This window comes from Mucilaginibacter koreensis (assembly GCF_054783355.1).
On record NZ_BAAGQS010000001.1, the window covers coordinates 2,964,544 to 3,022,214 of the forward strand.

Here is a 57,671-nt window from a genome sequence, read left to right on the forward strand (position 1 = left end):
GACCACCGGTTAGCTAATTTGATGACCGGTTGGGTAAGTATACGTTGCAGAAAATGGCGCATTGCTTAATTAACACTACTAAGCTTACATTTGTGTGTTTGGCGTAAACACTTTCGTTTATCTTAAATATTTTAGCATTTACATATTGCCGCAAGCTAATTTATTTAGCAAATTTGTGTTATGGCATTTGAGGCGAATCAGGAGTTTTTTAAGGGGCGGGGTGCACAGGTAAATACACACAATAAGTACATTAAAAACCAGTATGTATTACAGCACTTGGAAGGCCTGGATGAACCCATGCTGCAAAACAAAAAAACGCAGCTTTATGAAGAAACGCCCAAAACCATTGTCAGCAAAAACAACAGCCCCGACATTAGCCACAGCGATTCTATTAATCCTTATCAGGGTTGCGAGCATGGCTGCGTATACTGCTACGCCCGTAACAGCCATGAGTATTATGGCTTTAGCGCCGGATTAGATTTTGAACGGAAAATCATTGTTAAAAAGAATGCGCCGCAACTGCTGGAAGATTATTTCAATAAGCGTAAATACAAGCCGGCCCCTATTGTACTTTCGGGCAATACTGATTGTTATCAGCCCGTGGAACGCGAGCTGGAAATTACCCGCAAAATGCTGAAACTGTTTTTGCAGTACAAGCATCCGGTAAGCATCATCACCAAAAACAACCTCATCCTGCGCGATCTGGATATCTTGGAAGAACTGGCCAGGTATAACCTCATACACGTGAATATCTCCATCACCACGTTGGATGAGCAGCTACGACAAAAGCTGGAACCGCGTACGGTTACCTCGAGCGGGCGGCTTACGGTAATTCAAAAACTGGCCGACAAAGGCATTCCGGTTCGTATCATGACGGCACCTATCATTCCGGGTTTGAACAGTAACGAAATCCCTGCTTTAGTAAAAGCGGCAGCCAACCGTGGTGCCGTAGCTGCCGGGTTGACTGTTGTACGCCTCAACGGCAGCATTGGCGAAATATTTACTGACTGGCTTTACAAAACTTTTCCCGACAGGGCCGAAAAAGTATTGAACCAGATTAAAGAATGCCACGATGGCCAGCTGAACGACAGCGAATATGGCCGCCGTATGAGCGGCGACGGGCAGGTAGCCGAAGCTATTCACCAGCTATACCGTGTATCCTGCAATAAGTATCTGGAAGGCCGCGATATGCCAGCGTATGACTTAACTTTATTTACACCCAAACGCGGCCGGCAAACTACCCTATTTTAATAGGGTATTGGCTATCCCTTCAGCCGTTTTAAACCTAATTTAGCTTTTTGCTGATAACTGGAGTTAATAGATGTGTTTTTGAAGCCTATTGCCATATTGTAACTGGCTATAGCGTGTTGCACATCTTTGCGGCTCTCGTAAATTGCACCCATACGCTGTGCTGCCGCCGTAGCAAAATAATAGTTGGTATTGCGCCCTGTGTTAATGGCTTGCTGATAATTGGTTAAAGCTTCCTTATCATTATTTAAGGCCTCTAGCACACGCCCCAGCCGGTACTCATACTCCGTCTTTTCACGTACGTTAGTTAAAGCAGTAGCGCTTTGTTTAAGCACAGTCAGCGCTTCTTCATATAAGCCGCCATCGTATAATAAACGTGCCTGTAGTAATTGCCTGTTCGGCATACCTTCGTTCACCTCAGTTACCGATTGCTTATCGCGGTCAATGTAAGTATACCCTTTGCTTTTTACCAATTGTGCAAAAGCCTGATAACGCTTTACATCGCCTTGCAGCAGGGCTTGCCAGCCCAAGCGCAGATAAGAATCCTTAATATAATTACTGCTTTTTCCGGTTCGTAAAAACTTATTCATATAGTCGCCTGCATCTTCATTGCCAATGTTTAACCGGGCCATGCCTTCCATATAATCCAATAAAGGGTAAGGCTGGTACTCCGGCCCATCAGGGCGGTTATGCAGGTAACGAACCGCCTCCGTGCTATGCCCTGTGCGGAGGGCGGTATGGGCCTGTATATAACTGCGCAATAAACTGCTGCTGTCTATTTTGGCGGTATACTGCAACATCTTACTGTACGCGTTGGGGTCATCCAGTACATCAGACTGCAGGTAAGTTAAATAAAACACCAGTTCGGGCTGATACATGGCATAGCCGGATGGCGGTAACTTCATTACCAAGCTCTGCAACATATTTACACCTGTGCTGGTACTGCCTTTGATACCGAAGAATGCCAATACACTTTTCAAAGGCCCATCGGGCAGTACATCCAGCATGATATTCACCACACCAAGCGGAATATCATCTGGCAAAAAGCCTGGAAATTTTTCCTGATTGCTTTGCAGCTGGCGGTATGCTTTATTGATGCAAAAACCGGCGGTAGTATATTCGCCAAAGCGGCTGTGCAGCAAAGCCCATTGCAGGTTAATTTCGGCACGGGCAAAATTGTAATACGGTGAACTCTCGTCTTCGTCGTCCAGCGCATCCAGGCGGTCGGAGCGGCGGCTTCTTAAGCGGTCAAATTCAGCTTTATTTTCGGTGGTTAAAATTTTAAAGTAGTCGTAATAATTATCCAACAGTATGGTGATGCCGTTTTTGGGGTGGATAGCCTTCTCGCGATCAATTAACGTACGGGCAGCAGGGAGCTTTAAAGCTATAAGGGTTTTATAAGCTTGTATGCAGTTATTATTATAATCGAAATTGGCAAATGCCTTGCAGGAGGCAGCAAACAGAATAAGTATCAGTAAAAATTTACGCATAATAAAAAAGGCGTCTTTTGTTAAAAAGACGCCTGATATATTTTTTTAGCCTTTGAGGCCGATGATTAAACCTGCTCAGTTTCGAGCGCCATTTGTTCATCAACCAAAATGCGGCCGCAATGTTCGCACACAATGATCTTTTTGCGCTGGCGAATGTCAGACTGGCGCTGTGGCGGAATCTGGTTAAAGCAGCCAGAGCAAGAATCGCGCTGAATGGTAACTACCGCCAGGCCGTTTTTAGCATTGCGGCGTAAACGGTTGTAAGCAGTTAACAGGCGCTCCTCAATATTGGCAGTTGCTTTTTCGGCCTGAGCGTTCAATTCTGTTTCGTCTTTTTCAGTCTCGGCAGTAATGGTGTCCAGCTCTTGCTTTTTCACATCTAAATCGGCTTTGCGGCCGTCTAAATCAGCTTGGGCTTTTTCGTATATCTGAGTTTTGGTAGCAATCTCGTAACCAAACTCACGAATTTTCTTTTCGCTTACCTGAATATCCAAACCCTGAATTTCAATTTCTTTTGAAATCGCGTCGTATTCACGGTTGTTTTTTACATCATTCAGCTGGCCTTCGTACTTTTTAATATTGGCTTGCGCTTCCTTAATCAGGTTTTTGCGGGTTACAATATCATCTTCCAAATCGTCCAGTTCGTTCTTTATTTTCTGGATACGGGTTTCCAGGCCGGCCACATCATCTTCCAAATCGGCCACTTCCATAGGCAGCTCGCCGCGTACCTGGCGTATGCGGTCAATTTTGGTATGGATGGTTTGTAGTTCGTATAAAGCTTTCAGCTTTTGCTCTACGGTTTGTTCCATTAAATAAAATATTTTACGGGGTTTGTATTATTTATTATTATTCGGACGGCAAAGATAATCAATTTTTTAGAGATATTTTCTACCAATTTGTTGTAAATGTGGAGGTAATTCTTATTGGTATAACTTACCATCCGTCATTTAAGCTTTTTACCCAAATTGAATTTCAACTACGTCATTGCGAGGAGCGAAGCAATCTTTATACGCTTAATATAGTACAGTGCAGAGAGATTGCTTCGTTCCTCGCAATGACGTGATGATAATTTTGTTCCTTCAATCAATCACCAACTCACTCCTTCACTCATTAATACCTGGGCGTTGCCTTCGGCCCGGGCTATTCGCTGCAAGTCCTAACGCGGATGAGTGAGCTTGCTTTTTATCCTACAAGATACCTTACCGGGTTTGTATTTACTTCAGTTAAGCGCAATTGCAGGCCGCTAAACTTTTGCTGCAACAAATCAAATACCAGCTGCTGTGTAAACTGCTCGCTTTCAAAGTGGCCTACATCGGCTATCACAATCTTACCTTCGGCATCAAAAAACTCATGGTATTTGTAATCAGCCGTAATAAACAGATCTGCACCGGCAGCTATAGCCTGTTTGAGCAGAAAACCGCCTGAGCCGCCGCAAACGGCTACCTTCTTTACCGGTTTGTTTAATAATTCAGTATGGCGTATTACAGAAGCTTTTAGTTTGTTTTTGATGTGTTGCAAATAGGAAAGCTCATCGGTAGGCAACTCCAATTCACCAATCATGCCGGCCCCTATCTGCTGGTGCTGGTTGGTGAGTTGGTATAAATCGTAAGCCACTTCTTCATACGGGTGCGCCAGGAATAAAGCCATCAGTATTTTACTTTCCAAATTGGCCGGATAAATGATTTCAACTCTTACCTCATCTTCATAGTGCCGCTTGCCGGGCTCACCTACGTAAGGGTGGGTGTGCTCATTGCCTTTAAAGCTACCCTGCCCGGTGGCGCTAAAACTGCATTCGCTATAATTACCAATATGGCCGGCACCCGCCTTGAACAAAGCATCCTTTACCGCCTCAGCCTGCGCCATGGGTACATAGGTAACCAGCTTTTTTAAAATGCCGCCTTTAGGCTGCAGGATGCGGTAGTTTTTAAGGCCTAACACCTCGCAAATTTTAGCATTTACGCCCGCCGCCATGTTATCCAAGTTGGTATGAATAGCATATAAAGCAATATCATTACGTATAGCTTGCTGCACAACCCGTTCTACATACGTTTTGCCATTAAACTTTTTAAGCCCTTTAAACACAATAGGATGGTGCGAAATAATGAGCTGGCAACTGGTACGGATAGCTTCTTCTACCACAGCCTCGGTGCAGTCCAATGAAATCAGCACCCGGTCAACTTCCTGGCTTGGCGAACCTACAATCAACCCGGAATTATCATAATCTTCCTGATATGATAAAGGGGCTAAGCTTTCAAGGTAAGCGGTAACTTCTGTGAGTTTCATTCGAATTGTATTTACTTTCTATTCTACCTTATACTTAAATACCGTGTAGCCCAAATGGCCTTCGGCATCTATCCCCTGTACTACTACACGATAATTACCTTTACCATCCGAATTAAAAAATTCGGCTGAAGCAGTACCGGTGGTTTTATCGGTTTTGAGCTGCGGGTTCCAGTACACGGTGGTACGTAAATCAATACCTACACCGTTGGTTTTGCCTACTTCATATTTAGGGATATAAAACTGGCGGGCCAAACTGTAACCTTGTGGCGTAATGGTAACTTCATCACTACGTGGCAGCATATTTTTTAATTCGTCTACGCTGATTTTAGTTTTAGGAGCATTTTTAAGTGCTGCCGATTTGGTGTTAATTACCAGTACGCCATTACTGTTATACATACGGTTTACCAGGCCTAAATCATCTTTTACAAAGATCTCGGCTGATAATACATCAGATGGGCTGATGCCATTCAATGCATTCACATCAACCGCTAAACCGTTCATAAATATTTGTACCGGAGTACGATTGCCCTGGTTGTAGCTGCGGGTAACATAAAAATTGTTATCAATGTAAGTTAAGCCTATGACCAATGATGGTAAACAGCTAAGCAGGTTGTTACACCCCTCAAAGCTTTTAGCATTAATTACGTGATCAGCAATCGGGCTCAGGCCGGTTAATGCCGGATAATCAGCATGTGAAGGCAACTTTACAGGCGCCTGCCCTTTAATCACTACCTCTTTCAGCATACGCGAATTACTGTACTGCTGCTTGCTGTTTTTAATATAATTACGGTAGGTACTGTCAATATCGGCCACAGCATCGGGTGCATTGCCCGTCATTGCATTGGGCACGGTCATGGGGTCTACCATCAGCATCATACTATTTGACCGGTAATTGCCACGGGCGCTGATTACCACCTGCGATGAATCAACCAGCGGGATATTTGTAAACCTGAATACCCCATTACCATCAGTAGTGGCATTCTGTGAAAAGTGGCGATCAGCAATGGTGAGCCTTACGCTACCTTTATTTACCGGCATACCGGTATTGGTACGCAGGGTACCGGTAACTTCAATACCCTGCTCGGCTCCATAGCGTATCTGGGGCATACGGCCGGCCATCAAATCTGTGTAGGTATAACGGCGGTAGCCCTGGGTAAGCATCAGTACATCCAAATTAGCCAGTGTATTATTATCCTGGTGGTTGAAATAATAGCCCGGCTGTTCAATATAGCCCTTCAAATCTGAGGTAAGCAACAGGTAGCTCAAAATATTGGGTTCGCTGTTTTCATCATACGGCGCCATATTATCATTTACCACCGCTACAGAGAAATTGGCTTCGGCAGGTTGCAGCTTATTTTTTGCACTCACTGTAAGCTTTACTTTTTGCCGCCTGGTATAAGAAGGCTTATCGGTACGTACAGCTACATTCAAGGCATCATTATTTTGCACAAAGGCCAGGCGCTCGGCCAGTGGGCGGGCATGGTCATCCAGCAGGGTAATTTGTGTAACACCGCTTACCAGCTTGGCTTTAGGTATCAGTACATCGTAAGTTTTCTCTTTTAATGTGGTTTGAGCCGCATATACCACCGTTTCGCCTACTTTGGCAATCAGGTAATAAGGTTTATTGAGGTTTTGATCCAGATAGGCCTGGTTGGTTAATATCCGCACTGCTACAGCGCTGGCCATACTACTGTTTACTGCCAGGCCAATGCCGCTCTGCTGTACGGCCGGTAAATTATAAGTTTGCTGGCTGCCATTAGGAAAAGAAACGGTAGCCTTGTAAGTTTTCCCGTTTTCGGGCAGTAGTAAAAACATACCCATCCCCAAATGTTGTGAGGTAAAGGTGGCGCAGGTTTTCCCGTCGTTATCAGTTACCGTACCTTTAACTTCTATACCTAACCCATTTGATTGCAATGCCTTGAAAGCTACTTTACCTTCGGTGCCGGCAATCAGATGTCCGCCCTCCGGAAAAAACTGAACATCGTTATCTTTACGGGCGGGCGCTTTTACGGTGAATGAATTGGTAATGGTTTTCTTGGCATCAGTTTCAATACTGGCTGTTATCACCGCCGGCCCATCTTCGGCCGACTTTGATGGCGGAACGCTCAGTTGCAATACACCGTTCTGGTCAGTAGTGCCATGCCCTTTGTCGAGCGTCTTTTCCAGGTTTTCTATTCGCCAGCTTACTTTTTTGCCGGCAAGCGGAGTGCCGTCTGCATTACGGTAAATTACGCGGGCAGCGGTAGTGCCGGAGTTGTTAGCGGGCGTAAATAAGGCACGTACGCTTAGCGGTTTATCAGCATTACCAATCGGAATGTTTTTATAAAAGAAATAATCCGCATCAAAATTGCGCATGTAATTGGTATAACCACGTAAATGGTAATTGCCCTGTTTGTAAACATCGGGCGGCAACGCAATATTACCTTGTGCCAGCCCGTTGATAACCGGCAGTTTGAGCGATTGCATCAACGTATCGCCGCTGCTGATGATATCTACATACACAATTTTGCTTACACTGGTAGGCAGGTGTAAATCAACCGTTACATAAGCTTTCAGCCAAATGGTATCCCCGGCAGCATAGTAAGGTTTGTCGGTATGTACAAAAATTTTCTCTACCGGATAATTTTCTGAAAATTTACCCTGCCGGGCAATTATGGTACGAATACCTACCGTATCCTGCTGTGCCCATACAGCCTGCCCGGCCATCAGGAAAACCAGCAGCAGTAGCGTGGTTTTAAATAATTTCATCAATAGTTGAATCGCTAAATGGCGCTAAATTTAACCATTTCGGTATTGCATTAACTACTACTGCAGTAAAGTTTAACAAATTTTACAATATCAAAAAGGTAACCCAGCTCAAATTTTAAACAGGGATGCGGGGCGTTTATTGTACGCAATTACATTGGGTTATGATATTTGAGCAGCGAAAACCGCAAAAAGCACTAAAGCCACACATTGTTACAATGTATGGCTTTAGCTATATGAGTGAAGAGTGATTACATGGTTTCTGAGTTCTTGCCCTTGGTCATCAAAGCTAAGGTAACCAAGAAGGAGAACAATATCCCCAGCAGGAAAGCGCCAAACAAGCGGCCCGAAAAATCAAGCAAGTTACTGCCGCTGGCAATGTAATTAATGTATACTACGGCTAAAAATACCGCTATAGCACCGGCTATAAACAAGGTTTTAAGGCATTGTACCAGCCCCTCAATAAAACTCATGCGGCCGCCCAGTACGTCATCGCGGTAACTTTTTAACCCTAAAAATAACCCGATTAACGGAATCAGTATAGAGATGTACTCAATAGGTGATACCTTATCGGCGTGTGTATCGTAGCCGGCCCAATGCATAATAAACAGCCATAAACCGCTTAAAATACCAATAATAATGCCCGACCAAAGTGCGTTTTTCATAAAAGTGATGTTGTTAAGTTAACGTATAAGGCAGCTGCCAGCCGCCGGTTTCTTATAAAGGATTATCCGTTTTATATTGTTTGCGCCTGCACACATTTTTCGCCCGCGGGGGTTTACCTGTTGAGTAAGGGCTATGAATTTTTTATCTTTGTAAAGTGTTGAATATTCGAGATATTTTAGAGCGTTATAAGGTTGATGACCGCATTAAGGATTTAGCTCAGGCGCTCAATAAAACTAAAAATCCGCGCATACAGTTGCGCGGCCTCATAGGATCAAGCGATGCTATGGTAGCGGTAGCTTTGTACTTTTTGCAGCATAAGCACCAACTGTTTATTCTGCCCGACCGTGAGGAAGCCAGTTATTTCCAGGCCGATCTGGAAAACCTGACCGGTAAAGAGGTGATGCTATTCCCCTCATCATACCGCAAAGCTTTTGAATTTACCCAGCCAGATAGCAGTAATGTATTGGCCCGTGCCGAGGTATTGAATGAACTGAACCATGCCACCGAATATGGCCAGCTGATTGTTACTTACCCCGAAGCCGTAGCCGAAAAGGTAATTGACCGCACCGCACTCGAAAAAAACACACTCGAGATAGCCATTAGCAATAACCTGAGCATTGAGTTTATCAATGAGTTTTTGATTGACTATGACTTTGAGCGGGTTGATTTTGTGTACGAGCCGGGGCAATTTTCGGTACGCGGCGGTATTGTAGATATATTTTCATTCTCACACGATCTGCCTTACCGGGTAGAGTTCTTTGGCGATTTTGTGGAATCTATCCGTACTTTCGAAATTGAAAGCCAGCTTTCGGTAGAGCAGGTAAAGAGCATTACCATTGTACCTAACGTACAGGCCAAGTTTTTAACCGAAAACAATATTTCGATACTCGAATATATTGAAGGCGATACCCAGGTTTGGATCAAGGACGTGCAGTTTATGCTGGATGTGATTCAGGACGGCCACAAAAAAGCCACCCAGTTGTGGAAGGCTTTATCTGCCGATGAAAAAAACCAGAACCCGGACTGGATTGATCCTAAATTTGCTTTTACCGACGAAAAGTTGATTGCCGACCAGCTGCATGATTTTGCCCTGATTGAGTTTGGCAAGCAATTCTTTTATCAGGATGCGCAAACCATCAGCTTTGATACCCGTCCGCAGCCCTCTTTTAACAAAGATTTTCAGCTACTGATTCATAACATCAAAAACAACGAGATTGATAAAATTGAGAACCTCATTTTTACCGACTCGCCCAAGCAAGTAGAGCGCCTGTATGCCATTTTTGATGATTTAGACAAAACCGTAAAGTTCACCCCAGTAAACATCGCCATCCGCGAAGGTTTTATTGACCGTGAATTAAAAGTAGCCTGCTATACCGACCACCAGATATTTGACCGTTATTATAAATACAAACTGCGCAAAGGCTATCAGCGCACACAAGCCATTACTTTAAAGGAGTTACGGGAGTTAAAACCGGGTGATTATGTAACCCACATTGACCACGGCATTGGCAAATACGCCGGCTTGGAAAAGGTTGAGGTGAACGGCAAAACGCAGGAAATGATCCGCCTGATTTATGCGGATAACGACTTACTGTATGTGAACATCAATTCACTGAACCGCATTTCTAAATTTAGCGGCAAAGAAGGCTCGGTGCCTAAAATGAATAAATTGGGTACCGATACCTGGGAGCGGCTGAAAAAAACCACAAAAAAAAAAGTTAAAGACATCGCCCGTGATTTAATTAAGCTTTACGCCGTACGTAAAGCGCAGCACGGCAATGCCTTTACACCCGATAGCTATTTACAAACCGAACTGGAGGCTTCTTTTATTTACGAGGATACCCCAGACCAGGAAAAAGCCACGGCCGATTTCAAAAAAGACATGGAATCGCCGCACCCGATGGACCGCTTGATTTGCGGCGATGTGGGCTTTGGCAAAACCGAGGTGGCCATACGCGCCGCCTTTAAAGCCGTAGCCGATAGCAAGCAGGTAGCAGTACTGGTACCTACTACAATTTTGGCCGCCCAGCATTTCAAGACGTTTTCAGACCGGTTGAAAGGATTCCCTTGTAATATTGATTACGTCAACCGTTTTAAATCCAGCAAGCAGATTAAGGATACTTTAACCAAATTGCAGGAAGGTAAAGTAGATATCATCATCGGCACTCACCGCCTGGTGAGCAAGGATGTAAAGTTCAAAGACCTCGGCCTGATGATTATTGACGAAGAGCAAAAATTTGGTGTAGCCACCAAGGAAAAGCTAAAAGCCATGCGCGCCAATGTTGATACCCTGACGCTGACGGCAACGCCCATTCCACGTACGCTGCATTTCTCGCTGATGGGCGCACGCGATTTATCCATTATCTCCACCCCGCCGCCTAACCGCCAGCCGGTAGTTACCGAACTGCATGTGTTTAATGATAAACTGATTAAAGAAGCGGTAGAATTTGAAATAGACCGCGGCGGACAGATATTTTTTATTCATAACCGCGTGGCCGATTTAACCCAGTTGGGCGGCATGATACGTAAACTGGTACCTAAAGCCCGAATTGGCATTGCCCACGGCCAGTTGGAGGGTGATGACTTGGAAGATGTAATGCTGAAATTTGTGAACCATGAGTACGATGTGCTGGTGGCCACTACCATTATTGAGGCTGGTTTGGATATACCCAACGCCAATACCATCATCATCAACCACGCTCATATGTTTGGCCTGAGCGATTTGCACCAGATGCGTGGTCGTGTGGGCCGCAGCAATAAAAAGGCGTTCTGTTATTTATTGAGTCCACCACTGAGTACACTTACCTCAGAAGCGCGCAAGCGACTGAGTGCCATTGAAGAATTCAGCGATTTAGGCAGCGGCTTCAACGTAGCCATGCGTGATTTGGACATCCGCGGCAGCGGTAACCTGCTGGGCGCCGAGCAAAGCGGCTTTATTGCTGAAATCGGCTTCGAGATGTACCATAAAATTTTGGATGAGGCCATACATGAGTTGAAGGATGAAGAATTTAAAGAGGTATTTCAGGATGAAAAACCACGGCCGTTTATTTCTTTCACTCAGATTGATACCGACTTGGAAATTCTCATCCCCGATGAGTATGTGACCAGCCTTACCGAGCGTTATAACCTGTACACCGAATTAACCAAGCTGGACAATGAAACCGAACTGCTAGCTTTTGAGCAGCAACTGATTGACCGTTTCGGTCCTATTCCGCCGCAGGTAAAAGATTTGTTAAATACTATCCGCCTGCAATGGCTGGGCAAGCAGATTGGGTTCGAAAAGATATCACTTAAAAAACAGGTGCTGCGGGGCTATTTCCTTAGCAACCAGCAATCGCCCTATTTTGAAACCGAGGCATTCAAAGAGGTACTGCGTTTTGTGCAAGCCTACCCGCGCCGGGCTAATTTAAAAGAGGTGAAAAATAGTTTAAGAATTAGTTTGGATGGTGTGCACACCATTGACCAGGCAGTGGAGTTGTTGAATGAGATGGCGGGAGTAGCGGTTTAGAGCCACTATTTTGATATATTTGTGTAAAGGAGGTCACTATGCTAACTGCAATCAAAGGTGTTTACGATAACGGGAAAATTATTTTGGATGAAAAAGCGCCTGTAGAATTTAAAACAGAAGTAATTGTAACGTTTCTTGTTGAAGAAAATAAGCCCAAGCGTGTAAAAGGAAAACCAGGGGGATTGGCCGGCCGAATCTCCATACCCGATGATTTTAATGACCCTTTGGATGATTTGAAAGATTATATGTATTAAAATGCAAAATTCCTATTTATTGGATACACATATGCTTAATATGGTTTCAAGAAAACAATAGCAAGCTTCCAGATCATATAATTGACATTATAACAAGTCCTTTTACCATCATTTTATTCAGCCAAGTAAGTTTGTTTGAAATTGTTATAAAGCAAAAGTTGAACAAATTATCATTGGCTAAAGCAACTATTGATGATGTTGTAGAACAGGGCACTAAAGATGGTTTTGATCTTTTGTCGCTTAACAACAGCCATCTGTCCAGATACAACGAAATTCCTTTAATAGAACATCATCGTGACCCTTTCGATCGCCTGTTGTTGGCAACAGCGATGGAAGAACAGGCAACCATAATTTCTGCCGACAGGAATTTTCAACTTTATACAGACATAATTAAGGTGCTGTGGTAATATTAACTACTCACTAACCGATAAATTCCATTCACATTCCTGCCCAGCTCTTTATAATCCAAGCCATACCCTACTACAAACTCATTATCAATTTCAAAGCCGATGTATTTCAATTCTTCAATTGAAGCCTCTAAGGCCCCAGGTTTTAGCAGCAGGGAGCATACAGTAACGGAGGCCGGGCCGTGGGTTTTTATTTTGCCGATGAGATAGTTAAGTGTGTTGCCGGTATCTACAATGTCTTCTACAATTACCACATCGCGGCCGGTAATGTTAGTGTAGAGTTCTACATCCTCGCGCACGTGCCGGCTGCTGCTGAGTCCACCGTAGTAAGAGGCCAGCTTGGTAAACGTCATCTCGCAGGGGATGGACACCTGCTTCATTAAATCGGCCAGAAAAAGTACGCTGCCGTTGAGGATGCCTAAAAATATGGGTGTACGGCCGGCATAATCCCTGCTGATTTGCAGGGCCAGCAGGTTGATACGCTTTTGTATGCTTTCGGCATCAATAAAAGGCTCAAATTCCAGGTCGGCAATTTTAATCATATCAGCGTAGTAAATGGTAGCGTACGGTTACTCGGCCTAAAATAACATTATCTTTGCAGAATTAATGATAGATTATCAGGTTTTAACACTACCCAACGGCATACGGCTGTTGTTTAAATATGCTGCCTCTCCCATTACGCATTGCTGCTTTATGGTAAATGCCGGCGCCCGCGATGAGCAGCCCGGTAAGGATGGACTGGCCCACTTTATTGAGCACCTGCTGTTTAAAGAAACAGAGCGCCGCAGCACCAACCAAATTTTAAACCGACTGGAACTGGTGGGTGCCGATCTGAACGCTTATACCACTAAGGAATATACCTGCATCCATGCCTCGCTGCTCAATCAGCACCTGGAGCGGGCTGCCGATTTGTTTGAGGATATTATCTTCCATTCCACCTTCCCGGAAGCAGAACTGGATAAAGAACGCAGTGTAATATTGGATGAGATTGCTTCTTATCAAGATCAGCCCGAAGAAGCCATTCAGGATGATTTTGAAGGCTTGCTGTTTCAGCACCACCCGCTGGGCAATAACATTTTGGGTACTGAGGATTCAGTAAATCAGTTAAGCCGCGAAGATATCGGCCATTTTATAGCTGATAATTACAACACCCACGAAATGGTGTTTGCCGTATTTGGCAATTATGATTTTAAAAAACTGGTTAAGCTGACTGAAAAATATTTTGGCGCGCTTAAAGCCAACACCTCAACCAAGCACCGTTTAGCGCCTGCTCTTAATGCGGCTATTCAAGTGCAGCAGGATAAGCCGATTGCGCAAACACATTGTATGATGGGTACACAAGCCTATGCCAGCGGCCACCGCTATAAAAACGGGTTACTGCTGTTGAATAACTTATTAGGTGGCATGGGCATGAGCAGCAGGCTGAACCTGGAGATTAGGGAAAAATATGGTATTGCCTACACCATTGAATCCGGTTATACGCCGCTTACTGATACAGGAATATTCAGCATTTACTTTGGTACAGATGCCGAAAAAGCAGAAAAGGCCACCAAACTGATTTACAAAGAACTGCGTAAACTGCGCGACCAAAAGCTGGGCACACTACAATTGCACCAGGCCAAACAAAAATTTACCGGCCAGATTGCCTTGGCTGAAGAAGGCCGCCTGAGCCTGATTTTAAGTATGGCCAAAAGCCTGCTGGATTTCAACCATATTGATAGCCTGGAAGAAGTATTTGCCAAGATAAACGCCGTGACTGCAGAAGAGTTGCTTGAAATTAGTAATGAGATTCTGGATGATAGTAAACTAACTATGTTAATTTTTGAACCGAACGATTAAATTTCCTGATAATTAATATGAAACGGAAGCGTAGCTTTTTCCGATAGATTAAGCACTTCTATACCTATGATGGACTTGTCAGCAGCATAGTCAATTGTGAGCTGTCCCATTTCATCTTCATGGGTATCAGCTATAACTTCTTGCTTAAATTGTATGTACAGTGCATTTGCGTTTCTGTCGTAAGTTATTTTCATTGATTATTATGCTTCTGTTATAGTGATGACCATCTGCCCAACAAAGCAATTCTTATCTTTAGTTTAATGTTGGACTGAGTTTTACTGTTTAATTATTCGCAGAACAATATACTACCAATCTCATTTATACGATACTCCATTTTTTAACAAAACTTTAATCCGTAATTTTGCGGCATGAAATTACCTATTGTTGCGTATGGCGACCCGATATTGAAGAAGAAAGCTGTTGAAGTAACTCCGGAAACAGAGCCTAACCTACAACAACTGATAGCCGATATGTTTGAAACCATGTATGCTGCCCGCGGCGTAGGTTTAGCAGCGCCTCAAATCGGTAAATCTATTCGTTTGTTTGTGATAGACGCTTCGCCGTTTGATGACGATGAGCCGGAGCTGAAGGATTTTAAAAAGGTGTTTATCAATGCCGAAATTTTAGAAGAAACCGGCCCCGAATGGTGCTTTAATGAAGGCTGCCTGAGCATACCGGATGTACGCGAAGATGTATACCGCCAACCGGTGGTGCGCATTTCCTATGAAGATGAAAACGGCGTAGCACACGAAGATACCTTTAAAGGCCTGGCCGCCCGCGTAATACAGCATGAGTATGACCATATTGAAGGCAAACTGTTTACCGACAAGCTAAGTCCCCTGCGCAAACGCATGCTCGAAAAACGCCTGAACGACATTTCGCGCGGTATGGTGAAAGCAGAATATAAAATGAAGTTTCCGGCAGCTAAAAAAGGCCGTTAATCGTTTGATTTACGGCTTTTATCGCCGTCGGCAATCTGTTTAATCAAGCTACCCCAGGCTACCGGGTTTAGCAGCGGGTTTGGAATCAGCGAGTGTGAGTTCTGAATACGGTTGTGCAAATCTTGCACATCGGCACTCCTGATCTCGTCCGGGTCGCGCGCTGTAGAGCGCAGTGAAGCCGCAATATTATTGCGGCTTAAATTTTTATATGCCAGTGCCAGGTCATCATCAGCCAACTTTATAGCCAGAAAATCTTTTCTGAACTCCTCGGTAGTAGCCCAGGGAAACACCCTGAACATTGGAAGGTTAATTACCTGCGGCTTCATATCTACCAGTAAGGTATAGCTGCCGTTTTTAATGCCGGTGGGCACCACTACCGTTTGCGGTGCATAGCCTACCGAGGTAAAACGCAGGGTATCCTGCTCGTGTACCACAAATGAAAAATAACCTTTATAGTTGGCAGCATTTGCCTGGTTATGGTAGCTAACGTTGGTAACAGTAACGTTGGGTACAATATCTTCTTTCTTCTCCGCATTATGTACAATGCCCGAAAATTGCACCAAAGGCTTTTCAGCCTTTTGCTGGGCAAAAGTGGCCATGCTAAGCAGTAAGAAAAATAATATACCTGTAAACCTTTTCATGAATCAATCATCCGCAACTTATAATCAGAAATCTAAACCTCCGAAAATTGTTTTTATTGCGGCCTGCAAATTTAATTTAGTTATAACTTGATGTGCAGTGGTTTAACAAAATTTAACACTACTGCAGGTTAGAAGGCATTACTGCATTGGGGTCATCAATTGCAGTAAGGTTGATGGCCTCTACACTGGTAATCTCAGGCACAGCTTTTTTAATGGCCTGCTCAATACCGGCCTTCAGCGTCATGATGCTCATGGGGCATGAGCCGCACGAGCCCAGCAGCTTCAGCCTTACCACGTTTTCCGGAGTAATTTCTTCAACAGCCACATTCCCGCCATCAGCCTCCAGATACGGACGAATGGTATCTAACGCTGCCTCCACCTGATTGAATAAACTCATCTTGATTTGTATGTTGATGTAAAGATAACGAATTAATTATTAATTATACGCTTTTACCATCGGGAGCCTTGGCGTTCACAATAGATACCTCCTGCGCCACCCGCTCTGCTATTTGCATAAAGGCTCTGGCCATAGGGTTTCCCTGGTCAAGCACTACCGGCCTGCCGGCATCGCCCGATTCACTTACGCTCTTTACCAGCGGCAGTTCACCTAAAAACGGGGCGTCAATCATTTGTGCCAGTTTTTGGCCACCACCCTGGCCGAAGATGTAATATTTATTTTCCGGCAATTCAGCCGGGGTGAAGTATGACATGTTTTCAATGATACCCAGTATAGGCACATTGATAGAATCCATCATCAGCATACCAATACCTTTTTTCGCATCGGCCAAAGCTACATTTTGCGGGGTGGTTACAATCACCGCGCCTGCTATTGGGAAGCTTTGTGTGACTGTGATATGAATATCGCCGGTACCTGGAGGCAAGTCGATGATCAGGTAATCCAATTCGCCCCAATCAGCATCATTAAATAGTTGTTTTACAGCTGTTGACACCATAGGGCCACGCCATGGCACCGGCTGGTTAGGGTCGGTAAAGAAGCCAATGCTTAATAATTTCAGTCCATACTGCTCTATGGGCTCAATACGGGTTTTGCCGTTTACCTGGCTGGCCTGTGGGCGTTTCCCTTCCAGGTTAAACATAATGGGTACAGATGGGCCATAAATATCAGCGTCTATCAAACCCACTTTTGCGCCGCTTAACTGCAGGGCCAAAGCCAAGTTAGCGGCTACTGTTGATTTGCCCACACCACCTTTACCCGAGGCTACGGCGATAATATTTTTTACACCCGGCAATCCTTCGTTGCGCTGTGTAGTTACCCTTGAAGTCATTTGAATGCTTACTTCTACCTCCGGGCTGATAAAATGACTGATGGCATTGCGGCAGGCGTTTTCAATCAAATCTTTAAGCGGGCAGGCCGGGGTAGTGAGCACTACCGAGAAGCTTAATTTATTATCTTGTATCTGGATGTCCTGAATCATGTTCAAGGTCACCAAATCCTTTTTTAAATCTGGTTCTTCCACATGGCCAAGGGCATGCAGTACTTGTTCGCGGGTAAAATTCATGTATTTGTGCTGGTGGTGTAAAATTACAAAAACACCGGTAAGGGTAGTTTTGTTAAAAATAAAATGCTATGCTTTACCGTTTTGTAGCGGATAAGAACTTAGTTTTGGTAAATTTTTCAAATGCGTCGCCCTAATCCCAAATATATCCGTATTGCCGGTATTGTACTTGCTGTAATTGTTGTACTGTTGTTAATTGGTGGCTGGATTGCTTATTCCAAGCGTGAATTATTACTTCAAAAAGCCATCAGCAAAGCTAAAGCAAAAGCTAAAAATGAGTATAATTTAGATGTAAAAATAGGCAGTGCCCATTTTACCGGCTTTAGCACTGTCGCTTTTTCTGACGTGAGCATTGTACCCGACCAGCGCGACAGTTTGCTGAACATTAAAGAGTTTGTGGTAAAGGTTAAAGTAATGCCATTACTGGTTGGCAACATTAAACTTGCGGATGTAATACTGCACACCGGGCACCTGAACTTAACCAGCATTAACGGTGTACGCAATTTTGACTTCTTGTTCAGAAAAAAGCGCGATACTACCCAAAAATCGAGAATGGACCTGGCCAAATTGAGTGATAATTTGGTTAACCAGGTGCTGTATAAAATTCCGGATAACCTGAATCTAAAAAATTTCCTCATCACTTTTCGTGATGACAGCAATCAGGTAAGGGTAATGGCTAATGAGGCCCTCATCCGCGAAGGTAAGCTCACCTCTACTTTTAATATTAACGATGGTATGGCCATCTGGCATTTTGCCGGCACCATGCACCCATCTGATAAAGATATATCAGTAAAATTATATGCTGAGCATCAGAAAGTGGAACTTCCGTTTATTGAAAAGAAATTTAAACTGAAGCTGAACCTGGATACGCTGACCATGCGCCTGGATAAGGTAGACCATAGCAACGGCGAAACACAGATTTACAGTTATTTTGCTGCACATAACTTACTGCTCAACCACCCGGCGCTGTCGGCCAATAATATTATCGTGCCTGATGGTTCCATCAGTGCCAACTTATTTGTGGGTGAAAACTATGTATCGGTAGACAGCTCTTCGGTGATTCATTTGAAAAAACTGAAAGCTTTTCCTTACATTAAATACACGCTTAAGCCCACTAAAATTTATGAACTGAAAGTGCATACCGGCTGGATTAACGGTCAGGATATTTTTGACTCTTTCCCGGAAGGCACCTTTGAGCAACTGGTGGGCATGAAAGTGGCCGGCCAGCTCAATTATCGTCTTAACTTTTTACTCAATACTAAAGACCCGGACAATGTACAATTTGACTCGCGGCTGGATAAAAAGAACTTCCGTATTATCAGTTATGGCAAAGCCAATCTGGACAAGCTGAACCACGATTTTGTATACATTCCTTTTGAAAAAGGAAAGCCGATGCCGGCCCGTAACATTAGCCCGGGCAACCCTAACTTTACCCCTTTAAATGATATTGCACCGGTACTGCGCTATGCGGTAATGACGGCCGAAGACCCTTCTTTTTACAGAAATCATGGTTTTGTAGAAGAATCTATCCGGAAATCCATCGCTACAGATTATAAGGAGAGAAAATTTAAACGGGGCGGTAGTGGTATTTCCATGCAGCTGGTAAAAAATGCGTTTTTGGTAAGGCAGAAAACACTGGCCCGTAAATTTGAAGAAATACTGATTGTTTGGCTCATTGAAAACAACCGCATCATGACTAAAGATCGTATGCTGGAGGTTTATCTGAACATTATTGAATGGGGCCGCAATGTGTATGGTATAGGTGAGGCATCACGTTATTACTTTAACAAGCGCCCGTCAGAACTTACTTTAGGCGAGAGTATTTACCTGGCCAGCATTGTGCCCAACCCGAAATTCGGATTGTATGCGTTTGAACCCGATGGCAGCCTGCGCTACCGTTTACATGGTTATTTCAGGCTGATTGGTAATTTGATGGCAGAGCGGGGCTATGTGAATCGTGATACCAATGCTTATGGTTTTTACAATGTTCGCCTCAGAGAATCGCTGCGGCCAAAAATGGCACCGGTAGATACTTCGGCTATTGACAGCCTGATAGATCAGCCGGGCGGCGATCCGGGCGTAGGTGTGCCTCCGCCTGATGTAGTACAGAAGGCTGAACCCGAAAAGCAGGAAGATGATAAGCCCGGCTTTTTTAAACGCCTGTTTGGTGGCGGTAAAAAAGATACTGTGGCAGATGACCGTAAACAGCAGGCCAAAGACTCAGTTAAACTTACCCGCAAACAACGAAGGGAGCAAAGGCGTTTAGAGAAACAGCGTCAGAAAGATTTGCAGGAACGTGGGTTATTGTAGCTTATTACTTACCAATGACGCTGGTAGATGTTTAAACATCTATTTTTGTTCATTATAAATAAAACAGAACCATGTCATTGATACAACCTTTAGAGTGGCGTTATGCTACTAAAAAATTCGATCCCGCTAAAAAGCTGTCCGCTGAGCAATTGGAAAACCTGCTGGATACTGTGCGTTTGGCACCTTCATCATTCGGCTTGCAGCATTACCGCATTTTAGTAATTGAAGATGCCGGCCTGCGTGAGCAGTTAAAAGCCGCCGCTTATGGTCAATCGCAGTTAACCGACGGCTCACAGCTGATTGTATTTGCTGCTGAAACCAACATTAACGAAGCCTACGTTGAAAAATATGTAGACGAAATAGCCAAAGTGCGTAATACAGATCGTGAAAATTTGGTGCCGTTCGAAAAATCAATGGTGGCTACTGTGAATCACCGCTCTGAAGATCAATTGGTAGCCTGGGCACACAAGCAAGCTTATATTGCTTTAGGTGTACTGTTAACTGCCGCTGCCGAAGCCGGTATTGATGCCTGCCCAATGGAAGGTTTTGAAGTAGGCAAATTCGATGAGATTTTAGGCCTGCGCGAAAAAGGCTTGGCCACCTCGGTGATTGCCGCTATCGGTTTTCGTGCTGAGGATGATGACTATGCCAAGTTTGCCAAAGTGCGCAAACCGAAGGATGAGTTGTTTATCCGTTTGTAATTTCCAATTTTAAAATACCGTATTTTACCAAGCGTCATTACGAGGAACGAAGCCATCTTTTCGCACCAAGTTAAGACAAGATGCAGAGAGATTACTTTGTTCCTCGCAATGACGCTTTTTTGCTTTGCACATTGTTACTACCTCTGTCACCCTGAGCCCCGTCGAAGGGTAGGTGTACAAACGATGCGATGAAAGACTTGTGCAACAATGCTTCGAGAGCCTCAGCATAACAAGCGGTGATTCATTTGTATAGGCTCAACAATATCAATTTCACTACCGTAAGAATATTTTTTACTTTCACATCTCAACATTTCCCCTACCTTTGCCCCATATTCTTAAGGGGTGCCTTGCTTTGGTGACCCGGTGCGTTAAAAAGAGACTGCAGCTCGATTAAACTCATTGGACCAAACTGAAAGACAGGCTGAGATTATACCCATTGTTGTGTTGAATAGTTAAGCATTAGTTTGATGGATTATCCCCATGATTAATGAACCAATAAACTAATGAACACAACAAGCACCTGATCCGGATAATGCCGGCGTAGGGAGAGGTAATAAAGTTAAGTGTACTGCGCGCAATTTACACCCTTAGCGGGCAGATGGTTTAACTCGTGTGATTTACAAAACATTGAAAAAATTAGTTCTTGCGTTTACCGCATTACTGCTGCCTTTTTTGGCGACAGCCCAGTTTTCCCTGTCCGGGAAAATTACTGATCAGCAAACCGGCCAGCCTTTACCCGGCGCCACCGTGAGCTTAAATGGTACCGGTTTTTCTACAGCCACCGGTACTGATGGCAATTACATTATCAGTAACTTGCCGGCAGGCCCCTACCGTATTCAGGTAACTTATGTGGGTTATACCCGGGGGCAACGTAACATTCGCTTAACCGGCAACCAAAATGTAAACCTGGCATTAGCGCCGAGCAGCTTTTTAACCGAGGAGGTTACCGTAAGTGCTACCCGCGCCCGTAAAAACTCGCCTATTGCGTTTACCAATTTGGGTAAAAAAGATTTAGAAAAAAACAACTTGGGTCAGGATTTACCTTATCTGCTGAACCAAACCCCTTCAACCGTGGTAACGTCTGATGCCGGTACCGGCGTAGGCTATACCGGTTTACGCATTCGTGGCTCCGATTTAACCCGCATTAACGTGACCATCAACGGCATTCCTTACAACGATTCTGAAAGCCAAGGCAGTTATTTTGTGGATTTGCCCGATATTGCCTCATCGGTTAATAACATCCAGATACAACGTGGTGTAGGTACCTCTACCAACGGTGCAGGTGCCTTCGGGGCAAGTATCAATATTCAAACCAATGTTCGGCGCGATACGGCTTATGCAGAAATCAACACAGCAGCCGGCTCTTACGGCACCATTAAAAATACCATTAATGCAGGTACCGGTTTGTTAGGCGGGCATTTTAGTCTGGATGGCCGCTTGTCGCGCATTGCGTCCGACGGTTATATTGACCGTGCTTCGTCCAACCTGCGCTCTTTTTTTGTGAGTGGTGCTTATTATACAAATAATACTACCATTCGCGCCAACGTATTTTCGGGTGTAGAGCGTACTTATCAAGCCTGGAATGGTGTAAATGCAGATTCGGTTTACTATGGTAACCGCCGTTACAACGAATTGGGCATGATGCCTAACGGTAAGTTTTATAACAATCAAACCGACAATTATACCCAAAACCATTACCAGTTACTGGTTGACCATAAATTTAGCGACAAGTTCTCTTTTAACGGCGCCCTGCATTATACCAAAGGCTATGGGTATTATGAAGAATACAAAACCGACCAACCGGTAACTAAATATGGCTTAACGCCTGTTATCTTCGGAGCTGATACATTAGCCACTACTGATTTGGTGCGCCGCTTATGGCTGAACAATGATTTTTATGGCGTAACCTATAATTTCAGATACCGCCCGGTTACCGGCCTTAATCTTACATTAGGCGGTGCTTATAACCAATACAAAGGCGCTCATTACAATAATTTAGAGTGGACACAGCAGAGTACAACCATTACTCCGGATTATGAGTATTCACGCAATAATGCCAAAAAGAATGACTTTAACGTGTTTGCCCGTGCTGATTATCAGGTAGGTAAATTCTTGTTGTACGGCGATTTGCAATTCCGCAATTTATATTACTCTTTCTTTGGGCTCGATCGTAATTTGAATGATTTACAGCAGTCGGTTACGCTCAATTTCTTTAACCCTAAAGTAGGTTTAACTTATGAAATTAACCAGCGCAATAACGTATATGCCTCCTTTGCTGTAGGCAACCACGAACCCAACCGCGATGATTTTGTAAACTCCACTCCTGCTAACCGTCCGAAGGCTGAAAATTTGAAAGATTTTGAGGCCGGTTACCGTACCACACAAGGCATTTTCAGCGGAGGCCTGAATGGCTTTTACATGTTGTATAAAAACCAGCTGATTTTAACCGGTGCCCTCAATGATGTAGGTGAAGCCATCCGTACCAATGTGAAAGACAGCTACCGCGCCGGCTTGGAATTGGATGCCCGCCTGCGCTTTAGCCGCGTATTCAGCTGGGGTGTTACCGGTACCCTGAGCACCAATAAAATTAAAAACTATACCCAGTATCTTTCCAACTACGATGACGGCACCCTCGTAGGCCAAACCTTTGCCAAAACGGACATTGCTTACTCACCTTCATTCATTGGCTCAAGTGAATTAAGTTTTTCTCCTTTCAAAGGCAGCGAGATTGCTTTGTTGAGCAAATATATCAGCCACCAGTATCTGGACAATACCATGAATACAAACCCGGCGGGCTTTACCGTAAACCCTAATGATTTACCCAATCCTTATGCGGCTAACCGCGAGATTAAAGGCTATTTTGTGAGCGATGTACGGTTACGTTATAACTTCAGCCTGCCATCGGTTAAAAACATCGGTATTACCCTTCTGGTGAACAACATTTTTGGTAAAAAATATGTAGCCAATGGCGCTACTTACCCAGACATTGAAGGCGGACATGTAGCAAACTATAATTATTATTATCCGCAGGCGCCTACCAACTTTATGGCAGCATTGAGTTTAGCCTTCTAACCAAAAAGTGAAACTTGAAGGATTAATATGGCAAGATATCAACAGCAAAAAGTTTTTTTGACTTTTAACTTTTGACTTAACTCTATGCAACACTGGCTACACCTGTTATACCAAGAACTACAGCAAACCACTTACTGGGAGTGGATTGCTGTAGTTTTAGGTGTGGCCGAGGTACTGCTGGCCCGCGCCAACAAAGTGTGGCTGTATCCGGCAGGCATCATCAGCACAGTAATTACTATCTACTTTTTGCTCGCCACGCAGCTATATGCAGAGTCATTATTGAACTTGTACTATATAGTGATGAGCTTTTACGGTTGGTACCATTGGGTAAAAAAGCGCCACCAGCCTCAGGTAAAAATCAGTTACAATACCCGGCAGGAATGGTTGATTACTATAGCCATAAGCTTAGGCGGCTGGTTGGTGTTATACCTGTTCTTAAAATCGTTACCCCTTTGGCTCAATCATTTCATCCCTTCGGATGTGCCTTTGTGGGATGCATTGGTATCATCTACTGCCTGGGCGGGCATGTGGCTGCTGGCCCGGCGCAAGGTTGAAAACTGGCTGTTGCTCAACTTTTCCAATCTGCTGGCTATACCCTTATTATTTCATAAACAACTGCCGCTGTTTGCCCTGCTGACTATTGTGCTGTTTGTGGTCGCTATTTTTGGTTACCTCGACTGGCGCAAAATCTACCGGCAGCAAACTCCGGTTTTAAGCTAATGCTGATGTCAATTGATCAAACTATTGCTCACCCCTCTGCACTATTACAACCCGAATGGGTGAACATCATCCGGCAAGCCGCACCTGAGGCCGAGCAACAAGGAAAACTTTTGCCGGAACAACTGCAATTAATTGAACAGCAGCAATGGTTTACCATTTTGGTACCGGCAGTTTATGGTGGCTTAGAAATGCCTTTACCCAATGTGGTGCGCCTGGAAGAAAGTTTAGCCTGGGCCGATGGCAGCCTTGCCTGGGTAGTTACCTTATGTTGTGGCGCCGGCTGGTTTGGCGGCTTCTTACAACCCGATGTAGCACGGCAGATCTTCAGCACGCCGCATGTTTGTTTAGCGGGCAGCGGGGCAGCTACCGGTACGGCTACCCTAACCTCTGAAGGGTACCTCATTAACGGCTTATGGAAATATGCCAGCGGCGCTCATCATGCTACTCACTTTACGGCCAATTGCGTTATTCAGCAAAAGGGGCAACCGGTGCTCACCGCTGATGGGCAGCCCTTAATTAAATCTTTTGTGATTGATAAAGCGCAGGTAGCTTTGGTACCTGCCTGGAAGTACATCGGCATGATGGGCACAGGCAGCCATGCCTTTGAAATTAAAGATGCGCTGGTTACTGCCAACCATAGTTTTGAGATTAACGCTGATACCATAACCATTGATAGCCAGTTGTATATTTACCCTTTCCTGCAATTGGCCGAAGCTACTTTAGCTGCCAACTTATCAGGTATGGCCCTGCGGTTTACTGAATTGTGCGAACCGTTATTTGCAGCCAGAGCGGCTAACGGGAAATTATCAGCCGCACAGCAAAATGTTCTTACCGCAGAGTTACAGGCCGCCACACATATATTGCAAGATGCCAGGCAACGCTTTTACCAAGCGGTTGATGTTTCATGGCAGGCCCCGCAACAGCAAGGTTTACTGCGCAGGGTAAGCAGCACCAGCAGGCGCCTGGCGCAAACTGCCCGCGAGTGTGTAGATCAGCTTTACCCCTTCTGCGGTTTGATTGCCGCTGCTCCTGATACCGAGATTAATCAGGTATGGCGTAATTTACATACTGCCAGTCAGCATGCTTTGCTGACGTTTAGTGAATGAGCTTGCATTGCTGCTATCCGCTTTTAAGTTTGTGCTTTATAAATGTCAGTTTACTTTTTGCTTGATCAAAAAGTAACAAAAAATCAAGGCAAAAATAATCCTTCCCCGCACAAGGCCACCGCATGGCCCGGGCGATTTTTGCCGGCCCACCGCGCTTATTGTTTAAACTAAATTTTCAAAATTCTGCCCATTCGTTTAATTCTATGAATTCCGGTTCAAACAACCTGCGTTAGGGATAGCAGCGTAAAGCCCACAGCGAGGTACGAACGAGGACTTGGAGCGGATAGCCCAGGCCGAAGGCAAAGCCCCCCTAAAAATACTCAAAGGAATGTGGAAGTATCCATTGTATTGGCTTATTATATGGTTCAAAAGCTTCTTTATTTAACTTACCTCAACACTTTACCGACTCTTGTTTATTTTACATTTAAATAATCTCCACCTTATTTTCTATCATTTTCCTATTACATTACTATACATTAACAAAAAAATCACATTCGGCTATAGTATCTTTACGGATATTTGAAGCAAATTTTTATCGATGAATTGCAGATTGTGGATATCGGCTGCGTTGGCAGTCGTTGCTTTTAACGCTTCGGCACAAAAAGCCAAACCGGCGCCCGCTACGGCTACCCTGCCCCGCCCCAAACTAATGGTAGGTATTGTGGTTGACCAAATGCGCTGGGATTATTTATACCGCTATTACGACCGCTACCAAAGCGGGGGCTTTAAGCGCATGTTAAACGAGGGCTTCACCTGCGAAAACACCAATATTGATTATATACCCACCGTAACAGCCGCCGGGCATACCTGTATTTATACCGGCTCGGTACCGGCATTACATGGCATTGCAGGTAATGATTTTATTATTCAGGCTACCGGTAAAAGCATGTATTGTACCGAAGACAGCACGGTGGTAGCTGTAGGCAGCACATCGGCAGCAGGTAAAATGTCGCCGCGTAATTTGCTGGCCAGTACAGTGACCGATGAGCTGCGTCTGGCAACTAACTTCCGTTCAAAAGTGATTGGCATTGCATTGAAAGACCGCGGCGGCATTTTACCCGCTGGCCATGCCGCCAATGCCGCCTACTGGTTTGATGATGCCAATGGCAGCTGGATTAGCAGCACCTATTACATGCAGGATTTGCCAGCCTGGGTAAAAACAGTAAACGCCACCCACCCCGCCGAAGTATATCTAAAGAAAGATTGGAATACCCTATACCCCATTAACACTTATGTACAAAGTGAGGCAGATGACAATAAGCATGAGGGGGCATTCAAAGGAATGACCAGCCCGGTATTTCCCATTAAAACTTCTGAATTATACAAGGGTAATGCCGGCATGATTCGCTCCACCCCTTATGGTAACAGCATGACGCTGGATTTGGCTAAAGCTGCCGTAGAAAGTGAGCGCATGGGCCAGGGCCCTGTAACCGACTTTTTGGCCGTCAGCCTTTCTTCTACCGATTATGTAGGTCACCAGTTTGGGCCTAATTCTATTGAAGCTGAAGATACCTACCTGCGTTTAGACCGTGACCTGGCTTCTTTCTTTACCTATCTGGATAGCAAAGTAGGCAAAGGAAATTATACCGTATTTTTATCTGCTGACCACGGTGCTGCGCATAATCCCGGCTTTTTAACCGATCATAACATTCCGGCCGGGTTATGGGACAGCAACAAATGCCTGCTGGAACTGAATAAATTTTTAGAGGATAAATATCAAACCAAACGCCTGGTATTAAGCCTGAGCAATTACCAGGTAAACTTCAATTACGCCGCCATCCGCGATAAAAAAATAAGCGAAGAAGGCATCAAACAGGATTGCATTTACTGGCTGAACCACCGCCCCGACATTGCCTATGCCATTGATATGCAAAATGCCGAAATAGCCAGCGTACCTGAAGCCATTCGCACACGTGTAATTAACGGTTACAGCAAAGAGCGCAGCGGAACTGTGCAAATCATTCTGAAACCGGGATGGTATGGCGGCCATGGTACTACCGGCACCACCCACGGCACCTGGAACCCTTATGATACGCATATTCCTCTGGTATTTATGGGCTGGGGTATACAGCATGGCAGTTTGGTGCGCCCTACACACATGACGGATATTGCAGCTACGGTAGCCGCCCTGTTGCACATACAGGCACCAAATGGCTCTATCGGTGTACCTATCGGCGAAGCCTTAAAAAAGTAATTGCTCTGTACTTTTGTACAACAAGAAAGGCAGCCGCTATGGCTGCCTTTCTTGTTATTATCTGTTTAACTGTTTTTACCAGAAGATACTGTATAGCGCCACAATAATGCCACATACAATCAGTGCACCGGCGGTAAAAGCACGGTTGGTGCGGAACATCCGGGTATCAACTTCCAGGCCATTGGTACGTTCGCCGCGTGGGTTTTGCACCATGGTGATGATGTACATACCGATGATACACAGCACAAACACAAATCCCATCCGGTCGATAAATGGTATTTCATATCCTCCAGAAGCATTCTTGGCATAAAAACCATAAGGCGTCAGGAATGATAGATCTGCAACGCGGGGCAAAAATTTGAAAACTACCGAGAAGATGAAACCACCGATCGTAGCGAACAGGGCCGCATCTGATGTGGTTTTTTTCCAGAAGAAACCTAAAATGAACATGGCAAATATACCAGGCGATACAAAGCCTGTATATTCCTGAATATATTGGAAGCCCTGCTTGCCCTCTCCCATCAGTTGCTCGCCAATTAATATTGACATAATTACACCCAAAGCCATAGCTACCAGTACAGACCATTTACCTAAGTTTACCAGCTGGCGGTCAGTGGCTCCGGGTTTGATGGCTTTTTTATAAATATCTAAAGTAAATATAGTTGCTATACTGTTAGCCTTACCTGCCAGCGAAGCTACAATAGCTGCTGTTAAGGCAGCAAAAGACAAGCCTTTTAACCCGGATGGCAGTAAGTTAAGCAGTGATGGATACGCCTTGTTAGGGTCCAGTACACCTTTTGAACTCAGCATTTCCTGGTGAAACATCCCTTTTTGGTGCAACAGGTAAACCGCAATACCCGGAATCACTACAATAATTGGCATCAGTAGCTTTAAAAATGCAGCAAATAAAATACCTCCACGGGCCGTTTTCAGGTTAGCGCCTAAAGCCCGTTGGGTGATATATTGGTTACAACCCCAGTAATTGAGGTTTACAATCAGCATACCGCCAATCAGTACCGAAAGGCCCGGCAAATCCACATAGTTGGGGTTATCTTTCTTCAATATCATGTGGAAATGATCGCTGGCTTGCTGATGCAGTGAAGTTAAGCCATGCAACCACCCGGTGGTACCCTGCTGTGCACTAATTTGATTTAGGGCCAGATAAGTAGCTACCACACCGCCCAGTATCAATACCAGCACCTGTATTACATCGGTATAACCAATTACCTTCATGCCGCCCAGCGTAATAATTACTGCAAATACCGCCAGGAACAAAATACAAGGAATGATACCGAAACCTGAGATCTGGCTGATGGCCAGCGCCCCCAAAAAGAGGATAGACATCAGGTTTACCACAATGTAGAGCAGCAGCCAGAAGATAGCCATAATCATAGCTACTGTACCGTTATACCGCTGGTTCAGAAACTGCGGCATGGTAAAGATTTTATTTTTAAGATAAACCGGGATGAAAAAGATGGCCACTACAATAAGGGAGAACGACGCCATCCACTCATAAGTGGCAATAGCCAATCCCTCCTTAAAGGCAGAGCCGCTGGTACCGATAAATTGCTCGGCAGAAATATTTGAGGCAATCAGCGATGCGCCTATGGCCCACCAGGTAAGCGAACCCTCGGCCAAAAAGTAGTCGGTAGAGGTAGCGTCGGCATTGCGCTTGCGGCGGTATACCCACAAACCGTAACCGGCCACCAAAATAAAATAGGCGGCAAACACCAGCCAATCGCCATAAGTTAATTCTTTCATCTGTTTATTTGAGGTTTATAAGAGTTGGGCACACAAGTATAACAGATATAAAAGGGTTTAGCAAACGCAGCAGTACAGTATTTAACTCCGGTACCCAAAATAGCTTTCAAAGCGTTAAAAATAAAAAAGAGCGGCTCGCCCGCTCATTGTAAATCTATTAATTAAACTAAGTGTGAAGAAAACTTGCCACAAAGGTGTACAAGTTGTATGTGTTTGAGATAAAATCTGTGTTAAGAAATGAATACTGATTAATAGCTCAAAACGGTCTACTCAAATAAGTATCTCTTAATAATATTTATTAACACAATAAACAATTAAGCAGAGCTGCAGCAATAACCTGTAGGGTAGTTGCTGTATTGCAAAAGTGATTGAAATCATTTTTCCTGCTATCAAACGTCATTCTCTGTCAGGTCATAAAAATTCATCTTTGGCACTTACCCGAAGATTTGAATTATGGCTATTGATACCCTTTCTCCAACCACATGCTACCATTGCGGGAACAATTGCAATGAGGGGCATTACGAACTGGAAAGCAAGAATTTTTGCTGCCTGGGTTGCCGTGGTGTTTACCAGTTGCTTTCGCAAAACGGCCTGTGCAATTATTATAGCTATAATGACCATCCGGGCAGTAGCCGTGCTCGACTTGACAAACGTTTTGAGTACCTGGATGAGCCATCCATTGTTAGTGAATTGGTGGATTATACGGATAACCGAATTACGGCTGTAACACTGTATATACCTTACATCCATTGCAGTTCGTGCATCTGGTTGCTGGAGCAACTCAACCGCATTAACACTGCTATTTATTACAGCCGCATTGATTTTTTGAAAAAGCAGGTGACCATCCGTTTCACCAATGCTGATATCAGCCTGCGGCAGGTAGTAGAGCTGCTGTTTGATATTGGTTACGAACCGCTTATCAGTTTGCAGGATATTGTAAAAAAGCAGGTAAACAGTACGGATAGCAATCTGGTAAAAAAAATAGCCGTTGCAGGATTTTGCTTCGGCAATGTAATGCTGATCAGTTTCCCGGAATATTTAGGCTTATCAGCCTATGAGCAAACGTTTAAACATTTTTTTGGGTGGCTGAATATTCTGTTTTCGCTACCGGTATTAATATACAGTGGTACCGGTTATTTTACTTCGGCTTATCACAACTTGCGCAATAAGGTGCTTAATATTGATTTTCCGCTGGCTTTGGGTATAGCTGTATTGTTTATCCGCACCGTGGCCGAAATTCTTACCCGCACAGGGGCCGGCTTTGCCGATACGCTTTGCGGATTGGTTTTTTTTCTGCTGGTAGGTAAGTTTGTACAACAAAAAACTTACTACCATATTTCGTTTGAGCGCGATTACCGCTCGTTTTTCCCTGTGGCCGTGCAGGTGATAGAAGAAGAGCACGAAAAGCCTGTGCCTTTATCCAGTTTGCAGGTTGGCCAACGTATCCGCATCCGCCATAATGAAATTATCCCTGCTGATGCCATACTGTTAAAAGGTGAGGCATTAATTGATTTTAGTTTCGTAACCGGAGAATCTGTGCCGGTAGCTAAAACTTTAGGCGAAATTGTTTATGCAGGCGGTCGCCAAACCGGCGAGGCCATAGAACTGGAGGTAGTAAAGCCCGTATCACAAAGTTATTTAACCCAGCTTTGGAATAATGAAGCCTTTACCCGCCAGCAGGATAACCGCATGCAGACCTTTAACGAGAAGGTGAGCAAGTACTTTACCATTGTGCTGCTGGCAGTTGCTACAGGTGCCCTACTGTTTTGGCTACCTACTGACTGGCAACGTGGGTTATCCGCCTTTACAGCGGTACTGATTGTAGCCTGCCCCTGCGCATTGGCACTCAGCACCCCTTTCACCATGTCGGCAGCCTTGAGCGTTTTTGACCGTAACCTTTTTTACCTGAAGAACACGGCTGTGGTAGAGCAATTGGCCCGCATTGACACCTTGGTACTGGATAAAACTGGAACTATTACAACCGGCGGCGCTGATGCAGTAAGCCTGCATGCAGCTTTAAGTTATGAGCAACTACAGATGATTTACAGTGTATGCAGTAACTCCAGCCACCCGCTGAGCCGGCAAATATGCCGGTTACTGGGTAACATGAAGCAGTTGAAGATTACAGATTATAAGGAAATAGCGGGTAAAGGTATAGCAGCTTATGTAGGCCAGCATCATTTAAGAATTGGCAGTGCTGCATTTGTATTGCGGCACGAGGACCAGGATGTTACAGCCTCTAAAGTACATTTGTGCATTGACGGCAACTATTATGGCTATTTTTTATTTGCGCATCAGTTTCGCACGGGGTTAAACCAAGTGTTTGAATTGCAGGGGCAGTACAAGTGGTACCTGCTTTCGGGCGATCAGGATCACGAGCGGCAAATTTTATTGCCTTATTTTAAAGAGGAGGGTTATATGCGTTTCAGGCAATCGCCCCAGCAAAAGCTCAGCTTTGTAAATGACCTGCAATTGGCCGGCCGTAAGGTAATGATGATTGGTGATGGCCTGAACGATTCGGGCGCCCTGAAGCAAAGTGACCTGGGCGTAGCCATTACTGACGATGTAAACAATTTTTCGCCAGGCAGCGATGCCATACTCGATGGAAAATCATTAAGCAAACTGCCGGCATTTTTCAGGTTCTCAAAAGATGCGGTCAATATTATTCATATCTCTTTCCTCATATCGCTTACTTATAACCTGATTGGGCTGAGCTATGCCATTACAGGCCACCTATCGCCGTTGATTGCCGCCATTTTAATGCCGCTCAGCACGGCCACTATTATTTCATTCACCAGTATTGCCACCCACGTGGCTGCCAAAAGGCGCAACTTATTATGAGCATCATTTACTTTCTTATCGGGTGCAGCATTGTACTGGCCCTGTTATTCTTATGCGCCTTTTTCTGGGCACAACGCCATGGTCAGCATGATGATCTGTACACACCATCGGTTCGCATCCTGCTGGACGATGAGCCTGCAGACGAACTTAAAAAGTGATTTATATCAGTTTTTGAACCAATGCATATCATTCTGCCGGTAAGGTGGCCGGGCTACTTTTACACCATCCAAAAGAACTATCAACTTAATTAATTTATGCAACCCGATAAATTTTACTACGACAACAAAATTGTGCGCAACTTCGGGATAGCAACCATCGTGTGGGGCATTATTGGCATGGCGGTGGGGCTATTGGTTGCCATTCAGCTGTATCATCCTGGCGCCAATATGGGTAGCCAGTATACCACCTTTGGCCGCATCCGCCCACTACATACCAATGCGGTAATTTTCGCTTTTGTGGGCAATGCAATCTTTATGGGTGTGTACTATTCGTTGCAGCGTTTGCTTAAAGCCCGCATGTTTAGTGATGTGTTAAGCCATATTCATTTCTGGGGCTGGCAGCTTATTATCATATCAGCCGTAATTACACTGCCTTTAGGCTTTACTACCTCACATGAGTATGCCGAACTGGAGTGGCCTATTGATGTAGCCATTACACTCATTTGGGTAGTATTCGGCATCAATATGTTTGGTACCATCTTCAAACGCCGCGAGCGGCACCTATATGTCGCCATCTGGTTTTATATTGCCACATTCGTCACCATTGCAGTACTGCACATCGTTAACTCCTTTGAGCTGCCTATCTCCGGTTTAAAAAGTTACTACCTGTTTGCCGGCGTGCAGGATGCGCTGGTGCAATGGTGGTACGGGCACAATGCGGTAGCCTTCTTTTTAACTACGCCGTATTTAGGCATGATGTATTATTTCCTGCCCAAAATGGCCAACCGCCCCATTTATTCTTATAAGCTGAGTATTTTACACTTTTGGGCGCTCATCTTTATTTATATCTGGGCCGGCCCTCACCATTTGTTATATACCACTTTGCCTGGGTGGGCACAATCTTTAGGCGTGGTATTTTCTATTATGCTGATAGCGCCAAGCTGGGGCGGCATGATTAATGGCCTGCTTACGCTGCGTGGCGCCTGGGACAAAGTGCGCGATGATGTGGTGCTTAAATTTATGGTAGTAGGGTTAACAGCCTACGGTATGGCCACTTTTGAAGGCCCGATGCTTTCACTTAAACAAGTAAACGCCATAGGCCACTTTACCGATTGGATTATAGCTCACGTACACGTAGGCGCTTTGGGCTGGAATGGTTTTTTAACCTTTGCTATCCTGTACTGGCTGGTACCGCGTATTTACCGTACCCCGCTATACTCTAAAAAAATGGCATCCTTTCATTTTTGGATCGGAACCCTGGGTATATTATTTTATGCCATCCCCATGTACTGGGCCGGATTTACCCAAGGGCTGATGCTGAAAGAGTTTACGCCTGAAGGCATGCTGAGGTACCCGAACTTTCTGGAAAGCACCATGCGCATTCTACCTATGCATGTAATGCGTTCTATTGGCGGCAGTTTTTACCTGCTGGGTGTAATTGTGATGGGGTACAATCTGGCTCGTACCATGCTGCAGGGTAAACTGGTCAGCAATGAGGCTGCCGAAGCTATGCCATTACTGAACGCTTATGGTGAGCAGGAAAAAGAAACCCGCCACCGCATCCTGGAACGCCGCCCGGTTTTATTAATGGTATTGTCGCTGATCGTTATCCTGATAGGCACTTTTATAGAGTTGATGCCTACGCTTACCATATCATCCAACATCCCTACTATTGCCAGCGTAAAGCCTTATACACCGCTGGAGTTACAGGGGCGTGACTTGTACATCCGCGAAGGTTGTGTTGGGTGTCACTCGCAAACCGTTCGCCCATTCAGGTCTGAGACCGAACGTTATGGCGAATACAGCAAAGCCGGTGAGTTTGTATATGATCATCCATTCCTGTGGGGATCCAAACGTACCGGGCCCGATTTACAGCGCGAGGGCGGCAAATACGGCGACGCCTGGCATTACAATCACCTGATGGACCCTCGGCTGATGTCGCCGGGTAGTATTATGCCTAATTACGACTGGCTGATTAATCAAACCCTGGATACCACTACCACTGCTGCCAAAGTAGAAGCCATGCGCAAACTGGGCGTGCCTTATGCGGCCAGCTATTACAAACAGGCTAACCAGGATTTGGATAAACAAGCTAGAACCATAGCTGCCAATTTAGCTAAAGACCATATTAAGGTAAAAAGCAACAAAGAAATCATTGCCATAATTGCCTACCTGCAACGCCTGGGCACTGATATTAAAGCCAATAAAACCGCAAATAATTAATCACCATGTTTAAGCAGTTTACTGAACATATTGCAGGCAATCAGGTATACCTGATTGCCTCCCTGACCATCTTTCTCATCTTTTTCATTGTGGTAACCGTGTTGCTCATCCGCATCCGCAAAGATCATAATGATTACATGAGCGACCTGCCCCTGAACGATAACTTGATGGTTACACCCGATCATTATATACCCTGATATGAAATACCGTATACTGATAACTCTTGTGGTGGCAGTAGCGTTCACCCAGCCGGTACAGGCCGCAAATGACAGCCTGATTTCGGGAGAAATGAAAAACTATATTGCTTATGGCGCTATCATGCTGTTTATGCTGGTATTGCTGGCGGCAATGCTGGTACTACTGAAAACCTTTAAGGTATTAACCAAAGCCATGCTTACGCCCGAGCAGTATGCAGAGCTACAGGCCGAACAGCAGGCTAAGAAAGCAGCGCGCGCTAAAAAAACAAAAGCCGAGGTAGTGCAAAAGCTGCTGTCGTTGAAGCCAATGGCCGAAGAAAAATCCATCCTGATTGAGCATGATTATGATGGTATACAGGAGTTGGATAATCCTACACCAGCCTGGTTCATGTACCTGTTTTATGCCACTATTGTATTTGCTGTAGTTTATTTATTCGGTTACCATGTAATGGGTATAGGGCAGTTACAATATGATGAGTATAAAACCGAAATGGCAGTAGCCGCAAAAGAAAAGGCAATTTACCTGGCCAAATCAGCTAACCGCGTGGATGAGAATACCGTAAAGCTGTCTGCCGATCCCACTATGCTGGCATCGGGGCAGGCTGTTTTTAAGCAAAGCTGCGTGCCTTGCCATGGCGATCATGCCCAGGGGGTAGTTGGGCCAAACCTTACGGATGACTACTGGCTGCATGGCGGAAAAATTACTGATGTATTTAAAACGATAAAATACGGCGTAACCACCAAGGGGATGCCTACCTGGGAAAAACAACTCTCGCCCGGCCAGATTGCCGCTGTAGCTAACTACATTAAATCATTACATGGCACCAACCCGGCCAATGCTAAAGAAGCCCAGGGTGAAAAGGAAACTGACGATGACCCTGCAACGGCTGTTAAAACAGCCATGATGGTAAAGCACTAACCTTAAAGTTAAATTGAAATTAAATAAGCCATGATCCCGATTGAAGCAGGTATGCCGGATATAACCGCCAACGGTAAACGCAAGTGGATGTATCCGCTGGTTCGGAAAGGTAAGCTTTACCAATACCGCAGCTGGCTGAGCTATGTGTACCTGCTGCTGTTTTTTTCAGGGCCTTACCTGCGCATCAGCGGCCACCCGGTGCTGCTCCTGAACGTACTGGAGCGGCGGTTCGTACTGCTTGGGCAGGTATTTTACCCGCAGGATTTCTTTTTATTCGTGCTGGCCATGCTGGCCGGCGTGGTATGCATTGTATTATTCACTATTGCCTTTGGCCGTATATTTTGCGGATGGATATGCCCCCAAACCATATTTATGGAAATGGTCTTCCGTAAAATAGAACTATGGATTGAGGGCGATGCACCTCAGCGTAAAAAGCTGGATGCCGGCGGATGGAATGCAGAAAAGATTAGAAAGAAGGCAAGCAAGCATCTGGTGTTTTTGCTGCTATCCTTCATTATTGCCAATACTTTTCTGGCTTATGTAATTGGCAGCGAAAGCCTGATTAAAATCATTACCGAGCCGGTAAACCGCCACTGGTCTGGCTTTATCAGTATCTGGGCTTTTACTACGGTGTTTTACCTAGTATACAGCCAGGCGCGCGAAATTGTGTGTACTGTAATATGCCCGTATGGCCGCTTACAAGGGGTATTAACAGATCAGCATACTTTGAGTGTAGCTTATAACTATTTACGTGGCGAGCCACGGGGTAAACTGTCACGCAGCAACGCCGAACCCAAAGGCGACTGCGTGGATTGCAGCTTGTGTGTAAGTGTTTGCCCTACAGGTATCGATATCCGCAAGGGGATGCAACTGGAATGTATTAACTGCACTGCCTGCATTGATGCCTGCAACCAGGTAATGGAGAAAATTAATAAGCCGCTCAACCTCATCGGTTTTTATTCAGAGGAAATGATCAGGGAGCAAAAAAAACCCTCCTTCACCCCGCGAATGGCAGCTTACAGCGGTGTAATTATCATATTGTTAAGTGTGCTCACCTGGTTTGTATGCCAGCGCAGTGCCATTGATTTAACTGTGCTGCGCACCGCAGGTATGCTGTACCAGGAACAACCTGATGGTTATATCAGTAACATTTATAATGCCGACCTGATTAACAAAACGGACAAAGCACAACCTATCAGTTTAGTAGTCAGCAACCCTGCTATTAAAGTAAAGTATATACAAGTGCCCAAAATTCTGGCACGTGAAGAAGCAGCAAAAGCGGTATTTTTTATTTTGATACCGGCCAGTAGTATTCATAAGCCTAAAACTGATGTGCAAATTCAGTTAAAACAAGGCAGAAACGTGTTAGCTACGGCTAATACCACTTTTATCGGACCTGTAAACGGAGAATAATGACAACAATGAACTGGGGAAGATATGTAATAATAGGAATGGGTTGCTTCATGCTCTTCATTATCAGTATGGGTGTATACATGTTTGTGCAGCCCGAAGATTATGACCAGCACTATTATGAAGAAGGGTTAAATTACGACCACGACTATAACCGCAAGAAGCAAGTACTACAAGACAACGCCCGGCCCGAAATACAAGTGACCAGACACGTTCTGATGATAAAATTTACCGGCATTACAACCGGAAAACTCATGTTACTGCGTGCAGCAGACCGCCGCCTGGACAAAACTTTTGCCCTGCAAAGCGGCATGGACAATCAGATAAGCATCCCATTAACACAGGTAGCCAGAGGCCCCTGGAACCTGCGTTTTGAATGGGTAAGCAATCAAAAAGAATACCTGTATGAACAGGAAGTAACCATTGAATGAGCGATAACGAAGTTGCCTTTTTCGTAGGCCTGTTTGGCAGTGTGCATTGCATTGGCATGTGCGGCCCGCTGGCTTTTGCAGTACCAGTTAACCGGGGTGGCCACTGGCTTATGGTAGCAGATAAACTGCTTTACAACTTGGGGCGTACCTTAAGCTATTCACTTCTGGGCGCCATTGTGGGCTTGGCAGGCCGGCAGTTATGGCTTGCCGGTTTGCAGCAGTGGGTAAGTATTTTAAGCGGGGTATTGATATTGCTTGCTTCAGCCTCACGCTTGTTCAGTTTACAGGTTGGCAAAGCCGATATTACTACTGCTTTATTTAAACCTTTTAACCGGTTACTGGCTTATGCTTTAAATAAAAAAGCAGGTCACCTCGTTATTGGTATGCTTAACGGCTTTTTGCCCTGCGGTTTTGTTTACCTGGCATTAATAGGGGCAGTAAATACCAACTCGGTAAGCGCTTCGGCTCAGTATATGTTTTGGTTTGGTATGGGTACCATGCCTTTAATGCTGGCGGCTACTATTGGCAGCGGGTTTATTACCCAGCCCTTGCGCCTTAAGCTCAATCGGTTGGTGCCTTATGTAATGGTGCTGTTGGGCTGCTGGTTTTTACTACGCGGTTTAAATCTGAACATCCCTTACCTCAGCCCGGATATCAAATTGCACGGTGATATAAAGTGCAGATAAGAATGCTGCTTATTCAGTTTTAAAAAAGTGCTTATAATCACTTTTAGGGTTGACAGCAGTCATGGTGCGGGTGCCTCAAACCAGGCACTTTTGTAGTGTAAACAATCAAATATTTAAGCATCATGGCAACTTTAAAAACTATAGCCCCCGCAACTTGGACCACCGGACACGAACATATTGAAAGCTTTAGCTTTAATCACTTATGGACAAAGTTTACCAATTTTGCCGATAGCCAGAAAGGCGCACAAGCGGTGTGGTTTTTTTTGATATTGCTGGTACACGGTGTATTCTTTTTGCCCTTACCTGCCGTGCTGATGTACTATTTTGACGCACCCATTATGGTGCTGGCCGTTACCATGGTTACCTTTTTTGCCAACCTGATTTGCACCATGGGCGGGGCCGGTATGCGCACTGCCCTGCTTTTCTTTATGGCCAGCATTGTTATTCATTTGCTCATGGCAGCTATCGTTATCCTGTAATTATCATTAAGTTTTAAAATAGATAAAGCGGCTGGCCAGCCGCTTTTTTATTGCATTTGCTTTCTACATCCAATTTTATGAGTCATACATTTCACATTCCGGTATTGGGCCTGGCCTATTCTGTTGATACACCTCTAAAAGTAGCACGTTATGGGATATCCTCTGTGGTATCCATCGTTGACGATGAATTAACAGAACGTATGCGTCGGCACCATGCCGAACAGAACCAATTGGCGTTTTGCCCCATACATAAGGGCGAGCCCGATAGCCGTGCCCGCCGCATTACTGCTTATTTAAATTTGCTTAACCAACTGGTGAACGAGCAGTTTGAACGTTTAAAGCAATTGCCGTTTGAAGAGGGCAATGATCTGGCCCGCTATTTCAGCCTGTTGCCCGAATCGTCGAGGCTGAAGCAAGGCTACGAATTGATGCAGGAGTACCCTGAAAGTGTGAGCAAAGAAATATTCAAAACGATACTACGCAGCCAGCTGCAGAAAGGCGCCATTGATGTAAACATTATGGCCAAGGTAGACAAGTTGAACTTTGATGCTGAAGGCCATTATACCGGCGATGAAAACACCGATGCGCTGGCTGCACTGCGCGGTTTTGCAGAAAGTGAGCTACAATCTTCGGTGATTCTTTCAGCCGGAATGAACCCGAAATTGTATAGCTATCTTGAAAGTTTTAACGACTTCTTCCCCAATTCCGAAGGGACATTCAGAAAAAAGATCATACTGAAGGTGAGCGATTTTCGCTCAGCATTCATCCAAGCCAAATTTTTGGCTAAAAAAGGACTTTGGGTTGCTGAATTCAGAATTGAATCGGGCTTAAACTGCGGGGGCCATGCCTTTGCAACCGACGGATTATTGCTGGGGCCTATTTTAGAAGAGTTTAACGAAAGGCGGGAACAAATGCGAACAGAGCTATATGACTTATACCAAAAAGCTTTGTTTGAAAAAGGATTTCAGCCATTAGCCGTACCGGCGCAGCGCATTAGTGTACAAGGCGGTATTGGCACAGCGCAGGAGGACGATTTTTTATTAACGCATTATCAATTAGATGCAACGGGCTGGGGCAGCCCTTTCCTGCTGGTGCCCGAAGCTACCAATGTTGATGACCAAACGCTACAACAGCTGGCAACGGCAGGAGAAGAAGACTTTTACATCAGCAACTCATCGCCACTGGGTATCTTATTCAACAGTTTCAGGCACAGCAGTATGGAACAACAACGATTAGACCGGATTGCCAAAGGCCGACCGGGTAGCCCTTGCACCAAAAAATATTTGTGTACCAATACCGAGTTTACCCCACAGCCCATCTGCACGGCTTCGCGCGAGTACCAGCATTTAAAACTACAGCAGCTGGCAACTCAGAACTTACCGGCCGATGAGTTAACCAAACGGGCAAACGCTGTAACTGAAAAAATTTGCCTCTGCGAAGGTTTGTGCACATCCGCTTACATTAAAGAGGGCTTGCTCAAACCACGAGAGAGCAAGGCTGTAGCTATTTGCCCCGGCCCCAACCTGGCTTACTTTTCTAAAATTTACACACTTGACGAAATGGTAGGCCATATTTATGGCCGCGAGGATTTGCTTAAACAAGTGCAACGCTCTAACTTGTTTATCAACGAACTGAATTTATATATTGATTACCTGCGCAAAGAAATTAGCGGTTACCTGCAAGGCTTGAGTGATAAAAAAGGTAAATATTTGCTTAAATTCAGGGAACAGCTGCATCAGGGCATTAGCTATTACAAGCAGCTGTTACCGCAGCTGCGCCAAACGCAAAAGTATATAGACGACATGTATAAAGACCTGATTTGTTCAGAAGCGCACCTTAAAGCACTGGATGCAGTACTTATAGCAGACTAAGCACAAAAGTCAAGGGTACAAAAAAAGCGGTATAATAACCGCTTTTTTTGTACCCTTGATTAAGGTATGTAATAAAACTAAAAGTAATATTATACCGCCAGGCTGAATAATTGCGTGGCAGGCTTTTCGGCCCACAAGCGGGCATCCAGTGCCATGCAAATGTTTCTTAAAAACCTTTTGCCCAAAGGCGTTACCTTAAGGCACCATGAACTGAGATCAACCAGGCCATCATCGGCCAAGGCTTGCATACGCTCCAGGCCTTCGCACAAAGCTAAACTGGGTAAAGTATGATGATTCCAGCAGGTTTGGCCCTGGCACATGATATTCAGAATGTGCCTGCGGATCACCAGATCCTCGCGGCTAAGCAGGTGCCCTTTAAATACAGGCAGTTCACCTTTATTCACCAGCTCCAGGTACTCCTCCACTTTTTTTACGTTTTGAGCAAAAGCATACCAGGTATCGCTTATGGATGAAACGCCCAGGCCAATCATCAGTTGTGTATACTGGTGGGTATACCCCATAAAGTTTCGGTGCAACCTCCCCAGCTGCCCCGCTTGGTATAAGCTATCTGAGGGCAGAGCAAAGTGATCCATACCTACTTCCTGATAACCTAAATGCTTAAACAAACTCCGGCCGGTTTCGTGTAATTTGCTCTTGGTGGCTGCATCAGGCAGGTCATTTTCGGTAAACATGCGCTGGCCGGGCTTTATCCAGGGCACATGGGCATAGCTGTAAAAGGCAATACGGTCGGGCATCAGTTTGGCTACCTGGCTAATGGTATCCACCAAACCCTCCTCTGTTTGCAAAGGCAGGCCATAAATTAAATCGAAATTTACAGAAGTATACCCTATTTGGCGGGCCAGCTGGGTAACGGTTTTTACCTGTTCAAACGATTGGATGCGGTTGATAATGAACTGCACCTTGGGGTCAAAATCCTGAATACCCAGGCTCAACCGCCTGAAACCCATATTATACAAGGTTTGTAAGTGCGCTGCTGTGGTATTGCCAGGGTGTGCCTCAAAGCTGAACTCGGCATCAGGGTGACAAATAGCGTCAGCCAACAATCCGTTAATTAAAAAAGCCAAGTTATCGGCATTGAAAAATGTGGGTGTGCCGCCGCCCAAATGAATTTCGCGTATTACGGGTTGCTCATCAAACAATTCCCGGTACATGCGCCATTCTTTAAGCACAGCTTCCAGATAAGGCCGTTCAACCGCATGGTTCCTGGTGATGCGGGTATTGCAGCCGCAGTAAGTACAAAGATTTTCGCAGTAGGGCAAATGCACGTACAGGCTGATACCATTTTTAGCATTACTTTCAGCAAAAGAAAACTGTACTGAATGTTCCCAGCTTTTGGTGTTAAATGAGGCTGCATCCCAATACGGCACAGTTGGGTAACTGGTATACCGGGGCGCTGCAATATTGTATTTAGCAATAAGTGCTTGCTCTGTCATATCAATAAATATTAAAGGGATGTATTACTGGTAATTACGGCCGGTGAATAGGCCACTGCCACCCGGCAGTTTTTAGCGCATATACATGCTTTGCCTACACATTTATCCTGCTGCCATAAATCCAGGTTCCTGATGGTCAGGTCAGCTATTTGCTGCAAGGCTTCTTTAGTTAAATAAGCCTGGTGCGGAGTAACCAATACCTTAGGATGCTGCAGTAGAGTTTGCAGTAAGGCATCTTTCATTATATCGCCCCCGTGGTCTTCAAAAAACAGCCCTTTTTCGTGCTCATACACATCCAGGCCTAAGTAGCCAATTTTGCCGGTTCTCAATCCCTCTATTACAGCTGCAGTATCAATTAGCCCCCCACGTGAGGTATTAATGAGCATAACACCGGTTTTCATTAATGCAACAGTATCGATGTTAATGAGGTGATGCGTTTGCGGTGTAAGCGGCGCATGCAGGCTAATGATATCTGATTGCTTCAGGAGCTCATTGATACCTACCAGAGGCAAATCGGATGTGTTATCTTTTAAATAAGGGTCATGAACAATAACGTGGCAGCCCAAGCCTTTAAAAATTGCAGCGGTAGCCAAACCAATATGTCCTAAACCAATCAGCCCCACAGTTTTGCCGTAAAAATTGAACCCGATCAACCCTTCCTGCCTGAAATCGAACTGCAGGCTATGTTGTTCGGCTTTAACCAGTTGTCGGCTAAGTGCCAGGGCCAAAGCTACGGTATGTTCTGCTATGGCTTGTGGTGAATAGGCCGGCACGTTGGCTAACTTGATATTGCGCTCAGCTGCCGCAACTTTATCCATATGATCGGTACCTGCCGAGCGGGTGGCAATGTACTTTACGCCCAGGCCGGCTAACTTGTTAATTACCGGAGCTGAAACGTCATCATTGGTAAATACCAGTACTGCATCTTTGCCCTCGGCATAAATAGCAGTCTCAAGGCTGAGCGGATTAGATATCAGGGTGATATCGTGCTTTTTTTGGTTGGCTTTGGCCAGAAACTCTTTTTCAAAAGATTTTATACTGTATGCTACCACTTTCATCGGTTAACGGGCGTTTAATTCTTACAAAACTACCCTGAACCGTGCTGCTGTACCATGAGAGCGGTCAGTTCAAAAAATGATGTATATCAGTTTTTCATTTTAGCCAGGCGCTCCAGATTTAAAATCTGTAACAGGCTGCCCTTCTTCTCTATTAGTTTTTCGCTTTTAAAATCTGATAAGGTACGGCTCACGGTTTCTGTAGCTATGCCGGCCATAGAAGCCAGTTCCTCGCGGGATGCTTTGAAAATCATCGGATCATCAGCAGCCCGGCTCAGGCGCAGCAGTGTTTGAGCCAGGCGTTTACGCACAGAGTGATAGGCCAATTCCAAAAGCTGCTGTTCCTTCTCCCGGATATTATTAGAAAGGGTTTTGATAAACTGATTGCCTACTTCGGGGTACTGATTGATCAATTTTAAAATGGCCTCTTTAGGCAGCAGGCATATGGTGGAATCTTCAATGGCTTCTGCAGTTTCGGTATAATTTTCTTCCGTCAATAATGCGGTTACACCAAAATAATCGTCGGTTTTATAAGAGCCGGTCATCAGCTCGCGGCCGTCTTCTGCCATTTTGATGGTTTTTATACTTCCGCTCAATACCAGGTAAATACCGGATGGCTGGTCGCCGTCATAATATATAACCTGCTTCTTTTTTACCTGCCGTACTTTACGCCCGGCAATCAGAGCCTTTAATTCAGTTAATCCCTTACCTGCAGCGGGAGCCAGGTTCTCTAAATCACTTAACGATTTATTATAAAACGCCTGTTGTTTCTCCTTTTTGTTAAGGCGGCTCTCAATGGCATTAAGCAGTTCTAGGTCATCGAACGGCTTGGTAAGGTAATCATCGGCGCCCATTTCCATTCCTTTTCTCAGGTCTACCCGCTCGGCTTTGGCAGTAAGAAAAATAAATGGCGTAGATGCTGTTTCCGGATTTTTATTCAGCATATACAGCACGCCATAGCCGTCTAATTCAGGCATCATAATATCGCACAAAATCAGGTCAGGTTTAAATTGCTGAGCCATTTCAACACCCTGCCTGCCATTGGCTGCCTGCAACACTTCGTAACCTGTTAGTTCCAGTATTTCGGCGGTACTTTCCCGTATGTCGTTATTATCTTCAATAATTAGAATCTTAGTTTTCATATATTTAAAGGAAAAATAAGCTTGAATGAGGTTCCTTGGTTTACATGGCTTTCAAATTTAATCTGCCCATTCATTAAGCCAGCATAACGGGTTACAATGTTTAGGCCCAAACCCGTACCTGGTATGTTGCCGGTGTTATGGGCCCTGAAGAAAGCTTCAAACAGGTGCTTTTGGTCGGTTTCGGGTATACCAATGCCATTGTCTTTAATTGAAACTATCAACTGCTCTGCAGTAAATTCAGTATTGAACTCAATAAATGTATTCTCGCCGGAATACTTGATTGCATTGCTGATTAAGTTGATGATACAATTTTTTAGCAGGGCCTGATCCAGCTTTACCAAGCTTTCGGTACCTGTGTGCTGATAAATAATGTGCTGGTTTTGCTTGGCTATCAATTGCATCTCTTCTGTAATTTCTTCGGCAAACTTTACTATATCAAACTGGGTAAATACCGGTTCCACCTTACCGGCCTCTAATCGTTCCAGCGATAAAAAATCATTAAGTATACCCGTCAGATTACTTACTGAACTTTTAATTTTACCAATGTGCTTGTTAATGTTCGAATGATCGAATTGCTGGGCATACTTTTCAATCAATACCGCCGAAAGTTGTATTGAACTTAATGGTGTACGAAACTCATGCGATGCCATCGATACAAACCGGCTTTTTAACTGGCTCAGCTCCTTCTCTTTTTCCAGAGACTGGCTTACTTCCTCTTTGGCATGCTGCAGTGCCTGCACTGTTTGTTTTAACGAAAGGGTTCTTTCCTCAATCTCCTCTTCCAGGTGCGCCGCGTAATCTTTCAGTTTATCCTCAGCCGCTTTCTCGCGGCTCAGGTCGTGTATAAATCCGGTATATATTTTCCGGCCGGAATATTGTACTTCGCTAACGCCCAAGCGAAAAGGGAAAACAGAGCCGTTCTTGCGTAAACCCTGCACTTCGCGGCCAATACCAATAATGTGGGGTTTACCGGTACGTTGGTAGCGGTTAATGTATTCATCGTGCCGCCCCTGGTCGGGCTGGGGCATTAGCATGGAAATATTGTTACCGATTACCTCCTCGGGTGCATACCCAAAAAGGTTGCAGGCCGAAGGATTGATAGATTCAATTCTTCCCCGTTCATCAATAGTGATAATGCCATCAATTGCATTTTCAATTATTGCTTTTAATAATACGGCATTTTCCATTACACACTAAATATCAAATACAAATATCTGTTACAGCAGTCAGTATTTTAACTGATATAATTCTTTTTAAAAGTGATTATGATCATTTTTCTCTAACAGAGTGCATTTCATTTCATTATCGCCTTAACTGTTGGGGGTTTACTCCATTAAAGCGTTAACCGGATTCATAAAAAGTACACCTTAAATGCGCATTTGTTCAAATACACTGGCCAACCACATACTGCCTTACCAAACCAGTTACCTCACCGCAGCATTTTGCCTCACCATCATTTTTAATGCTGACCTGCATCATTATTTAAGCATAGTGTTGTGCAGAACTTTGCACTTAAATAAGAGTAAATATGAACACGTTAACTCGATTCATTGGCAAAACTCAGGCAGGGCGTAGGTTTTATGCTTGCTTAGCCTTATTGGTATTACTGTTGCAGGGGCATGTAATAGCCTTACAGTCATCCAGCCGGTTGCCAACCGGTTTTGCCCACGGCCAGGATACAATAGTAAGTGCAGAAATTATCAATCAGCTCAGCCAAAAAAAGCGGCTTAATTTAAACTTCCCCGCATCTGCAGACCGCTTTTATAAAATTAACAACTATAAACTGATATGGGTTGATCCGGCCCAAGCTCCCAAAACATGGCAGGGTATGCTGCTGGTTGACTGTGTGCTGCAATTTGGGCTTAACCATAACGACTATCACCCGCAGGACATTACTTATACTGCTATGCACCAGGCACTTGAACGGCCAAGAACAATGAGCCTGACCGATAAAGCCAGGCTTGATATTTTATTTACCGATGCGCTGCTTACGCTAATTAATCATCTTCATTTTGGTAAACTTAATCCTGATTATCCGGCAAGCAGGATTGACCGGATGCCTGCCGGCGGATTCAAGGCAGAGACAGTACTTGCCGATGCCTTTCAAAGTAAGGATTTAATGACTGCCATAAGTAATGTGCAGCCAAAATCAGCACAGTACCTGCTTCTGCAAGACCAAATGCGACTGATTAGCGGGCAGTATAGTGGCGACTGTTACGAAATTCCTGATGGCTTAGTGCGTACCCTGGCTGTTAACATGGAGCGCTTGCGCTGGATTGGAGATGATGAACAGACCAGCATTCAAGTCAATATTCCTTCATTTAACCTGAAGTTCCATCAGCCTGATACCACTTACGAATTCAAAGTAATTACAGGTAAGCCTGACCGGCCTACCCCTACACTTCAAAGCCGTATTACTTACTTTACCACAGCGCCTGAATGGAATGTGCCTGCCCGCATTTTTGAAAGTGAGTTATTTCCCAAAGCCCTCAAAGACAGCAATTACATTGAAAACAATCATTATACCGTTTATAACCGCAAAGGAGATTATATTCCTGTAAACAAAAAAAATTTGCTGCTCATTCAACAAAAACCTAATGATTACATGGTGCGGCAAGCTGCCGGCTGCGAAAATGCATTGGGTAAATTGGTGTTTCGTTTTGCCAACCTTTACAATATTTACCTGCATGATTCGCCTGTGCAAAGTTTGTTTAACAGGTCGGAGCGCACCTTTAGCCACGGTTGTGTAAGAGTTGAACATGCCGAGCAGTTAGCCGAACTCTTGTTACAATACGACGATCAACCCAATGCCATACCGGCCCTGCACAGGGCAACAACTGTATATCAGCATCAAAATTTCAGGCTGAACAAGCCTATTTCTATTAAAATTACTTACTTAACCTGTGAAGTAAAGGATGCCACGGTTGTGCGCTATAAAGATGTATACGGGCTGGACGATCGCCTGGCTATGGCGCTGTACGGCAACAGCACCGTAATTAATGCGAAACGCTAATTGTATTTATTTAAATAATCCCCCTAATATACCGCATTTATGGAATTGTATTAATCACCACTGGCTTTTTCATTAAATATCAGTTTTAGTCCAGCAAAGTCCAGGTGCGTTTGGCTTGTACTGCCTGTATCACTTGTTGTTCGGCAACCACAATGTTTTCTTTGCGCTGGCCAATGTACTCCAGTGAACTTAACTTATTCCACAAGGCCACCATTACTTTCAAAAAGTCATCTACCTGCTGCATGGATGATTGTATATCATGATGATTATATACCACCTCAATCAGGCGGGCCAGTAACTCCTCAAAATTGCCGGGAGTTACATCTTTCCATTCGTAAAAGTATTTCAGTAATTCTTCGCGCTCGGCTCCGCTAATGCTTTTTACCGTGCTAAAGAACAAGTGTGCCATTTCTGAAAAGTAGCCAACTAAGTAAATGGGCGGCTGGTTATAGGCTACATTGCGGTAATTGAAAAATATATGTGCGATGTAATCCAGCATCTTATCGCACAATAACTTCACATTTTTGCCGATTGGTGAGATAGAATCTTTAGAGGTGATTTTATCTATAATGCGGAACGATAACAGTTGAAACTCATTCAGCTGATTGCTGAAGGTTTCGTAGTAGCTTACCAGCAAAGGATGGCTCAATACAGTGGTACACGGAGGGATGTAATTGGCTGCTACCTGTATATTACCATTGCTCCTGGTAAACTTTCCTACTTCAAAGTACTGGTTCGATTTTGTATTCAGCTGCGAAGCAGGAATCACATTAATAGTATATTGCTTTTCTACTGATGGGTAGCGCAACGGCGCTTCTTCAGGGTCAGGGTTACCGGCAGGTACCCGCTCAAACGGATTAACGGCCAGTATCACAAAATAGGTTTCTGCAACCTCAGTCGTTGTTAAATCCTGCCCGAAGTAATGATCAAACACATACTCTTCATTAAGCGGTGCACGCGGTATATTAATACGGGCGCCGTCGGCCGCAACAGCATTGCATTGCCCTATTTTTATTTGTAAATGGTTAGATGCCCGGGCGGTAATGGAGATAGCCAATGAACTGGATTCGCCGTTAAAGGGCGGCAATAACCCAAATGTATTGCTGTTTAAAAAAACAGAGGTACTATCCCTGCTGATATCCTGAATAAAGTTATCAGTGCTGATAAAATGGCTGCTGGAAATTTTCATTCCATCTACCCAGTTTACCGGTTTGTATTTTAAAGGCGATGTCATAATATGATTTCAGGCTAATAGGTTTATAAATAAACAGCTTCATCCCCTACACGTATACGTTCAGCTTCAATTTCTGATACGCGTTTGGCATATATGGTATATTTTTCGGTAATGTGGTTTTGCTCTATATCCAGGTCGGGGTCAATAAACAGCCGCTGCTTGAAAAACGAAGGTTTGATGTAAAATATCCACTGATAGCTTTCACCGTTATCCAGTTTATACTGCACCGGTGCGTTAGGGAATTTCAGGTTATAGTCATCAATAAATTTTTGGAACCATATCCCGAAATTCATATTCCGTGGCGCTTTGGCTTTAACTTTAAGCGGCTCGGGGTCATTGGTATTTTTGTATAAATCCAGTTCCAACACCAGCAGATGGTTAAAATCCAGGTGCTCCATATTGATATCGGCCGGTACCACCGGGTAACGCCACACCTTGTAAATTTCTAACGGAATGCTCAGGAAAGATAAGTAGGTCCACCAGAAAACGGGCGGCACCAAAAATGCCAGTATGGAAGAGGCAGCCCAGAAACCATATTTCAGATTATTCAGCCAGTCAAATGCCAGCTTGAACAAGTACATGCCCAGCAAGGCTGCGATGAGTGTACAGATGAAAAAGAACCCTTTCCTGTTCAGCAATTCGCTTTCATAATAAGTGCCGGCCAGCCATACATAAACAATACCCAGGCACAGGTAAATAAACTGGCAGATCAGGTACCCCCATGGCATAAACTGCAAATCCAAAAAACCGATAAAGCCGGGTATACCTAAAGCAATAGCCGTAAGCAGCAGAATAACAATCAGTTTTTTATTACTCAGAACCTGATTCCTCTTGTTGATAATCGTCATGATAACCGTAGATATCGTGAAGATGACCGGGAACAGCAGATAGCGGATAAAGAAGGATTTAACGTCCATAAAACATCAATACAGTTACAGCAGAAATCGCCTTGAATAAATAATGGATTTGCCTAATCAATTACGCTTAAATAGGGTTATTGTTTTATAAATGCCTATATAATACCGCCTGATGGAGAACCATAACCCTAACCATATAGATACTGATTTTAAAGCAGTGGCCATAGCTGCTGAATTGATTGAACAAGGGAAAATCAACGCCGACCAGCTGGTAATTTTACCGGCAGGGCCGCAGCAACAAGCCTATGCAAAAGAAATTAAAGAAGTTACGACTTATCAGTCAGCCTATCGTAACCGCACCATAACCAGCATTTCCATCAACCGCGAGGGCTTGTACGATATGCTGCCTGAGGGTCTGTTTCATGAGCCGCCTGCATCCAGTGTACTCATCACCGAAGAGGGGATGATTAAAGATATTGTGCAAAGGCGCGAAGAGGAAAAGCAGGCCCGGCAGTTCTTTGCACCCATGGAAGCCGAGCTTTATCACCTCCGTACCATTGTGGAGATGTATGAAAACCGGCTGGATAAAAAGAGTGAGTATGATGATCTGATTAATATTTTTTTAAAAGAATGGAAAGAGTTTAACTGCTTTACCAAAGAGCAGATGGTGATTTTTCTGCAAGTACTGCCTATGGTGCATGAGCAGCGCAACAATTTGCCCTTTATAAGTGAGGTGTTCAGGATGTTGTTTAATGCCGATATTCAGATGAATTACAGATACACGGATATGGAAATGCCTGCTGAGTTAATTGAACAGATTGAAACCCGCATAGGCAAAAACTCGCTCGGGGTAAACTTTATAGCCGGCCGCGCCAAGGAGCAGGAAGAAGCACTTTTTATTAATATTGGCCCCCTGAGCGCAACACAAATGCTTAATTTTTTGCCTGGCACCCGTACAGCAACAGCAGTAGATGCTTTTTTATCTTACTTTATTCCGCTGCAAACCACAATACAAATACAGTATACGCTGGGTGCCGAATATCAACGTATGGCTTTAGGCCCCGATGAGCCCAATTGCTGTTTGGGTTACACTACATTTTTGGGCGCTTAACATTACGTGGTAAACAGGCGGTAATTAACGTTTACTACGCTACGGGCCTGCAATTTTGAATGCAGTAATGATAATAATGTATCCCACTCTTCGGCCGAGAGGCGAAATTCATTTGCAGGCGTAATATGAATGTCTGTCGTCTTTTTTAATCCTTCTTTAGGATTACTCGATATACTGATGCCTTTGGTGATATTTACAGCAGCTGCCTTAGCGCCAAGCTCGTAGTAACAAAAGCTAACCAAATCGGCTTGAGTTACAATGCGGTCTTTGGTAGTTAAGCCATATTTGTAAGCCTGTATACGTTCTGATGCACCAAGCCGGCTGCGGCCGCCAATGCTGCTGGTCATCAGGCGTATGTTCTCCGGCCTGAATTTAAATACTTCGAACTGCTGCAGCCGCGCCCCTCTCCTGATGTGGTTCCCTTCATCGGCCAGTGTGGTCCAGTAGCTGAGATACATCATATTGGTTTTGCTGTTGGGCGTTACAATCAGGTAATTAATCAGTTCAGATAACTGATTTGAGTTGGCTGACTTTTTTTCAATCAAAGCCAGGTTTTGCTCCAGCGTTTTAATGATACTGTTTAAAAAATCGTTACCATAAGCGGCAAAGGCCGCCTTTTCATCCCTTAATAACTCGAACAGATACTCGATAATTTGCCTGGCGTTGCGGCTGTCAAACCGCTCGGCGCCACCATTGCGGATGGTATAGCTCCCCTCCATACTTTGCTCTGTCTGGCTGTACGGAATTTCACTGTAAGTGATGTTCTGGTCATCATGCAAATCCTTAACCGAAAGGAAATGCTCATGCAGCCCTGGTTTAATGGGGATGATATTACTGCTGTTTCTTAACCTGTATTTGTGCTCATACAATTTCCGGTTCATCACCGGGAAACAGTTAAGCGCAAGCTGCAGCTCATCGAGTACCTGTGGCTGAATAGCTGCCGGGAATACCAGCTTTAGCCAGATGCAGGGCTGTAACCGACTCAAATCTGCCGCGGCAAATAGCTGGTTAAACTCTTCCGGATAGGCTTGTTTTTGATCTTCAATGGCACTCAGCCTATCGTCGGTAATAGAAATAAAGCGGTTTTGATAATAATCTTTAATATCGCGGGTAATCTGGTTAATGATATCGCGCTCATAAAATATAGGGCGGTATTGCCTGCTGTGGTCTTCTAAGTAAAATAGCCCCGGCATGGTTTGTATTTCATATTGCTGCGTATAGCATTTAACTACCGTAAGCAGGTTATACAACTCCTCATTATTAGAATAGCCAGACCATTCAAAGAACAAAGCCATACCCTGCAGGCTGCTTACCTGGGCTGTGCAGTCAATACCTACCCATATTACATGCTGTTCTGCATTGTTGCCAGGTAGCGCCTGCGCAATGGTGTTACGGCGGGCCTGCTCATCATGCTCATACAGTTGCCTATTGGTAAAAGTATACCTGATGTTGGCATTCACCACGTTTACTTCGCCAACCGGGGTAAAAAATATATCTGCCTGTTCAGTAGCTGATTTTGGTGTATCTGCTGCAGCGGGCTTACGGTAATAAAAATGATCGCTTATCCGCATGGTTTCCGTAGCCTCAACCGGCATGGCTTTTAATACAGCATGGGCTGGCAAGGCACTGGTCAGGTGATCTGAAGCCAGGATACGTGATATTTTATTGAGTACCCGATTCTCCAGGTTCTTTACATCGTTTGATACATTGAAAATCTCGGTGCTCAGGGCCTCTATAAGTAACTTTACAAACGGATCAAGATCATTGATATTGGCCGTGCCCCAGAAATCCAGCGCGTTGCGCAGCATCCGGTTCCTGATATCTTCCTTCGAGTTAAAAAAAACAGTGTTCATTGATGGTTATGCCGATAGCGGGCTCAGGTATAAAGCGGTTGAAAAGGTATAATGTTCTCCGGTTTTATGAATAACGCCTTTAATAGTGATTTCGACCCGCTTTTTTATTTCGCTTATGTTTCTGAGCGGATAAAATTTATTCACTTCGTTTATCTTCACCTCCACCTCTACATGATAAATGCGCTGCTCGTATTTATGAATTGAACGCAGCAGGGATTGCCTCAGTTTTTCCTCCCACATACTTTCACTTACAATCAGTTCAAAATCGAGGTCCCATATTTCACAGCCGAAATCGGGCATAAAACGGTGCTCGCCATAGCGGGTAAAAATAATGAGCTCGATATACTGCGAGATAGATGCACCTACGTCCTGCGTGGCCAGATCATACCCCTGAAACAGCTGGTTGAGCCGGAAAGGTTTTTTATATAAAGGTAAAGCCATGTATTAGCGTCCGGTTAACTGAATGAATAAGTTATACAAAGTATTAAACAAAAAAAGCTTTAAATAGTTGTTTCCAGAGCAATGACTTTAACCTGAAGGCAATTTACATCCAGTGTCTTGCTTTTTCATGTTGGTCTGCGCCCATTTTCAGGTACTTAATTACGCCTGAGCATACTGATGTTAACTGACCTTATGAATACCTTTTTATATCACTTATGAAACCGGTAAATAATCCAGATATCTACCGTGCATATCGTAACTTCCTGCTCATGTTTGCCTTGTTGCTGGCCTTCACCATAGCAAGCGTTTACCTGTTTTTCCTTACGTCTAACCACGAGGTGTCACTGCTCAACAAAAAAGCCAAGGAAGCCGAGCAGCTGGTAGCAATAAGAAGCGATATCTATAATGATTTTGACCAGATTATGGTGCGCATGCAGCAGCTGTCTGACTATACCAAAATGAATTCGGAAGAAATCAATAACCAAACCCTGCTTCTGGGAGATATTCAACAAGCCAACCAGCGCATTATGGATAGGGTGCAGCAAAATACGCTACCGCTTAAAAGCTTTGAACTTTATAAAAAACTGAGCAATGACATTAATACCATTGCCACTATTAAAGATTCTCTGTTTACCACCAGGTTTCAGATTGAGAGTGCACGCTCGCAACTGGAGTCTTGCAATAAAACTAATAAATCAGCCATTAACAGAATCAGAGGCAGTTTCAGAAGATAGGACACCATGAAGTTTACACTTAAGGAAAGAAGAGAGCGGTTTTTATTCTTTTTAGGCCTGTTCCTGCTGGCTGCCGGTGTATTATGCACAGCCATATTTTATAATTATGGCGACGGAGCGGCTATATCTAAAGAGGAATTTGCCAAAAGAATACAAGACGAGGAACAATTTGAAGCCACGGTAGCCGAAGCACAACCGGCTATTGATACTACCTACGCACGTATAGTGAAATTTAACCCCAATGTGCAAGCGCTCTTTTTAGAAAACGACATCAAAAATTCATTGGGTGCCATTAAATCTTATTATAACCGTAAGCCTTATGATAACCGGTATAAATGTTTCATTTATGCCTCAAAATTGTATGAAAACCTGTTTTATGACCGCCGCGAACTGCGGGGCAACTACAATGACATCAGCCATATCAACAAACTTTTAGACGATTGTAAACTTTCTACCCGCCAACTGCAACAGAGCTTAGGCGCCAGGTAAAATACATTTAACATCAACGCTAACCCCACATACCTATGCAAGACGATTACAATAACAGCAGGCCCGTAAACACTAACCGACAAAATTATGCCATTCTGTACCTCATCATCGGCATATTATTGGTTGCAGGTCTTATCTTTTTATTCAAAAGCTCATTGTTTGACAAACGCAATGTAAATGCACGCATCCTGAAAGATGAAATTTTCCTGAACGAGGATTTAGTGTATTCTGATAATACCCCAGATGCCAAAAAGTGGCTTTGGGAGTTTGGCAACGGTGATAAAACTACGCAGCAAAATGGCAGCTACCGCTTCAAAAAACCGGGTGCCTACATTGTACGCCTTACAGTAGACGGCAACCTGCAGCAGCAATTTCCTATCAATGTAAAAGATACGGTTGTAACTGTAGCAAAAGACACGCTTATAACAGTGAATGGCCCAACGCAGGGCATTGTTAACGAGGAAGTAAGGCTCGAAGCACAGGGAAATGCCCGCATATATGAGTGGTCTTTCGGGGAAACCGGCCGGGTGGATGTGAAAGGACCTACCGCCCTGTATACCTATCATAACCCCGGTACCTATTTTGTGAGATTAACTACTGATAACGGTAAAAGGCCTGCTTACCACCGCATCATCATATCCAGCCCCGATTCTACAGTGAATGAAATTGTAACACCGGGCGAAGGCGAACGCAAAGCGGTTGATGATATCAGGGCGCACTTGCAGGCTATTGCCAACGGGGCCGACTTTAATACCCATTATTATTACCTGGTTAACAGGTACTTCTGTGGCGATGAAAAGGTAGGCGTTAACCTGGAGTCAACCGGTGGTAATAAGCAAACCGACTTATACTCCTACTGTATGCGCCTTACATTTGGCGGTGGTATCAATATAGATGAAGCCCAGGTTACCCTGAAGCCAAAATCCAACTGCTCAAGTTTATTGACTGTGAAGCAGCACAATACCAACTCTTCATCCGGTATCAGACGCAACCGTTAAACCCAAACTTATTCAATACATCAACGAGACCTTTATTCCTATGAAAAATATAATTGCCCTCATCACTTTACTGCTTCCATTGGCCGCATCGGCGCAGTCACCGGTATCATTCAGTAAAAAAGTAGTGACCATGCCGGCAGCTTTTGAAAAACCCACTGCAAAAACCAATGTATATGACGACGAGAAATCGACTTCATTACCCTGGATTGTGTTTTCAGACCGCGACGAAAACTATACCTACACTGCACCGGGTGGAACTTTAGTGATGAAGAAAATAAAGTTTATGGAGCCTTACTATGTAAGTGAAGCCAAAAACGGGTATTTAAAACTGCTTAAATATCAACCAGGGATGGTACAGGGCCGTAAGCTAACCAATAAAAAAAGCGCACAAAGCTACGGCTGGATCAGCCGTGATAAAGTACTGCTGTGGCAATCGGCTTTTGTAAACCCGCAAACGGGCTATCCTGCAAAATCTTTAGCTATTATTTCGGGCAAAGGTCCGCTTACTATGCCGCACATTTATTATGACAGAACGGACTCATTGAATGTGTATACCTCTCCTGAGTTAGAGCGGGGTAAAGGCAAAGTAGGTTTACATAACATCCTTTATATTTTCAAAAAATCGGCCGACGGTCGCACTGTGTTAGTAGGTTCAGAAGGACAGTTAATTGCTGATAGCGCCGCCAAAAGCGTATACGGCTGGGTACCTGCCGATGCCGTGCACACCTGGGGCGACCGCCTGTACATCGGCTCGGCCAGAAATAACTATTATGATTCGGATGACTCTGTGGCCGCCATTGTCAATCAGTCGTTCCATTATACCGGTCAGGGTGCCAGCGGCTTAGGCGGCTTTGCTTTTGATCCCCTGCTGGAACCCGACCAGCCACTATTGCGCAGCATTGCTGTAGTATCTTCAAGTTCGCCAGACTATAAAACCGGAACCTTGCAACTGGGTGTAGCCGGTGATGTATATGATAAAACGCACAATCAGGTCATCAATATTAAAGGTGGTCATATTAATTATGCCAACTATCTGAACATCAGAAGAAATATACGTAAAATTAATGTGGTATACGTAATTGATGGCGGCAGTACCATGCGTAATTATTTCGGTGGCATTACCAGCACTGTACAATCTTTCGAAAAATCTTTTTTGCCGTATAATGCCACTAACCGTATCACCTATGGTGCTGTGGTATATCGCAGCAATGCGGATTGCGGAAAAGGAGGTGTAAGCACACAACCTTTCAGCGCTGATTACCGCCGTGTGGTGCGCTTTTTAGATAAAGAAGCCGCCACTACCGCCAGCTGTAGTGCAGGCGTAAACAGTCAGCCGGTGTATGATGGTATTGGCGCTGCAACAGCCATGTTGGCTAAACATGCCAATGAAACCAACATTATCGTTTTGATTGGCAGTACAGGTGATAACAATGATTCACAATCAGCCATTGAAGAAACGGCTGCACAGGTAGCCGCAGCCAATGCCCGTATTTTAGCGGTACAGGTATACAGCGACTATAATTCGGTTTACAACAACTTTGTCATTCAAGCCCGTAAGCTGGTATCACAATCGGCCGTGTTGCTTGCCGACCGTAAAAAGCAGCGCATGGTAGAAGGCGAAGGCTTAACCAATGCCCAGCAGTTTAATGTTTCAGTATCAGATTCTGTTTCTTTTTATCTCGATTATCCTAAAAATAGCTTAGTGCAGGGCGCTGTTATTTTTCCGCCTAAAGGCGTAATCAAAAGCAACCGCGAAATGGAAGCGGCTTTAAAACGTATGTTGGGCGAAACCGATATGGACATTCGCAGCCAAACCCATTCACTAGATAGTGCCTTCAGGCTTACCGGCCGCGAGCGCCGCTATGTGCAACCTATAGTGGTATCTAATTTAACGGCCCCTGTGCCCGATAGCCTGGGCGATAACATGCCGCACAACGCCTTTAAGTATTATCTCACTGCCGAAGCACCTGCCACTTTAGTAACCCAGCACCCCAATGAGCTGCAGTATCTGGTTATCTTAAACGAAGACGAATACAAGCAAGCCTCAGACATTCTTTCGTTGCTGATTGGTGAGAACTTGCAGCAGGATGCATCTAATTACCGCAGTAAGCTGTACAAGAATTATATTGATTTAAGCAGAAAGCGGTTGAAATTGAATTTAAGTAAAAGCGAAATCAAAAAGCTTACGCTTGATCAGTATATACAACGGGTAATTGGCCTGCCACTGCCTGATAATAAAGAGCTAACTACTTATAAGGTAAATGATTTGAAAAGCACCAGCCGTATGCCTCAGCAGGCTTTCGAAGCTTATATCAATTATTTGGTGCAGCACCGTAATCAAATTAAGCAGGCAGCGCTGCTCAACCAGCATTTTACCTCCAACGGAAAAAATTATTATTACATCACTCAGGCCAACTGGCGCTAATATATAGCAGCTATGAATATTATCAATTTAAGCGAGTCAGTTAAAACGGCTGTACGGGTAGCCCAATCGCTGGCTAAAGAATATCATCATAAAGAGTTCGGGCCGGCACACCTGCTCCGGGGGCTAATGCACCAGGAAGTAGGCTTGAAAGGTACGCTGGTATCTTTGGGTAAAGATGCAGAGTATATCAGCGACTGGGCAGAAATCCGGATGGAAGAATATGCTCCGGCGATTACTGTACCCGATG

49 protein-coding genes (2 of these 49 only partly in view) are annotated in these 57,671 nt (G+C 44.5%); 29 read left to right on the forward strand and 20 right to left on the reverse strand.

Features of this window, described 5'->3' with window-relative positions; genetic code table 11:
• A protein-coding gene (locus ACYVNW_RS13350) for a metallophosphoesterase (protein ID WP_460680373.1) crosses the window boundary here: on the reverse strand, nt 1–62 show its start. The gene continues 1,024 nt to the left of window position 1, outside the view; 62 of the gene's 1,086 nt are visible here — the first part of the coding sequence; it begins with the start codon at nt 60–62; the stop codon falls past the left edge of the window.
• A gap of 118 nt (nt 63–180) precedes the next feature.
• Here ACYVNW_RS13350 and ACYVNW_RS13355 point away from each other — a divergent pair, with 118 nt between their 5' ends.
• Complete coding sequence (locus tag ACYVNW_RS13355) at nt 181–1,251, forward strand: PA0069 family radical SAM protein (protein ID WP_460680374.1); 1,071 nt, start codon at nt 181–183, stop codon at nt 1,249–1,251.
• A gap of 11 nt (nt 1,252–1,262) precedes the next feature.
• Here ACYVNW_RS13355 and ACYVNW_RS13360 read toward each other — a convergent pair whose 3' ends face one another.
• The 5 genes from ACYVNW_RS13360 to ACYVNW_RS13380 all read right to left on the reverse strand — a co-directional run bounded on the left by ACYVNW_RS13360 (nt 1,263) and on the right by ACYVNW_RS13380 (nt 8,431).
• Complete coding sequence (locus tag ACYVNW_RS13360; protein ID WP_460680375.1) at nt 1,263–2,738, reverse strand: tetratricopeptide repeat protein; 1,476 nt, start codon at nt 2,736–2,738, stop codon at nt 1,263–1,265.
• A gap of 65 nt (nt 2,739–2,803) precedes the next feature.
• Complete coding sequence (locus ACYVNW_RS13365) at nt 2,804–3,547, reverse strand: zinc ribbon domain-containing protein (RefSeq protein ID WP_460680376.1); 744 nt, start codon at nt 3,545–3,547, stop codon at nt 2,804–2,806.
• 373 nt (nt 3,548–3,920) lie between these two features.
• On the reverse strand, nt 3,921–5,021 hold the full coding sequence (locus ACYVNW_RS13370) for a Nif3-like dinuclear metal center hexameric protein (protein ID WP_460680377.1): 1,101 nt from the start codon (nt 5,019–5,021) through the stop codon (nt 3,921–3,923).
• A gap of 18 nt (nt 5,022–5,039) precedes the next feature.
• Nucleotides 5,040–7,769, reverse strand: a complete 2,730-nt coding sequence (locus ACYVNW_RS13375; RefSeq protein ID WP_460680378.1) for an Ig-like domain-containing protein — start codon at nt 7,767–7,769, stop codon at nt 5,040–5,042.
• A 248-nt stretch (nt 7,770–8,017) separates the two neighbouring features.
• Nucleotides 8,018–8,431, reverse strand: coding sequence for a DUF4199 domain-containing protein (locus ACYVNW_RS13380; protein WP_460680379.1), 414 nt, complete (start codon nt 8,429–8,431; stop codon nt 8,018–8,020).
• Nucleotides 8,432–8,589: 158 nt separating this feature from the next.
• Here ACYVNW_RS13380 and mfd point away from each other — a divergent pair, with 158 nt between their 5' ends.
• From mfd to ACYVNW_RS13395, 3 genes are read left to right on the forward strand one after another with little or no spacing between them, the layout of a single operon-like run.
• Entirely contained in the window at nt 8,590–11,940 is a 3,351-nt protein-coding gene (gene mfd, locus ACYVNW_RS13385; RefSeq protein WP_460681018.1) for a transcription-repair coupling factor, read from the forward strand.
• Nucleotides 11,941–11,978: 38 nt separating this feature from the next.
• The gene (locus ACYVNW_RS13390) at nt 11,979–12,194 is read left to right on the forward strand and encodes a DUF2281 domain-containing protein (protein ID WP_460680380.1); all 216 of its coding nucleotides are present in this window, start codon (nt 11,979–11,981) and stop codon (nt 12,192–12,194) included.
• Nucleotides 12,195–12,232: 38 nt separating this feature from the next.
• Entirely contained in the window at nt 12,233–12,601 is a 369-nt protein-coding gene (locus ACYVNW_RS13395) for a type II toxin-antitoxin system VapC family toxin (protein WP_460681019.1), read from the forward strand.
• A 2-nt stretch (nt 12,602–12,603) separates the two neighbouring features.
• On the opposite strand, the gene hpt is transcribed toward ACYVNW_RS13395, so the two are convergent.
• On the reverse strand, nt 12,604–13,143 hold the full coding sequence (hpt, locus tag ACYVNW_RS13400; protein WP_460680381.1) for a hypoxanthine phosphoribosyltransferase: 540 nt from the start codon (nt 13,141–13,143) through the stop codon (nt 12,604–12,606).
• A gap of 67 nt (nt 13,144–13,210) precedes the next feature.
• Here hpt and ACYVNW_RS13405 point away from each other — a divergent pair, with 67 nt between their 5' ends.
• Nucleotides 13,211–14,440 carry a M16 family metallopeptidase gene (locus ACYVNW_RS13405; RefSeq protein ID WP_460681020.1) on the forward strand — a complete coding sequence of 410 codons (1,230 nt, stop codon included), beginning with the start codon at nt 13,211–13,213 and terminating at the stop codon, nt 14,438–14,440.
• Here the strand turns inward: ACYVNW_RS13405 and ACYVNW_RS13410 are convergent.
• The gene (locus ACYVNW_RS13410) at nt 14,437–14,634 is read right to left on the reverse strand and encodes a DUF2283 domain-containing protein (protein WP_460680382.1); all 198 of its coding nucleotides are present in this window, start codon (nt 14,632–14,634) and stop codon (nt 14,437–14,439) included. The two genes, ACYVNW_RS13405 and ACYVNW_RS13410, sit on opposite strands and share 4 nt — an antisense overlap.
• Nucleotides 14,635–14,808: 174 nt before the next feature.
• On the opposite strand from ACYVNW_RS13410, the gene def reads away from it, so the two are divergent.
• The gene (gene def, locus ACYVNW_RS13415) at nt 14,809–15,381 is read left to right on the forward strand and encodes a peptide deformylase (RefSeq protein WP_460680383.1); all 573 of its coding nucleotides are present in this window, start codon (nt 14,809–14,811) and stop codon (nt 15,379–15,381) included.
• Here the strand turns inward: def and ACYVNW_RS13420 are convergent.
• The 3 genes from ACYVNW_RS13420 to ACYVNW_RS13430 all read right to left on the reverse strand — a co-directional run bounded on the left by ACYVNW_RS13420 (nt 15,378) and on the right by ACYVNW_RS13430 (nt 17,542).
• On the reverse strand, nt 15,378–16,022 hold the full coding sequence (locus ACYVNW_RS13420) for a peptidase associated/transthyretin-like domain-containing protein (protein WP_460680384.1): 645 nt from the start codon (nt 16,020–16,022) through the stop codon (nt 15,378–15,380). The genes def and ACYVNW_RS13420 overlap by 4 nt on opposite strands.
• A 118-nt stretch (nt 16,023–16,140) precedes the next feature.
• On the reverse strand, nt 16,141–16,419 hold the full coding sequence (locus tag ACYVNW_RS13425) for a NifU family protein (protein WP_460680385.1): 279 nt from the start codon (nt 16,417–16,419) through the stop codon (nt 16,141–16,143).
• Between the two features lie 43 nt (nt 16,420–16,462).
• On the reverse strand, nt 16,463–17,542 hold the full coding sequence (locus ACYVNW_RS13430) for an Mrp/NBP35 family ATP-binding protein (RefSeq protein ID WP_460680386.1): 1,080 nt from the start codon (nt 17,540–17,542) through the stop codon (nt 16,463–16,465).
• 120 nt (nt 17,543–17,662) lie between these two features.
• Between ACYVNW_RS13430 and ACYVNW_RS13435 the strand changes: the two genes are divergently transcribed.
• The 6 genes from ACYVNW_RS13435 (at nt 17,663) to pafA (ending at nt 27,642) form a co-directional block, all read left to right on the forward strand.
• Nucleotides 17,663–19,849 (forward strand): transglycosylase domain-containing protein, encoded by a 2,187-nt coding sequence (locus tag ACYVNW_RS13435; RefSeq protein ID WP_460680387.1) that lies wholly within the window; start codon nt 17,663–17,665, stop codon nt 19,847–19,849.
• A 71-nt stretch (nt 19,850–19,920) separates the two neighbouring features.
• Nucleotides 19,921–20,550, forward strand: a complete 630-nt coding sequence (locus ACYVNW_RS13440; protein ID WP_460680388.1) for an NAD(P)H-dependent oxidoreductase — start codon at nt 19,921–19,923, stop codon at nt 20,548–20,550.
• A gap of 627 nt (nt 20,551–21,177) precedes the next feature.
• Entirely contained in the window at nt 21,178–23,622 is a 2,445-nt protein-coding gene (locus tag ACYVNW_RS13445) for a TonB-dependent receptor (RefSeq protein ID WP_460680389.1), read from the forward strand.
• Nucleotides 23,623–23,706: 84 nt separating this feature from the next.
• Nucleotides 23,707–24,342 (forward strand): nicotinamide riboside transporter PnuC, encoded by a 636-nt coding sequence (gene pnuC, locus ACYVNW_RS13450; RefSeq protein ID WP_460680390.1) that lies wholly within the window; start codon nt 23,707–23,709, stop codon nt 24,340–24,342.
• Nucleotides 24,343–24,347: 5 nt separating this feature from the next.
• A complete protein-coding gene (locus tag ACYVNW_RS13455) occupies nt 24,348–25,448 on the forward strand; it encodes an acyl-CoA dehydrogenase family protein (protein WP_460680391.1) in 1,101 nt (366 codons plus the stop codon).
• 538 nt (nt 25,449–25,986) lie between these two features.
• Entirely contained in the window at nt 25,987–27,642 is a 1,656-nt protein-coding gene (gene pafA / locus ACYVNW_RS13460; RefSeq protein ID WP_460680392.1) for an alkaline phosphatase PafA, read from the forward strand.
• A gap of 75 nt (nt 27,643–27,717) precedes the next feature.
• Here the strand turns inward: pafA and ACYVNW_RS13465 are convergent, their stop codons facing one another.
• The gene (locus tag ACYVNW_RS13465) at nt 27,718–29,403 is read right to left on the reverse strand and encodes a sodium:solute symporter family transporter (RefSeq protein WP_460680393.1); all 1,686 of its coding nucleotides are present in this window, start codon (nt 29,401–29,403) and stop codon (nt 27,718–27,720) included.
• A gap of 453 nt (nt 29,404–29,856) precedes the next feature.
• On the opposite strand from ACYVNW_RS13465, the gene ACYVNW_RS13470 reads away from it, so the two are divergent.
• The 10 genes from ACYVNW_RS13470 to ACYVNW_RS13515 all read left to right on the forward strand — a co-directional run bounded on the left by ACYVNW_RS13470 (nt 29,857) and on the right by ACYVNW_RS13515 (nt 40,618).
• The gene (locus ACYVNW_RS13470; RefSeq protein ID WP_460680394.1) at nt 29,857–32,244 is read left to right on the forward strand and encodes a heavy metal translocating P-type ATPase; all 2,388 of its coding nucleotides are present in this window, start codon (nt 29,857–29,859) and stop codon (nt 32,242–32,244) included.
• On the forward strand, nt 32,241–32,402 hold the full coding sequence (gene ccoS, locus ACYVNW_RS13475; protein ID WP_460680395.1) for a cbb3-type cytochrome oxidase assembly protein CcoS: 162 nt from the start codon (nt 32,241–32,243) through the stop codon (nt 32,400–32,402). The genes ACYVNW_RS13470 and ccoS overlap by 4 nt, the downstream gene beginning before the upstream one ends.
• A 96-nt stretch (nt 32,403–32,498) precedes the next feature.
• Nucleotides 32,499–34,625, forward strand: coding sequence for a cytochrome-c oxidase, cbb3-type subunit I (ccoN, locus tag ACYVNW_RS13480; RefSeq protein ID WP_460680396.1), 2,127 nt, complete (start codon nt 32,499–32,501; stop codon nt 34,623–34,625).
• Nucleotides 34,626–34,630: 5 nt separating this feature from the next.
• Nucleotides 34,631–34,822 (forward strand): hypothetical protein, encoded by a 192-nt coding sequence (locus ACYVNW_RS13485; protein WP_460680397.1) that lies wholly within the window; start codon nt 34,631–34,633, stop codon nt 34,820–34,822.
• A 1-nt stretch (nt 34,823) separates the two neighbouring features.
• Nucleotides 34,824–35,741 (forward strand): cbb3-type cytochrome c oxidase N-terminal domain-containing protein, encoded by a 918-nt coding sequence (locus tag ACYVNW_RS13490; protein WP_460680398.1) that lies wholly within the window; start codon nt 34,824–34,826, stop codon nt 35,739–35,741.
• Between the two features lie 30 nt (nt 35,742–35,771).
• The gene (gene ccoG, locus ACYVNW_RS13495; RefSeq protein ID WP_460680399.1) at nt 35,772–37,154 is read left to right on the forward strand and encodes a cytochrome c oxidase accessory protein CcoG; all 1,383 of its coding nucleotides are present in this window, start codon (nt 35,772–35,774) and stop codon (nt 37,152–37,154) included.
• Between the two features lie 8 nt (nt 37,155–37,162).
• Nucleotides 37,163–37,582 carry a FixH family protein gene (locus ACYVNW_RS13500; RefSeq protein WP_460681021.1) on the forward strand — a complete coding sequence of 140 codons (420 nt, stop codon included), beginning with the start codon at nt 37,163–37,165 and terminating at the stop codon, nt 37,580–37,582.
• Complete coding sequence (locus tag ACYVNW_RS13505; RefSeq protein ID WP_460680400.1) at nt 37,579–38,268, forward strand: sulfite exporter TauE/SafE family protein; 690 nt, start codon at nt 37,579–37,581, stop codon at nt 38,266–38,268. The genes ACYVNW_RS13500 and ACYVNW_RS13505 overlap by 4 nt, the downstream gene beginning before the upstream one ends.
• 122 nt (nt 38,269–38,390) lie before the next feature.
• Entirely contained in the window at nt 38,391–38,747 is a 357-nt protein-coding gene (locus tag ACYVNW_RS13510) for a hypothetical protein (RefSeq protein WP_460680401.1), read from the forward strand.
• 77 nt (nt 38,748–38,824) lie between these two features.
• The gene (locus ACYVNW_RS13515) at nt 38,825–40,618 is read left to right on the forward strand and encodes a hypothetical protein (protein WP_460680402.1); all 1,794 of its coding nucleotides are present in this window, start codon (nt 38,825–38,827) and stop codon (nt 40,616–40,618) included.
• An 89-nt stretch (nt 40,619–40,707) separates the two neighbouring features.
• Here ACYVNW_RS13515 and hemN read toward each other — a convergent pair whose 3' ends face one another.
• The 4 genes from hemN to ACYVNW_RS13535 form a co-directional block, all read right to left on the reverse strand.
• Nucleotides 40,708–42,072 (reverse strand): oxygen-independent coproporphyrinogen III oxidase, encoded by a 1,365-nt coding sequence (hemN, locus tag ACYVNW_RS13520; RefSeq protein ID WP_460680403.1) that lies wholly within the window; start codon nt 42,070–42,072, stop codon nt 40,708–40,710.
• An 11-nt stretch (nt 42,073–42,083) separates the two neighbouring features.
• Complete coding sequence (locus ACYVNW_RS13525; RefSeq protein WP_460680404.1) at nt 42,084–43,130, reverse strand: 2-hydroxyacid dehydrogenase; 1,047 nt, start codon at nt 43,128–43,130, stop codon at nt 42,084–42,086.
• An 86-nt stretch (nt 43,131–43,216) separates the two neighbouring features.
• On the reverse strand, nt 43,217–44,269 hold the full coding sequence (locus tag ACYVNW_RS13530) for a response regulator (protein ID WP_460680405.1): 1,053 nt from the start codon (nt 44,267–44,269) through the stop codon (nt 43,217–43,219).
• Nucleotides 44,266–45,456, reverse strand: coding sequence for a PAS domain-containing sensor histidine kinase (locus tag ACYVNW_RS13535; protein WP_460680406.1), 1,191 nt, complete (start codon nt 45,454–45,456; stop codon nt 44,266–44,268). The genes ACYVNW_RS13530 and ACYVNW_RS13535 overlap by 4 nt, the downstream gene beginning before the upstream one ends.
• 341 nt (nt 45,457–45,797) lie before the next feature.
• On the opposite strand from ACYVNW_RS13535, the gene ACYVNW_RS13540 reads away from it, so the two are divergent.
• Nucleotides 45,798–47,282, forward strand: a complete 1,485-nt coding sequence (locus ACYVNW_RS13540; protein ID WP_460680407.1) for a L,D-transpeptidase scaffold domain-containing protein — start codon at nt 45,798–45,800, stop codon at nt 47,280–47,282.
• A gap of 85 nt (nt 47,283–47,367) precedes the next feature.
• Here the strand turns inward: ACYVNW_RS13540 and ACYVNW_RS13545 are convergent, their stop codons facing one another.
• Nucleotides 47,368–48,516, reverse strand: coding sequence for a hypothetical protein (locus ACYVNW_RS13545; protein ID WP_460680408.1), 1,149 nt, complete (start codon nt 48,514–48,516; stop codon nt 47,368–47,370).
• A gap of 23 nt (nt 48,517–48,539) precedes the next feature.
• Nucleotides 48,540–49,433, reverse strand: a complete 894-nt coding sequence (locus tag ACYVNW_RS13550; protein WP_460680409.1) for a TssN family type VI secretion system protein — start codon at nt 49,431–49,433, stop codon at nt 48,540–48,542.
• Nucleotides 49,434–49,545: 112 nt separating this feature from the next.
• On the opposite strand from ACYVNW_RS13550, the gene ACYVNW_RS13555 reads away from it, so the two are divergent.
• On the forward strand, nt 49,546–50,484 hold the full coding sequence (locus ACYVNW_RS13555) for a type VI secretion system baseplate subunit TssG (RefSeq protein WP_460680410.1): 939 nt from the start codon (nt 49,546–49,548) through the stop codon (nt 50,482–50,484).
• A gap of 2 nt (nt 50,485–50,486) precedes the next feature.
• Here ACYVNW_RS13555 and ACYVNW_RS13560 read toward each other — a convergent pair whose 3' ends face one another.
• Nucleotides 50,487–52,337, reverse strand: coding sequence for a type VI secretion system baseplate subunit TssF (locus ACYVNW_RS13560; protein ID WP_460680411.1), 1,851 nt, complete (start codon nt 52,335–52,337; stop codon nt 50,487–50,489).
• Nucleotides 52,338–52,343: 6 nt separating this feature from the next.
• Complete coding sequence (locus ACYVNW_RS13565; RefSeq protein WP_460680412.1) at nt 52,344–52,778, reverse strand: GPW/gp25 family protein; 435 nt, start codon at nt 52,776–52,778, stop codon at nt 52,344–52,346.
• A gap of 215 nt (nt 52,779–52,993) precedes the next feature.
• On the opposite strand from ACYVNW_RS13565, the gene ACYVNW_RS13570 reads away from it, so the two are divergent.
• The 5 genes in view from ACYVNW_RS13570 to ACYVNW_RS13590 are tightly spaced (at most 40 nt apart) and all read left to right on the forward strand, a layout consistent with a single transcriptional unit that may run on beyond the window.
• Nucleotides 52,994–53,512, forward strand: coding sequence for a hypothetical protein (locus ACYVNW_RS13570; RefSeq protein ID WP_460680413.1), 519 nt, complete (start codon nt 52,994–52,996; stop codon nt 53,510–53,512).
• Nucleotides 53,513–53,518: 6 nt separating this feature from the next.
• Nucleotides 53,519–54,001 (forward strand): type VI secretion system TssO, encoded by a 483-nt coding sequence (gene tssO, locus ACYVNW_RS13575; protein WP_460680414.1) that lies wholly within the window; start codon nt 53,519–53,521, stop codon nt 53,999–54,001.
• A gap of 35 nt (nt 54,002–54,036) precedes the next feature.
• Complete coding sequence (locus tag ACYVNW_RS13580; protein ID WP_460680415.1) at nt 54,037–54,999, forward strand: PKD domain-containing protein; 963 nt, start codon at nt 54,037–54,039, stop codon at nt 54,997–54,999.
• 40 nt (nt 55,000–55,039) lie between these two features.
• The gene (tssR, locus tag ACYVNW_RS13585; protein ID WP_460680416.1) at nt 55,040–57,424 is read left to right on the forward strand and encodes a type VI secretion system protein TssR domain-containing protein; all 2,385 of its coding nucleotides are present in this window, start codon (nt 55,040–55,042) and stop codon (nt 57,422–57,424) included.
• Nucleotides 57,425–57,436: 12 nt separating this feature from the next.
• Nucleotides 57,437–57,671, forward strand: partial view of an ATP-dependent Clp protease ATP-binding subunit gene (locus tag ACYVNW_RS13590; protein WP_460680417.1) — the 5' end (the start) only. Its footprint extends 2,246 nt past the window's final position; only the first 235 of its 2,481 coding nucleotides appear in the window; the start codon lies at nt 57,437–57,439; its stop codon lies off the right edge, out of view.

Bases quoted from the DNA above. Each gene is read 5' to 3' on its own strand.
- ACYVNW_RS13355 (WP_460680374.1), top strand. From the start codon at position 181: ATGGCATTTGAGGCGAATCAGGAGTTTTTTAAGGGGCGGGGTGCACAG.
- ACYVNW_RS13360 (WP_460680375.1), bottom strand. From the start codon at position 2,738: ATGCGTAAATTTTTACTGATACTTATTCTGTTTGCTGCCTCCTGCAAG.
- ACYVNW_RS13365 (WP_460680376.1), bottom strand. From the start codon at position 3,547: ATGGAACAAACCGTAGAGCAAAAGCTGAAAGCTTTATACGAACTACAA.
- ACYVNW_RS13370 (WP_460680377.1), bottom strand. From the start codon at position 5,021: ATGAAACTCACAGAAGTTACCGCTTACCTTGAAAGCTTAGCCCCTTTA.
- ACYVNW_RS13375 (WP_460680378.1), bottom strand. From the start codon at position 7,769: ATGAAATTATTTAAAACCACGCTACTGCTGCTGGTTTTCCTGATGGCC.
- ACYVNW_RS13380 (WP_460680379.1), bottom strand. From the start codon at position 8,431: ATGAAAAACGCACTTTGGTCGGGCATTATTATTGGTATTTTAAGCGGT.
- ACYVNW_RS13390 (WP_460680380.1), top strand. From the start codon at position 11,979: ATGCTAACTGCAATCAAAGGTGTTTACGATAACGGGAAAATTATTTTG.
- hpt (WP_460680381.1), bottom strand. From the start codon at position 13,143: ATGATTAAAATTGCCGACCTGGAATTTGAGCCTTTTATTGATGCCGAA.
- ACYVNW_RS13410 (WP_460680382.1), bottom strand. From the start codon at position 14,634: ATGAAAATAACTTACGACAGAAACGCAAATGCACTGTACATACAATTT.
- def (WP_460680383.1), top strand. From the start codon at position 14,809: ATGAAATTACCTATTGTTGCGTATGGCGACCCGATATTGAAGAAGAAA.
- ACYVNW_RS13420 (WP_460680384.1), bottom strand. From the start codon at position 16,022: ATGAAAAGGTTTACAGGTATATTATTTTTCTTACTGCTTAGCATGGCC.
- ACYVNW_RS13425 (WP_460680385.1), bottom strand. From the start codon at position 16,419: ATGAGTTTATTCAATCAGGTGGAGGCAGCGTTAGATACCATTCGTCCG.
- ACYVNW_RS13430 (WP_460680386.1), bottom strand. From the start codon at position 17,542: ATGAATTTTACCCGCGAACAAGTACTGCATGCCCTTGGCCATGTGGAA.
- ACYVNW_RS13435 (WP_460680387.1), top strand. From the start codon at position 17,663: ATGCGTCGCCCTAATCCCAAATATATCCGTATTGCCGGTATTGTACTT.
- ACYVNW_RS13440 (WP_460680388.1), top strand. From the start codon at position 19,921: ATGTCATTGATACAACCTTTAGAGTGGCGTTATGCTACTAAAAAATTC.
- pnuC (WP_460680390.1), top strand. From the start codon at position 23,707: ATGCAACACTGGCTACACCTGTTATACCAAGAACTACAGCAAACCACT.
- ACYVNW_RS13455 (WP_460680391.1), top strand. From the start codon at position 24,348: ATGTCAATTGATCAAACTATTGCTCACCCCTCTGCACTATTACAACCC.
- pafA (WP_460680392.1), top strand. From the start codon at position 25,987: ATGAATTGCAGATTGTGGATATCGGCTGCGTTGGCAGTCGTTGCTTTT.
- ACYVNW_RS13465 (WP_460680393.1), bottom strand. From the start codon at position 29,403: ATGAAAGAATTAACTTATGGCGATTGGCTGGTGTTTGCCGCCTATTTT.
- ACYVNW_RS13470 (WP_460680394.1), top strand. From the start codon at position 29,857: ATGGCTATTGATACCCTTTCTCCAACCACATGCTACCATTGCGGGAAC.
- ccoS (WP_460680395.1), top strand. From the start codon at position 32,241: ATGAGCATCATTTACTTTCTTATCGGGTGCAGCATTGTACTGGCCCTG.
- ccoN (WP_460680396.1), top strand. From the start codon at position 32,499: ATGCAACCCGATAAATTTTACTACGACAACAAAATTGTGCGCAACTTC.
- ACYVNW_RS13485 (WP_460680397.1), top strand. From the start codon at position 34,631: ATGTTTAAGCAGTTTACTGAACATATTGCAGGCAATCAGGTATACCTG.
- ACYVNW_RS13490 (WP_460680398.1), top strand. From the start codon at position 34,824: ATGAAATACCGTATACTGATAACTCTTGTGGTGGCAGTAGCGTTCACC.
- ccoG (WP_460680399.1), top strand. From the start codon at position 35,772: ATGATCCCGATTGAAGCAGGTATGCCGGATATAACCGCCAACGGTAAA.
- ACYVNW_RS13500 (WP_460681021.1), top strand. From the start codon at position 37,163: ATGAACTGGGGAAGATATGTAATAATAGGAATGGGTTGCTTCATGCTC.
- ACYVNW_RS13505 (WP_460680400.1), top strand. From the start codon at position 37,579: ATGAGCGATAACGAAGTTGCCTTTTTCGTAGGCCTGTTTGGCAGTGTG.
- ACYVNW_RS13510 (WP_460680401.1), top strand. From the start codon at position 38,391: ATGGCAACTTTAAAAACTATAGCCCCCGCAACTTGGACCACCGGACAC.
- ACYVNW_RS13515 (WP_460680402.1), top strand. From the start codon at position 38,825: ATGAGTCATACATTTCACATTCCGGTATTGGGCCTGGCCTATTCTGTT.
- hemN (WP_460680403.1), bottom strand. From the start codon at position 42,072: ATGACAGAGCAAGCACTTATTGCTAAATACAATATTGCAGCGCCCCGG.
- ACYVNW_RS13525 (WP_460680404.1), bottom strand. From the start codon at position 43,130: ATGAAAGTGGTAGCATACAGTATAAAATCTTTTGAAAAAGAGTTTCTG.
- ACYVNW_RS13530 (WP_460680405.1), bottom strand. From the start codon at position 44,269: ATGAAAACTAAGATTCTAATTATTGAAGATAATAACGACATACGGGAA.
- ACYVNW_RS13535 (WP_460680406.1), bottom strand. From the start codon at position 45,456: ATGGAAAATGCCGTATTATTAAAAGCAATAATTGAAAATGCAATTGAT.
- ACYVNW_RS13540 (WP_460680407.1), top strand. From the start codon at position 45,798: ATGAACACGTTAACTCGATTCATTGGCAAAACTCAGGCAGGGCGTAGG.
- ACYVNW_RS13545 (WP_460680408.1), bottom strand. From the start codon at position 48,516: ATGACATCGCCTTTAAAATACAAACCGGTAAACTGGGTAGATGGAATG.
- ACYVNW_RS13550 (WP_460680409.1), bottom strand. From the start codon at position 49,433: ATGGACGTTAAATCCTTCTTTATCCGCTATCTGCTGTTCCCGGTCATC.
- ACYVNW_RS13555 (WP_460680410.1), top strand. From the start codon at position 49,546: ATGGAGAACCATAACCCTAACCATATAGATACTGATTTTAAAGCAGTG.
- ACYVNW_RS13560 (WP_460680411.1), bottom strand. From the start codon at position 52,337: ATGAACACTGTTTTTTTTAACTCGAAGGAAGATATCAGGAACCGGATG.
- ACYVNW_RS13565 (WP_460680412.1), bottom strand. From the start codon at position 52,778: ATGGCTTTACCTTTATATAAAAAACCTTTCCGGCTCAACCAGCTGTTT.
- ACYVNW_RS13570 (WP_460680413.1), top strand. From the start codon at position 52,994: ATGAAACCGGTAAATAATCCAGATATCTACCGTGCATATCGTAACTTC.
- tssO (WP_460680414.1), top strand. From the start codon at position 53,519: ATGAAGTTTACACTTAAGGAAAGAAGAGAGCGGTTTTTATTCTTTTTA.
- ACYVNW_RS13580 (WP_460680415.1), top strand. From the start codon at position 54,037: ATGCAAGACGATTACAATAACAGCAGGCCCGTAAACACTAACCGACAA.
- tssR (WP_460680416.1), top strand. From the start codon at position 55,040: ATGAAAAATATAATTGCCCTCATCACTTTACTGCTTCCATTGGCCGCA.